Here is a 56,589-nt window from a genome sequence, read left to right on the forward strand (position 1 = left end):
ACGAGGCGGTCCTGCGCCGGTCCGATCTCGAGGCCGCTGACGGCGCCGAGCGTCGCGCCGCTCGGGTCGCGCACCTCGAGGCCGACGAGGTCCTCCTCGTAGTAGGCGTCGTCGTCCGTGGCGGCCGGGGTGGCGTCGTCGAGCACGAGCCGGGTGCCGCGCAGGCTCTCGGCGCCCTCGCGGTCGGGGATCTCCTCGAACGTCAGCAGCCAGATGCCCCGGTGCACGCGCGTCGACGCGATGGTGAGGGCGCGGGGCACGCCCGTGCCGGCCTCGGCCTCGGTGTCGAGCACGGCCCCGACGGGGAAGCGTCGCTCCGGGTCGTCGGTGTGCAGCTGGACGGTCACCTCACCCCGCAGTCCGTGGGGCTTGCCGATGCGGGCGAGGACGACCTTCATGTCCCGAATCCTCTCAGCCATGGCGCGAATCCTCTCAGGTTTGGTCACGGTGCGGGACACGACAAGGGCGCCCCGGTCGAGCCGGGGCGCCCTTGTCGATGACGCGGTCCGAGGGCTCCCGAGGGAGCCGTCGGCGCTCAGCGCACGCGGTCGGTGTCGACGATGTCGACCCGCACGTTGCCGTTGCCCGCCAGGGCGGCGACGACCGTGCGCAGGGCGCTCGCCGTGCGGCCGGAGCGGCCGATGACGCGGCCGAGGTCGTCGGGGTGGACCCGGACCTCGAGCAGCTCACCGCGGCGCAGCTCCTTGCGGCGCACGACGACGTCCTCGTCGTGGTCGACGATGCCCTTGACGAGGTGCTCGAGCGCCTCCTCGAGCATGCTCAGGCCTCGGCCTTCGCGGTGTCGTCGGCAGCGGCCTCGGCGGGGGCCTCGGCCTTGTCGTCGGCCTTGTCGTCGGCCTTGTCAGCCTTGGCGTCGGCCTTGGGCTCGGACTTCTTGGCGGCCTTCTTGCGCGGCGTCGGGCCGTCGGTGCCGGCGTCGTTCTTGCCACCGGCAGCGGCGATCGCGGCCTCGTAGAGGTCCTTCTTGGAGGTCTTGGCCTCCTTGGTCTGCAGCTTGCCCTCGTCGACGATCTTGATGAGCGCGGCGACGGCCTCGGTCGGCTGCGCGCCCTGGCTCAGCCAGTAGTGCGCGCGCTCGATGTCGATCTCGATGAGCGAGGGCTGCTCGGTGGGGTGGTACTTGCCGATCTCCTCGATCGCACGGCCGTCACGCTTGGTGCGCGAGTCCATGACGACGACGCGGTAGAACGGTGCACGGATCTTGCCCATGCGCTTCAGACGGATCTTGACTGCCATGGTGGCGGTCTCCTCAACCAGTAGTGAGCGCGGCGAGACCGACTGGGTTCAGCCGGGGAGCCGACGCTCGGTGTGTAGGCGTCCGGTCCAGCCGAGAGGGGGCCGGACGGGTACAGCCCTCCATTCTGCCAGATGGGCAGGGATGCTCCGACCACGGCTCGTCAGGCGAAGGCCGCCCGCACGGCCAGCGCGTGCCGCACGACCTCCGGCTTCGTCACGTCGAACGCGGCGTCGAGCACCGGCACGGCCGACGGGTCGAAGCCGGCCCTGGCCAGACCCATCCGCAGCTCGGGGCCGGCGGCGCGGCACTCCACCACTCCCCCGACGCACGAGGCGCGGAGCAGCTCGAAGAGGACGGCCGGCTGCTCGACGGTGGCGGAGGAGAAGAGGGGCAGCCCCAGCTCGGCGGCGACCGCCGCTGCGAGGCTCGTGCCGGCGCGGCCGCCGTACTCGTCGTACCCTCCGCCGCCCCGTGGGGCGGCGGAGCCGGTGACGACGCAGGCGATCCGGCGGTGTCCCTGCGCGCGGTACGGCACCGCCGGCCAGTCGGTGGCGAGCATCGTGAACCGCTCGTGGTCACGCCAGTCACGCCGGCCGTCGGGGCCTGGCAGGTGGAGAAAGGCGCGCGAGAAGCCCTCGTGCACGAAGCCGAGCGAGCGCACGAGACCGGCCGAGCGGTGGTTGGCCGGCTGGATGTTGGCCTCGACGCGGTGCAGGCCCATCCCGTGCGGCGCGTCGTCGAAGACGAGGTCGAGCGTGAGGGCCAGCCCCTCGGCGAAGAGGCCGCGGCCGGCATACGGGTCGTAGGCGTCGTAGCCGACCGTGGCGCTGCGGAACGCGCCACCGACGACGTTGGCGACGTTGACGCGACCGACGAGGCCGTGGCCGCCCTCCGGGTCGAGCGCGTGGACCATGAAGGTGCGGTAGGTGGGTGACTGGCTGCGGATGACGACCGGCAGGTTGTTCGGGTCGGGCATCGCGAAGGCGGACAGTCGCCGCTCCGAGAGGGTCACGGCGGCGGCGTACGCGGGGACGTCGGCCCCGGTCGGCGGCCGCACGCGCACCCGCTCGCCCTCGGCCGTGAACGGCGCGGCGCCTCCGGTCGCGCCGCCGGTCGCGCCGCCGGTCGCGTGACCCCCGCCCTCAGCCGACAACGCGACCTCGCAGCACGACGGCCTGCGGCCGGCCCACGACCGTCACGTCGTCGCGGGGGTCGGCGGCGTAGACGACGAGGTCGGCGTCCTCGCCCTCGGCGAGGCCCGGGCGGCCGAGCCAGGCCCGGGCTCCCCACGTCGCGGCGTCGACGACCTCGAGGTTGCTCATCCCGGCCTTGGTCAGCTCGACCATCTCCTGCGCCACGAGGCCGTGCGGGAGGCTCCCGCCGGCGTCGGTGCCCACGTAGACCGGCACGCCGGCCTCGTGCGCGGCGCCGACCGTGGCGTAGCGGCGCTCGTGCAGGTCGAGCATGTGGCGGTGGTAGGCCGGGAACTTCTCCGCGGCCGGGGCCGCGAGGCCGGGGAACTGCGCGATGTTGACGAGCGTCGGCACGATGGCGATGCCCTGGGCGGCGAAGGTGTCGATGGAGTCCTCGCGCAGCCCGGTCGCGTGCTCGATGCAGTCGATGCCCGCCGCCGCGAGGTCGCGCAGCGACTCCTCGCCGAAGCAGTGAGCCGTGACGCGAACGCCCTCCTCGTGCGCGGCGGCGACCGCCGCGGCCACCGCGTCGCGCGACCAGCTCGGCGTGAGGTCACCGACGTCGCGGTCGATCCAGTCGCCGACGAGCTTGACCCAGCCGTCGCCGTGGTGGGCCTCGAGCCGCACGTGCTGGACGAGCTCGTCCTCCTCCACCTCGTGGGCGAAGTTGCGGATGTAGCGGCGCGTGCGCGCGATGTGCCGGCCCGCCCGGATGATCTTGGGCAGGTCGTCCCGCTCGTCGACCCAGCGCGTGTCGCCGGGCTGGCCGGCGTCGCGGATGAGCAGCGTGCCCCGGTCGCGGTCGGTGAGCGCCTGCTGCTCGGCCTCGGCACGCGGCACCTCCCCGTGCGGACCGAGCCCGACGTGGCAGTGCGCGTCGACGAGGCCCGGCAGCACCCAGCCTTCGAGCGTCTGCACGTCGGCGCCCGGGCCGGGCGGGGTGAACGAGACGCGGCCCCCGACGACCCAGAGCTCGTCGACGACCTCCTCGGGCCCGACGAGCACGCGTCCGCGGACATGGAGCACCGGTGCACTCATGGGCCGACCCTAGCCGCCGACGGGCGCCAGCTCGGTGAGCACCTCGCCCCAGTGCGTCAGGAGCGTGCCGAGGTGTCCCTCGCCCGCCCGCACCACGAGCCGCGACGTAGGCAGGCGCTCGTGCAGCCAGCGTCCGTGCGCCGGCGGCACGAGGCGGTCGCGGTCGCCGTACCAGAGGGTGACGGGCGCCCGGACGTCCGCGAGGTCGACGTCCCACCCGACCGCCAGGGCGAGCCAGTCGCGCGAGGCACCTCGATAGGGAGGTATGCCGGGTCGCCCGCTCCCGGCCCACGGCTCGAGGATCTCGGGCGAGACGAAGCCGCCGGCGACGGGTGCCCGCAGTCCGGCACCCGGCCCGGCATCCGACCCGCCCACCGCCGCGGCGTCCCGCAGCGCCACGGCCGCGTCGTGGTCGCCGGCCAGCGCGGCGCGCACCGCCGGGTCGACGGACAGGTCGACGGCCGGGTCGACGGCCCCGTCGGCGTCCGGGTCGGCGGCCGGGTCGGCGTCCGGGTCGCGGGCGAGCTCCTCGGCGAGCAGCGGACCGGGACCGGCGACGACGCCGACCCGCGTCACCCGGCCGGCCCGGCAGGCGGCCACGCCGAGGGCGAAGGGTCCGCCACCGGAGACCCCGAGCACCGCGAAGCGGTCCACCCCGAGCAGGTCGGCGACCGCGGCGGCGTCGTCGGCCACCGACGCGAGCGACGTGCGGGCGTCGGACGACCCGCCGTAGCCGGGACGGGAGAAGGCGAGCAGCCGCACGCCCGCCCGCCGGGCCGGCCCGTCACCGAGCGCGGCCTGCAACCGCCCGCCGGGCGTGCCGTGGAGGAAGAGGACCGGTCGGCCCGACGGGTCACCGCCCTGCCAGACGTCGAGGCGGCGGCCGTCCGGCAGCCGCACCCGCGAGCGCCCGTCGGTGGTGACCACGGGACGAGCGTAGGAGCGTCAGGCGATGGCGGCGACGACGACGAGCGAGACGGCCAGCTGCACGGCCGCAGCCACGATGCTCGCCGGGTGGAACTCGCGCTCCGTCACGAGGTGCGCGAGGTCGCCGGGGGTGACGAGGTCGAGCAGCCGGAAGGCCGCGGCCTGCAGCCCGACACCGAGCAGCCCGAAGGCCACCGACCAGCCCAGGGCGATGCCGAGCGAGGCGGAGCCGTTGAACCAGATGGCGGCGAAGACGACGAGGCCGAGGCCGATCATCCCCGAGGCCAGCACGATCGCCGCGTTGACCGAACGGCGGGTCCAGATGTGCGTGCCGAGGTGCCCGGGCGTCAGGGCGTCGAGCGCGACGTAGCCGAGGCCGAGCACGCCGACGCCGACGACGGCGTAGACGAGCGCTGCGACGAGGTGCGTGAGCAGGTCCATGGGTTCTCCATCGGTGCGGTGGAAGGGGACGGGGGCGGCGAACGGGTTTCGGGTGGCTGTGGCGACGCCCGGGCGTCAGGGCTCGGCCACCCAGGCGGCCACCTGGTCGGGCGCCGAGCGGGGCGCCAGCATGCGGTGCGGCACGAAGCGCGCGCCGGTGTTCGTCACGAGGTTGGTCGACTCGCGGATGCCGAGCCCGGCGGGCTTGCCGTCGACGACCCAGGTGCCGAAGACGGGCCGGTTGCCGTCGAGGTCGGCGAGCGGCGCGTACTGCTGGAAGACGCGCTGCTGGTGCTGCGTGCGCAGGCGCGGCGACCGCTCCTGCCCGTCCGGCCCGACGACGTCGACCCCGTCGCCCTCCCAGCCGAGGAGCGGCTTGGAGGCGTATGCCGTCAGGCCGTGCGGGTGGTCGAAGTGGGCGGGCAGCAGGTTGGGGTGGCCGGGGAACATCTCCCAGAGCACCGGCAGCAGCGCCTTGGACCCGGCGAGCAGCTTCCACGGCGGCTCGATCCACTGCGTGCCCGAGGCGCCGCCGAGCAGGTAGCCGCCGAAGGGCGAGTCGAGCATCCACTCGGTCGGATACATCTTGAAGCAGTGCGTGATCGGCTCGCCGCGCACGTCGACGAAGCGGCGCCGACCGTGGTGCCAGCCGACGTCCTCCATCGTGATGCCGAGGGCGACGAGACCGGCCTCCTGCGCGGTGTCGCGCAGGTAGGCGACGGTGGCCCAGTCCTCCGTCGGCTCGTGCTGCCCGACGGCGAAGTGCACGACGTCGACACCGGTGCGGGCGCGCATCCGGCGCCAGCCCTCGACGAGGCGTTCGTGGAGCAGGTTCCACTGGTCCGACTCCGGGTGGAGGTCCTCGAGCCAGAACCACTGGGTCACGGCGGCCTCGACGAGCCCGGCCGGGGTGTCCGCGTTGTACTCGAGCAGCTTGGGCGGGCCGTCGCCGTCCCACGCGAGGTCGAAGCGGCCGTAGACCGAGGTCGCGTCCGGGTCGCCGAGCGAGGCGGCGAGCCAGGCACCGGCGCCGTCGGGCAGCCCGTGCCGGGCGATGATCGTCGGGTCGTGCGCCATCCGGTGCACGGCGGCCACCGTCATCCGGTGCAGGTCGCCGGTCGCCCGCTCGAGCACCTCGACGTCGGCCTCGGTCAGCTCGTAGCAGGCGGACTCGTCCCAGTACGGGACGGCGGTGCCGTCGTCGGCGCGGTCGACGGCATACGTCAGCCCCTGCTCCTCGACGGTGCGCAGCCACCCGTCGCGGGGCGGGCTCGCGACGCGGTCCACCCCGCTCAGCCCCCGACCGAGAAGCCGTGCCCGGAGAAGCCGCCCCGGGTGACGACGCCGCCGTCGGCCTTGAAGCCCGTGCCCCAGGACTGCGAGCGCGGCGGCGCCGTGAAGGATCCGCCCGACACGGGGCTGCCGACCGCGGGGGCGGACACGCCGCGGGGCACGAAGTACCAGCCGTGGCCGCCGTGGAAGCCACCGGTGCGGTGGTCGTCGCACTCGTCGTCGGCGACCCGCTTCTGCGTCGTCTCGTCGACGCAGACGCCGGCGTAGTCGTGGTCGTCGTCCTGCACGGCGGCGTAGATGCCGACCGAGGCGAGGGCGACGGCACCGACCGTCACCACGGCGGACTTGCGGGTCATCGGCATGCGGGCTCGCGTCTCCTCGGGAGTGCTACGGGTCTGGGGCGCAACGGGTCGTGACCGTCGTCAGGACGCGCCTCCGACGTCGCCGGGGCGCTGCCGGATCCCTCCTCCGCCGGGAAATCCGGCCCGAGGCCGGAACCGGTCCCGCGGTCGGGTCAGCGACCGCCGCCGAGGAACTTCTCGAAGCCCTTGGGCAGGTTCGACGGGTCGAAGTCGGCCATCGGGTCGGACTCCCCCGCAGCGCCGGCACCCGGCGCCCCGAAGGCCCCGGCGCCCGCACCCGCGGCGCGCCCGGATGCGGCCTTCTCGGCGGCCGCGCGCTCCTCGGCGGCCCGCTTGGCCGGGTTGCCGCTCTTGCTCTTCCTGCGCTGCGGCTGCTGCGCCTTGCCGCGCTTGCCGGTGCCGGGGATGCCCGGCATGCCGGGCAGGCCACCACCACCACCGCGCGCCATCGACTTCATCATCTTCTGGGCCTGGCCGAAGCGCTCGAGCAGCTGGTTGACCTCGGTCACCGTGACGCCGGAGCCCTTGGCGATGCGCGAGCGGCGCGAGCCATTGATCTGCTTCGGGTGGGTGCGCTCGAAGGGCGTCATCGAGCGGACCATCGCCTCGACGCGGTCGAACTCGCGGTCGTCGAAGGCGTCGAGCTGGTCGCGCATCCCCTGCATGCCCGGCATCATCTTGAGCATCGACTTGAGCGAGCCCATCTTCTTGATGGCGTTCATCTGCGAGAGGAAGTCCTCGAAGGTGAAGTCCTCCTCGGCGAGGAACTTGCGGGCCATCTCGTCGGCCTCGCGCTTGTCGAAGGCCTTCTCGGCCTGCTCGATGAGCGTGAGCACGTCGCCCATGTCGAGGATGCGGCTCGCCATGCGGTCGGGGTGGAACACCTCGAAGTCGGTGACCTTCTCACCCGTCGAGGCGAACATGATCGGCTCGCCCGTCAGCTCAGCGACCGAGAGGGCCGCGCCACCGCGGGCGTCGCCGTCGAGCTTCGAGAGCACGACGCCGGTGAAGGCGACCCCGTCGTGGAAGGCCTGGGCCGTCTCGACGGCGGCCTGGCCGATCATGGCGTCGAGGACGAAGAGCACCTCGTCGGGCGCGATCGCGGCCCGGATGTCGCCGGCCTGCTGCATGAGGTTCGCGTCGACCGCGAGGCGGCCGGCGGTGTCGACGATGACGACGTCGTACTGCTTGGCGCGGGCCTGCTCGATGCCCATCCGCGAGACGGTGACGGGGTCGCCGAAGGAGCGGGTGCCCTCGCCGGAGTCGAGCACGGCGTCGTGGCCGCCCATGTTGCCGCGCTCGGGCGCGAAGACGGGGATGCCGGCGCGCTCGCCGACGACCTCGAGCTGCGTCACGGCGTTCGGGCGCTGGAGGTCGGCCGCCACGAGGAGCGGGGTGTGGCCCTGGTCCTTGAGCCACTTGCCGAGCTTGCCGGCGAAGGTCGTCTTGCCCGAGCCCTGCAGGCCCGCGAGCATGATGACCGTCGGCGGCTGCTTCGCGAAGCGGATCGTCCGGGTCTGCCCGCCGAGGATCGCGACGAGCTCCTCCTGCACGATCTTGACGACCTGCTGGGCGGGGTTGAGGGCCTGGCTGACCTCGGCGCCGAGCGCGCGCTCGCGCACCGACGCGGTGAACCGCTTCACGACGGGCAGGGCGACGTCGGCGTCGAGCAGGGCGAGGCGGATGTCGCGGATCGTCGCGTTGACGTCGGACTCCGAGAGCCGGCCCTTGCCGCGGAGGTTCTTGAACGTCGCGGTCAGCCGGTCAGACAGGGATGCAAACACCGGGCAAGGCTATCCGTTCCCGCGCCCGGTTCCGATTCGGTGGCCGACACGCCTTCGCCGCCCGTATGCCGGCGCGTAGGGTCGCGCACGTGAGTGACCGTCGCGACCGCCCCTCTGGCGCCCCACCGTTCATCGACAAGATCGCCTGGATCCACCTCGAGGACCGGCGCCTGCTCGGCGCCCGCAACGCCGGGCGCGACCGCTTCTACCTGCCCGGTGGCAAGCGCGAGCCCGGCGAGAGCGACGTCGAGACGCTCGTGCGCGAGCTCGCCGAGGAGCTGGCCGTCGTCGTCGACGCCGCCACGGCGAGCCACGTCGGCACCTTCGAGGCCCTGGCCGACGCCCGCAGCGACGGCCTCGTCGTGCGCCTCACCTGCTACACCGCGTCGCACGAGGGCGAGCTCGTGCCCTCCCGCGAGATCGACGAGATCACCTGGCTCACGTCGGCGGACGGGCACCGGGTCTCGGCCGTCGACCGCCTCGTGCTCACGCACCTGCGCGACGCCGACCTCATCGACTGACCCGCCCGGCCGCCCGCCTCCCCTCCGCCCGCCTCCTGCCGTTCGGTGTGTTCCACGGTCCCCCGTGACCGTGGAACACATCGACTCGCGTGAGGGGCGGGGTCTCAGGGGGCGTCGCAGGTGTCGATGATCATCGCCACGGCCTGGGCGGCCCGGGCGGGCGCGAGCTGGCCACCGCCGAACTCGGTGACGTAGAAGGTGTCGAGGGTCTGGCCGGCATACGTGGCGATGTGGGCCGAGCGCACCGAGAGCGACGCGCGCGCGAGCGTGATGCCGATGTCCTGCAGCAGGCCCGGCCGGTCGGTCGCGCGCACCTCGATGACGGTGGCGGTGTCGGAGGCGCTGCTCAGCACCATGGCGCGGGTCGAGTCCGGCGAGCCGGTGACCGCGCTGCGCACGGCTCCCGTGCGGCGCCGCTGGAGCTTGCCCAGGGGTGCGCGGTCGCCGCTCGCGACCCGGGTGAGGTCGCGGGCGATCGTGGCCGGCAGCGGGGTCTCGCTGCCGGGCGAGTCGACCCACCACTCGTTGACGGCCAGGCCGTCGACCGTGCGCACGATCGCCGAGCGCACGACGAAGCCGTGCGCGGCGAGCAGCCCCGCCGTGTCGGCGAAGAGGCCGGCGCGGTCGCGGTCGATGATGTCGATGCGGTGGGCACCGCCGAGCGAGATGACGGTGACGTAGGGCTCCCCGGACGCGATGCGGTCGAGCGCGTCGTCGGACAGCGACAGGGTCTCGATGGGTTCCACGACGAGTGGGCCCTCTCCTTGGGCGTGGGCGACGAGCGCCGACCGGCAGGCGCGGTGGAGCCGGTCGACGAGCCCGGCCCGCCAGTCGCTCCAGGCCTTGGGTCCGGCAGCCGACGCGTCCGCCTCGGTGAGGGCGCGCAGCAGGTCGAGGGTGGTGACCGAGCCGTCGACGGCGTCCGAGAGGGCGACGATCGTCGCCGGGTCCTCCGGGTCGCGCCGGGTGGCGAGGTCGACGAGGGTCAGGTGCTCCCGGACGAGGCGCACGACGACGCGACGGTCGGCCTCCGCGACGCCCATCCGCTCGAGCACGGTCTCGGCGATGTCGGCGCCGGAGGCCGCGTGGTCGTGCGAGCCGGCCACCTTGCCGATGTCGTGCAGGACGGCGGCGAGCATGAGCAGGTCGGGCCGTGCGACGTCGCGCACCATGCCGCTCGCCGCGACGACCGTCTCGATGAGGTGGCGGTCTACCGTGTGGCGGTGCACGGCGTTGCGCTGCGGCCGGCTGCGCACGGCCTTCCACTCGGGGATCCACGACTCGACGACGCCGGCGAGGTCGAGGCCCTCCCAGACGGTGATGAGGCCGGGCCCCGACGCGAGCAGGTCGGCGAAGAGGTTCCGGGCGACCTCGGGCCAGGGCTCGGGCAGCGGGGGCGCCTGCGCAGCGAGGTTCTTCAGGGTCGTCGGTGACAGCGGGATGCTGCCTCGAGCGGCGACGACCGCCGCGCGCAGCGGGATGACGGGGTCGGTCGACAGGTCCGCCGACGGTCCGAGCACCGCCTCCCCGTCGTGCCGGTAGAGGCCGTAGCCGAGCGGGGCGAGCTGCGGCCGCCGAGGTCCGACCCGCAGGGTGCGGGCGCGCTGGGACTGCATGGCGCGGCGCAGGGTGCCGTCGACGGCATACGCGATCGTGCGGGCCGAGGTCGAGAGGTCGGTGAGCAGGTCGTCGGCGTCGCCGTAGCCGAGCAGGGCTGCGCACGCGTCCTGGTCGTCGCGGGTCAGCCGGTCGCGCCCGCGCCCGGTGACGACGTGGATGGCGTCGCGCACGTCGAGGAGGCGCTCGTAGGCCTCGTCGACCTCGCCGTGCGGCCGGTCGGTGAGCCACGCGGCCGTGAGCGCCCGCAGCACCGACATGTCGCGCAGCCCCCCGTGGGCCTCCTTGAGGTCCGGCTCGATGAGGTGCGCGAGGTCGCCCTGCCGGGCGTGGCGCGAGAGCACCGACTCGTGCATCTCCCCGAGCCGGGTGCGGGCGTTGGCGCGCCAGTCGTGCGCGACGGTCGAGCGGGCCGCGTTGACGACGTCGGCGTCACCGGCCACGTGCGTGAGGTCGAGCAGGCCGACGGCCGCGGAGAGGTCGTCGGAGGCGACGGCCCGGCACTCGGCGACGGTTCGCACGCTGTGGTCGAGGCGCACCCCGGCGTCCCAGATCGGGTACCAGAGCTTGTCGGCGAACGCCCCGACCTGCTTGCCCGACAGGCCCCTCGGGTGATGCACGAGCACGAGGTCGTAGTCGCTGAGCGGCCCGCCGTCGCCCCGGGCGAGCGAGCCGACCGCGGCGAGGGCCACGCCCTCGTGCCGCCGGCCCGCGCACGCGTCGCGCCAGAGCTCCTGGAGCCAGCCGAAGCCGAACTCCGCGAGCGCCCGGCGCCGGGTCTGGCCGGCGCCGGGCGTCGCGAAGGTGCGGGTGCCGGCGAGGTCCAGACGTCGGGTGGTCACATCCGTCATGTCAGGTCTCGCCGTCCCCTTGGTTGAGTGTTGCGGTGGTGCTGCGGTGCGGTGCGATGGTGCGGTGGTGCGGTGTGCGGCCGTGCTGTGCTGCAGTGCGGTGGGGCGGTCGGCGCTCAGAGGGCGTCGACGCCCCGCTCGCCGGTGCGCACCCGCACGACCTCGTCGACCGGCACGGCCCAGATCTTGCCGTCGCCGATGCGACCGGTCTGGGCGGCCTTGAGGATCACCTCGAGCACGTCCGAGGAGTCGACGTCGTCGACGAGGACCTCGAGGCGTACCTTCGGCACGAAGTCGACGGTGTACTCGGCGCCGCGGTAGACCTCGCTGTGGCCGCGCTGGCGGCCGTAGCCGCTGGCCTCGCTGATCGTCATGCCGGCCACCCCGAAGGCCTCGAGGGCCTCCTTCACCTCGTCGAGCTGGTGGGGCTTGATGATGGCGGTGATGAGCTTCATGCGTTGGCTCCTTCGACCTTGCTGGCCTGGACGGCGGGACGGGACGTGGTGCGGCCACCCGAGGCGGCGAAACCGCCGATCTCGTACCCGGACTCCGCGTGGACGGCCTGGTCGATGCCCTCGGACTCCTCGTCCTCGGAGATCCTCCAGCCGAGCGTGGCCTTGAGGGCCACGGCGATGGCGTAGGTGAGCACGAAGGAGAGCACGAGCGAGATGGCCGCGACGAGCACCTGCAGGACCGTCTGCTGCCAGCCGCCGCCGTAGAACAGGCCGGTCGAGGTGGCGAGCAGGCCGGCGCCGACGGTGCCCCAGAGGCCGGCGACGAGGTGGACGCCGACGACGTCGAGCGAGTCGTCGTAGCCCAGCTTGTACTTGAGGCCGACGGCGAGGGCCGAGAGGCCGCCCGCGACGACGCCGAGGATGATCGAGCCGACGGGCGACAGGGCGCCACAGGCCGGGGTGATGGCGACGAGGCCGGCGACGACGCCCGAGGCGGCGCCGAGCGAGGTGGCGTGGCCGTCGCGCAGCTTCTCCACGACGAGCCAGCCGATGGCGGCCGCGCACGTCGCGACGGTCGTGTTGAGCCACACCGCCGAGGCGAGGCCGTCGGCGGCGAGCTCCGAGCCGGCGTTGAAGCCGAACCAGCCGAACCACAGCAGGCCGGCGCCGATCATGACGAGCGGGAGGTTGTGCGGACGCATGGCGACCTTGCCGAAGCCGAGTCGCTTGCCGACGACGAGGGCGAGGGCGAGGCCGGCCGCACCGGCGTTGATGTGCACGACCGTGCCACCGGCGAAGTCGATGGGCAGCACGCTCGCGACGCCGTCGGTGACGCCGAAGAGCTTGGCCGAGAGGCCGCCCTCGGCGCCCGAGAGCAGGCCGCCGCCCCACACCATGTGGGCGATCGGGAAGTAGACGATCGTCACCCAGATGACGGCGAAGGTGATCCAGGTGCCGAACTTGACGCGGTCGGCGATGGCGCCGCTGATGAGGGCGACGGTGATGACCGCGAAGGTGAGCTGGAAGCCGGCGTAGATGTACTCCGGGATGAAGACGCCGACGCCGAACGGGTCGATGAGCCGGGCGCCGTCCTCACCGGCGAGCTGGCTGAGCCCGAAGAGGTGGAACGGGTTGGCGAAGATGCCGGCGATGTCGCTCCCCCCGTCCTGGAGGTTGCCGAACGACATCGAGTAGCCCCACAGCACGTAGACGATGCCGACGACGGCCATGGCGCCGAAGCTCATCATCATCATGTTGAGGACGGACTTGCTCCGGGTCATGCCACCGTAGAAGAGGGCGAGCCCGGGCGTCATCAGGAGGACCATCGAGGAGGCGATGAGCATGAATGCGGTCGCGGCCTCGTTGATCACTGGTGGTTCTGCCGCGAAGGGCATCAGTGCTGGTGTCATGCGCAGGAGTCTGGGCAGGCGCCGTTTCACCCGACGGCGTCGTTTGTTACAGCCGTGTCAACAAGACCCCGGCGGTGTTAGCGGATGGTTTCGCGCACGGCGGCTGTCCGGATCGTGGGACGCCGCGCCCACCCCCTGAACGGCCGAGAGCACGGATGCCGGCGGCATCCGTGCTCTCCCGTCGTCCCCCTCGCGGGGGCCGCGTCACATGACGATGGCGTCGACGAAGGCCTCGGGGTCGAAGGGGGCCAGGTCGTCGGGGCCCTCGCCGAGACCGACGAGCTTGACCGGCACGCCGAGCTGGCGCTGGACGGCGACGACGATGCCGCCCTTGGCGGTGCCGTCGAGCTTGGTCAGGACGATGCCGGTGACGTCGACCGCCTCGGAGAAGACCTTGGCCTGCTGCAGCCCGTTCTGGCCGGTCGTCGCGTCGAGCACGAGGAGCACCTCGTCGATCTCGCTCTGCTTCTCGATGACGCGCTTGACCTTTCCGAGCTCGTCCATGAGGCCGACCTTGTTGTGCAGGCGCCCGGCCGTGTCGATGATGACGACGTCGACCTCCTCCTCGATGCCGGCCTTGACGGCGTCGAAGGCGACGGCGGCCGGATCGGCGCCGTCCTTGTCGGAACGCACGGTCGGCACGCCGACGCGGGCGCCCCACGTCTCGAGCTGGTCGGCGGCGGCCGCGCGGAAGGTGTCGGCGGCGCCGAGCAGCACCTCACGGTCCTCCGCGACGAGGACGCGCGCGAGCTTGCCGACGGTCGTCGTCTTGCCGGTGCCGTTGACGCCGACGACGAGGATGACGGCCGGGCGGTCGCCGACCCTGCTGCTCGCGATGCGCCGGTCCATCTCGGGGCGCACGAGGGTCAGCAGGTCCTCGCGGAGCCAGCCGCGGACGGTGGCCTCGTCGGTCGTGCCGTCGACCTTGACGCGGGTGCGCAGGGCGTCGACGAGCTCGGTCGTGGCCTCGACCCCGAGGTCGGAGGAGATGAGGGTGTCCTCGACCTCCTCCCAGGCCTCCTCGTCGAGCTTGCCCCTGGACAGGAGCGCGAGCAGGCCCTGGCCGATCGAGGAGTTGGAGCGGGCGAGCCGGGCGCGCAGCCGGGCGAGGCGGCCCCGGGCCGACTCGGGGCGCTCGACCGAGGGCTCGGGCGCCGGCGCGACGGGCTCCGTCGCGGTCGTGCCGCCCACGGTCTCGACCTCGGCGGGCTCGGCGGGCGGCGAGGACGCCGGTGCGGCGTGGCCGGGCTCGAGGGTGTCGGTCGCCCCGGGCGGGCGCCGGTCGAGGTCGTCGGCCGTCAGGCCGGGCCGGGCCGGCGGGTCGTCGCGCTCGTCGGTGCGGCCGCGGCCGCGCACGAGGTTGACGCCGTAGGCGACGAGGCCGACGAGGATGACGGCGCCGAGGATGACGTAGGTCCAGACAGTGTCCACGGCGACCATCCAACCACGGCTGCGGAGCCGCCCCGTGCGGCGTCAGTGCGTGCGGGCGCGGGTGCGACCGAGGGCCCCGGCGCGGCGGCGCGCGGCGCGGGCGACGCCTTCACCCTTGGCGGTGAGCAGGTCGCGGCCGCGCCGGTGCGCGGGCACCGCGACCACGCCGACGACCGCCACGGCGAGCACGGTGACGACGAGCATCAGGATGACCAGCACGACCATGTGATCAGAGTGACGCATGGTGCGCCACGCAGGCAAATACCCCGGCGCGCCGCGTCCCCGGCGTGTCTTGGGCGTGTCTCCGGACGGCGCGACCGACTCAGGCAGGCCGGTCTGCGACGTCGCGCAGCCGCTGGCTCACGACCGTCGTCACGCCGTCGCCGCGCATGCTGACGCCGTAGAGCGCGTCGGCGATCTCCATCGTCTTCTTCTGGTGCGTGATGACGATGAGCTGCGAGCTGTCGCGCAGCTCCTCGAAGAGCGTGATGAGGCGCCCGAGGTTCGCGTCGTCGAGCGCGGCCTCGACCTCGTCCATGATGTAGAAGGGCGACGGGCGCGCCTTGAAGATCGAGACGAGCAGGGCGACCGCGACGAGCGAGCGCTCCCCACCCGAGAGCAGCGAGAGCCGCTTGATCTTCTTGCCCGGCGGGCGCGCCTCGACCTCGAGACCCGTCGTCAGCATGTTCGACGGGTCGGTGAGCACGAGCCGTCCCTCGCCGCCCGGGAAGAGCCGCTGGAAGACGCGCTCGAACTGCACCGCGGTGTCCTCGAACGCCTCGGCGAAGACGCGCTCCACCCGCTCGTCGACCTCCTTGACGATGTCGAGCAGGTCGCGCTTGGAGTTCTTGAGGTCCTCGAGCTGCTCGGTGAGGAACTTGTGCCGCTCCTCGAGGGCCGAGAACTCCTCGAGCGCGAGCGGGTTGATCCGCCCGAGGGCGTTGAGCTTGCGCTCGGCCTGGCGCAGCCGCTTCTCCTGGGCCTCGCGCACGAAGGCCACCGGCTCGGGCGTCGGCGCGTCGGGGTCGGCGTCGGGGTCGGGCACGACCGGCACCGGCTGGTGCGGGCCGAACTCCTCGACGAGCGCCTCGGGAGCGATGCCGAGCTCCTCGACGGCCTTGGTCTGCAGCTGCTCGATGCGCAGCCGCTGCTGCGTGCGCGCCACCTCGTCGCGGTGCACCGTGTCGGTCAGCTCGCGCAGCTCGGACTGCAGCACCGAGACGTCGCGGCGCACCACGGCCAGCTCGGCGTCGCGCTCGGTGCGCTCGGCCTCCCCCGCGGCCCGGGCCCGCCCGGCCTGCTCGGCCGACTCGGCGAGCAGCCCGTGGGCCCACGCGGCCCCCGTGCGCACCGCCTCGGCGACGGCGGCCTCGCGCCGGCGCCGGGCCTGCTTCTCGGCGAGGCGCTCGCGGGCCTCCTCCTCGTGGCGCGCCCCGCGCTCGAGCGCGTCGGCGCGGTCCTTGAGCGCACGGGCCCGCTCCTCGCGCGTGCGCAGGCCGAGCCGCAGGTCGGTCTCGGACGCGCGCGCCTCGCGGGCGACGGCCTCGAGCCGGTCGCGCTCCTCGGTCGAGGGCTCGTCGGCGAAGTCGCCCTCGCCGCTGGCGGCCTCGAGCCGCTCGAGCAGCGCCTCGTGCTCGTTCTGGTCGGCCTCGAGCGCGCTCGTGGCGTCGGCGATGGCCTTCTCGGTGCGCTCGACCTCGGCGCGGGCCGCGCGCAGCGTCTGCCCGAGCGACCCGAGGTTCTCGGCGATGGCCGCCATGCGGGCATCGCTCTCGTTGAGCCGTTCGAGGGCGGCGTCGACGGCGTCGGCGAGCTCGGCCCGGGCCGCCTCGGCGCCGGCCACGCGGAATCGGGCCTCCTCGCCCTCGCGCACGGCGCGGGCCATCGCGTCCTGCGCGTCGTCGAGGGCAGCCTGCAGCTCGAGCAGGCTCGGCGCGGCGTTGCTGCCGCCGCGCACGACGCCGGGGGCGAAGACGTCGCCGGCGCCCGTGACGGCCGTGACACCGGGCAGGTCGCGCACGACGCGGCGGGCGAGGTCGGCGTCGTCGACGAGCGCCACGCGCTCGAGCACCTGGTCGACGGCCGGGCGCACCGAGGCCGGGCACTCGACGACGGTGCGCGCCCACCGGGCGCCCTGCGGGAGCGCCGGCCACGTGGCGTGGTCGACGGCCGTGGCCGACTCGGCCACGAGCAGGCTCGCGCGACCGGCATCCGTGTCGCGGAGCGTGTCGAGGGCCGCGGCTGCGGCGTCGAGGGAGCCGACCGCGAGCGCCTCCGCGGCGGAGCCCAGGGCGGCCGCGACGGCGTTCTCGAGACCGGCCTCGACGGTCACGAGCGACGCCACCGAGCCGAGCACCTCGTGGGCGTCGTCGGCGGCGGCGAGCAGGGCGGCCGCACCGTCCTTGCGGCTCAGGCTGAGCCCGAGCGCCTCGACCCGGGCCGCGGCGGTGGTGCGGGCGCGCTCGGCGGCGGCCTCCGCGTCCTTCCAGCGTGCGAGCTCGGCCTCGGCGGCCTCGAGACGCTCGGCGGCCTCCTCGTACGCGGTGTCGAGGCCCTCCTCGCCCTCCTCGCCCTCGGCGACGCCCGACTCGAGCCGCGAGAACTCGCGCTCGGCCTCGGCCGCGCGGGCCAGGGCCTGCTCGACGGTGCTGCGCAGGCGGCCGATCTCGGCCTCACGGGCCTCGATGCGCGAGGCCTTGGCCCCGACCTGGCCACCGAGCTTGGCGAGCCCCTCGCGCCGGTCCGCGGCCGCGCGGGCCTCACGGGCCAGTCGGGCGGTCTCGTCGGCGTGGCTGCGCTCGGCGTCGGTGCGGGCGAGCACGGCCTCCTCGACGGCCGCCTTGGCCTCGGCGATCTCCTCGAGCAGGTAGGCCTCCTGCTCGCGCACCTCCGCCGCCTGCTCACGCAGCTGCTGCGGGTCGCGCCCCTGCGCGCCGGTGTCGGTCTGGTCGTCCTCGCTGAGCAGGCGCACCCGCTCGGCGGCGAGCGAGCGGGTCGACGCCATCCGCTCGACGAGCCGGCCGAGCGCGACGTACTCGTCCTGGGCCCGGGTCAGCGCCGGGCGCGCGGCCTCGGCGGCGCCTTCGAGCGACGACAGGCGCCCGCCGAGCTGCGCGATGGCCTCCTCGACCTCGGCGCGGCGCTCGATGAGGGCCGACTCGTCGGCGACCTCCTGCTCGAGCGTCGAGGTCAGCTGCACGAGGTCGTCGGCCAGCAGGCGCAGGCGCGCGTCGCGGGCGTCCGTCTGGATGACCGCGGCCCGGCGGGCCGTCTCGGCCTGGCGCCCGAGCGGGCCGAGCTGGCGCCGGATCTCGCCGGTGAGGTCGTGCACGCGGGTGAGGTTGGCCTCCATCGACTCCAGCTTGCGCAGCGCCCGTTCCTTGCGCTTGCGGTGCTTGAGCACCCCGGCGGCCTCCTCGATGAAGCCGCGGCGCTCCTCGGGCGTGGCCCGCAGCACCGTGTCGAGCTGGCCCTGGCCGACGATGACGTGCATCTCGCGGCCGATGCCGCTGTCGCTCAGCAGCTCCTGCACGTCGAGCAGGCGGCACGGGGTGCCGTTGATCGAGTACTCCGAGCCGCCGTTGCGGAACATCGTGCGAGCGATCGTCACCTCGGTGTAGTCGATCGGCAGGGCACCGTCGGTGTTGTCGATCGTCAGCGCGACCTCGGCCCGCCCGAGCGGCGCGCGGCCGGCGGTGCCGGCGAAGATGACGTCCTCCATCTTGCCGCCGCGCAGCGACTTGGCGCCCTGCTCCCCCATGACCCAGGCGAGCGCGTCGACGACGTTGCTCTTGCCGGACCCGTTGGGTCCCACGATGCACGTGATGCCGGGCTCGAGGCGCATGTGGGTCGCCGAGGCGAAGGACTTGAAGCCCTTCAGGGTCAGACTCTTGACGTACACGAACGTGGGGTCCTTTGTGTCCTGCCGGCGAACGATCCCGGTCAGCGTACTAGCCGCACCGGGCCGGACCGGGGACCCGAAGCCCTCCCGGTGCCGGTCGACGACGGCATCGGGAGGCATCGCACGGCACCGGACGGCATACGGTGGAGCGATGGATGCCGACGCGACGCACGCCCGTGCGGCCGAGCCCGACCCGTATGCCGTCACCACGCTCGAGCAGCTGCGCGCCGCCTACCCCACCGAGCCCCTCGCGAACTCGGTCGCCAAGGAGTCGCGGACGATCACGCCCGGGCAGGCGCAGATCATCGCCGCGTCGCCATTCGTCGTGGTCTCGACCGTCGGTGAGGGTGGGCTCGACCAGTCGCCGCGCGGCGACCGCCCCGGCTTCGTCGTCGTGCGCGACGAGCGCACCCTGATGATCCCCGACCGGCGCGGCAACAACCGGCTCGACACCCTGCGCAACGTCGTCGCCGACCCGCGCGTCGGCCTGCTCTTCCTCGTGCCCGGGCTCGGCGAGGAGCTGCGCGTGCGCGGCACGGCCGTCGTCTCCACCGATCCCGACGAGCTGGCCCGCCACGCGGTCGAGGGCCGGCTGCCGGCGTCGGTGCTCGTCGTGACGGTCGAGCGGTGCTACTTCCAGTGCGCCCGGGCGATCCGGCGCAGCCACCTCTGGGACCCCGAGGCCCGCGTGGACCCTGCCACGCTGCCGACGGCGGGCCGGCTCACCCGCGAGGCAGGCGGGTTCGGCTCCGACGCGGAGGCGGCCGCCTACGACGCCGCCCTCGGTGCCCGCCAGGAGGCGACGCTCTACTGAGCGGTCGGCCGGGTCGCGCCGGGTCGACGGCGACGGGCCGGTTCAGGCGTCGTCGCCGTTGGCGATGCGCTCGTGGTGATGGATGACCTCAGCGATGATGAAGTTCAGGAACGCCTCGGCGAAGACCGGGTCGAGGCCGGCCTCGTCGGCGAGCGCCCGCAGCCGTCCGATCTGACGCTCCTCGCGGGCCGGGTCGGCGGCGGGTAGCTGCTGCTCCGCCTTGAGCCGGCCGACCTGCTGCGTGCACTTGAAGCGCTCGGCGAGCAGGTGCACCAGCGCGGCGTCGATGTTGTCGATGCTGCTGCGCAGCCGGGCCAGCTCGGCGGGGACCGCGGGGATCTCGGGCACGTCGCTCACGCGACCCACCCTAGGTGGCTCACCGCTCGACGAAACCGGCGATCCCGTCCTTCGGAACGCCGGGCTGCACGACGACCGACTCGACGTGCCCGGGGCGCCGGGTCGTGCTCGGCTGCTCGCGCAGGAGGGACTCGAGACGCTCGACCGCCTCGGCGGACCCCTGGGCGACGACCTCGACACGCCCGTCGGCCGTGTTGCGGGCGTGCCCGACGAGGCCCAGCTCGAGGGCCCGGGCGCGCGTCCACCACCGGAAGCCCACGCCCTGCACCATGCCGCGCACGAAGATCGTCACCCGCGTCGTCCCGTCGTCCACCCGTCGAGCGTATGCGCGCGGCGGGCCCCGTGCCGCGTGGCGCCACGGTGTCGGCACCTCCCGTCACTATGCTCACGGCAGGCTCACGCGGTGACTCACCTCACCGCAGCCCCAGGAAGGAGCGACGTGACGACGTCGGCGATTTCTCGGGCGGCTGGCTCCGGCCAGACCGCCCACCCGGCCACGGGGGCCGTTCCCGGGACCCCGCACGCCCGGCCGCGGCGCATCGAGGGCCTCGACGGACTGCGCGCCCTCGCGATCGCCGGCGTGCTCGTCTACCACCTCAACGCCTCGTGGCTGCCCGGCGGCTTCCTCGGCGTCGACGTCTTCTTCGTCGTCTCGGGCTTCCTCATCACCACGCTGCTCGTGCGCGAGCACCAGCGCACCGGCCGCGTCGCGCTCTCGCAGTTCTGGGTGCGACGTGCCCGGCGCCTGCTGCCGGCGCTCGTGCTCTGCGTCGTCGCGAGCGTGCTCATCGCGCGCCTCGTCAGCGAGGACCTGCTCGTCTCCATCGGTCGCCAGATGGTCGGCGCCCTGACGTTCTCGACGAACTGGCTCGAGATCACCGCCGGGGCGAGCTACTTCGACCAGACGGCGCCGCAGCTGTTCATGAACTTCTGGTCGCTCGCCGTCGAGGAGCAGTTCTACCTGCTGTGGCCGCTCGCGACCCTCGCCCTGCTGGCGGTGTCGAGCCGGGTGCGCGTCGGCGTGGCCGTGGCGGTCGGGCTCGCGTCGTCGCTGCTGATGGCCCTCGTCTTCTCCCCCGGGCTCGACGCCACGCGCGTCTACTACGGCACCGACACCCACCTCATGGGGCTGATGGCCGGCGCCGCCCTCGCCTTCGCCTGGACCCACCCGACGCTCGCCCTGCGCGTCGCCCCCTCTCGCTGGGGCCGGTGGGGGTCGTATGCCGTCCCGGTCGCCGGCGTCGTGCTGCTCGCGCTCATGGTGCTGCTCGACGAGCAGTCGAGCCTCACCTTCCGCGGCGGCATCGTGCTCGCGTCGGTGGCCTCGGCGGTGCTCGTCATGGGTCTCGTCGAGCACCGCCCCGACGGACCGACCGTCCTGCAGCGCGTCCTGCGCCACCCCGTCGCGACGTGGGTCGGGCAGCGCTCCTACTCGATCTACCTCTGGCACTGGCCCGTCATCCTGCTCGTCGCCCTCGACAACCCGTCGGCGCCAGGCACCACCTCGCACCTGATGACCCGCGTGTGGTGCGTGGTCGTGACGCTCGCCCTCGCCGACCTGACGTTCCGCTTCGTCGAGACCCCCTTCCGCGAGCGCGGCTTCCGCGGCGTCGCCCTCGGCCTCGCGGCGCGGGTGCGCGGCCTGACCCGCCGCACCAAGCAGGTCGTCGCGGCCGGCGTCGTCGGGCTCGCCGTCGTGACCACCGTGATCGTGCTGACGGCGCCCGACCAGACCGAGACCGCGCGGATGCTGGCCGCCAACGAGGCGGCCGCGCAGGAGCCGGCCGACCCCCCGCCGGGCCGCCCCGCCGGCACGACCCCGTCGCCGTCGGCGAGCGCGTCGGGCCCGACCGGCACGGCGGGCGCCGGTGCGGCATCCGTCCTCAAGACCTTCACCATGCCGAGCGGCCCGGAGATCGACGCCTACGGCGACTCGATCATGGTCGGCAGCCTCCAGGCCCTGCGCTACTACTTCCCCGGCATCCGCATCGACGCCAAGTCGAACCGCCGCTGGTCCGACGGGCTCGCCGAGGTGAGCGCACGCGGCGCCGCGAACCGACGGGCCGTCGTGCTCGCCTTCGGCACGAACGCCGGCGTCGACGAGGAGCGCGTCAAGCAGGTGCTCGACGTGCTCGGGCCGCAGCGCATGGTCGTGCTCGTCAACATCATGGGACCGTTCGCGCGCGTCGACTCCGACAACACGACCCTCGAGCTCGTCGCGAAGGGCCGGCCCAACGTCGTCGTCGCCGACTGGGCCGACGCGATCCGCGCCCACCCAGACCAGGTGCAGTCCGACCGGGTCCACCCGACGATCCGCGGCGCCCACCTCTTCTCCAAGACGGTGCGCCAGGCCCTCGCCGACCTCTCGCAGCGCAGCACCGGCCGCGCCGTCGTGCTCAAGGACCTCCCGATCCCGTGACCCCGCGGGCCTGCGTCACTGACCCGCTCCCCGGGTCACTGACGTAGCGAGCAGGCACCCACCGCGGACGACCGACACGCCACCGTCCGCTACGTCACTGACCCGCTTCCCGGGTCACCGACGTAGCGAGCGGGCACCCACCGCGGACAGCCGACACCTCACCGTCCGCTACGTCACTGACCCGCTTCCCGGGTCACCGACGTGGCGAGCGGGGCCGACACCGCTTGGGGTGTCAGCCCGGGGCGACGGCGTCGCCGACGCGGATGACGGCGCCACCGGCGAGGGGCAGCACCGGGGTGAGCCGGATGCCGAACCACGTCGCGCCCTCCCACCGGCGGTGGCGCGCGAGCGTCCGGATCGGCTCCTTGGCCGTGCTCAGGTCGGCGCGGTCGACGGTCGTCATGACACAGCGGTCGCACACCATCGTCACCCGGAACGGCACGTCGCCGATGCGCACCGACCGCCAGCCGTCCTCGGCGAAGGGCTCCGCGCCCTCGATGACGACGTTGGGCCGGAACCGGTCGTGCCCCAACGGCTCCGCCGGCTCCTCGCCGCGCTCCACGGCCGTCTCGAGCATCCAGTCGCGCAGGCGCTGCAGCGACGACTCCGAGGTGACGTGCAGCGGCGCGGCGTCCGAGAGCGAGTTGCGGTCGCCGTCCTGCCCGCCGAGGTCGTCACGGATCGGTCGGACGGTGTCGCCCTGCCACACCAGGCGCAGCGCCCGCCCGACCCGGTCCGAGAGCCACGCGTCGGCGGCCGGCCCGGCGGGCAGGGCGCGGTCCTGGCCGGAGAAGCCCACGCGGACGGACGCCGCACCGAGCGGCACCGCGACGTCGACGGCGTCGCCCCCCGGCGCGAGCAGCCGCACGCCCCCGCCCTCGGTCGGCTCGGCGCGCAGCGCGAGCAGCGCGTGCTCCTCGCGGGCCGTGACCTTCGTGCCGTCGGGGTCGACGACGGCCCAGCGACGGTCGCCGCGCAGGCCCTGCTCCTCGACGACGGCGGCGCCGAGGTCGACGCCGGCCATCGACTTGACGGGGTATGCCGTCAGCGCGGACACCCGCACCGCCACCTCGGGCACCTCGGGCATCACACCGGGACCCACCTCACGCGACAGCTCGGGCGGGGTCACTCGCCCAGCCAGGCCGCATACGCGTCGAACGTGTAGGGGCGGCCCAGGAAGTCCTCGACGAGGTCGGCCGCGTCGCGGCGCCCACCCTGCGCGAGCACCTTGTCGCGGTACGCGCCGGCGACCTCTGGGTCGAACAGGTCGTCGCGGTCGAACGCCGAGAACATGTCCTTGGCGATCACGAGCGACCACATGTACGTGTAGTACGCCGAGCTGTAGCCGTCGAGGTGGCCGAAGTGGCACTGCATGTGGGTGCCCTCGAGGTAGGGGAAGACCGAGTAGCGCGCCATGAGCTCGCGCAGCCGGGCGGTGAGGTCGTCGGTCTCGTGGACGTGCAGGTCGTAGGAGAGCGCCGCGTAGAACATCTGCGTGCGTGCGTCGTAGCCCTTGCCGAAGTCGTCCGCGCGGCGCATCGCCTCGACGAGCTCCGCGGGGATCGTCTCGCCGGCCTCGTTGCGCGCGAAGGTCGCGAGCACGTCGGCGTCCCACGCCCACTCCTCCAGCATCTGGCTCGGCGCCTCGACGAAGTCCCACTCCGTCGCGACGCCCGAGAAGCGCACCCACTCGGTGCGGCCGGCGAGCACGTGGTGCACGAGGTGGCCGAACTCGTGGAAGAGCGTCACGACCTCGTCGTGCTCCATCAGGCCGCGGTTGAAGTTGCAGACGAGCACGCCCTCGGCCAGCTGCGTGCCGGTCACGCCGCGCGCCAGGTCGAACTGGGCGGCGTGCTTGTACTTGCCGTCGCGGGGGTGCAGGTCGAGGTGGATGCGCCCGATGCGCTGCCCGGCGTAGGACACGTCGTAGGTGGCGACCTCCTCGTGCCACGTGCGCGCGTCCGCGCGGTCGACCGGCGTCCACTCGAGGCCGAAGAGGCGGCCCGTGACGTCGAGCAGGCCCTGGCGCACCGCCTCGAAGGGGAAGTAGGTGCGCACGCGCTGGGCGTCGACGGCGAGCGTCTCCTTGCGCACCAGCTCGGCGTAGAACGACACGTCGGCGCCGTCGATGTCGGTGACCTCGGGGCGGTCCTGCTGCAGGCGGGCGAGCAGCACCGCCTTGTCGCGCTCGGCGCTCGCGGTCGACAGCTCGGTGATGCGGTCGATGAACTCGCCGATGGCCGTGCCGTTGCCGATCATCTTGACCTCGGCGTCGTAGTCCGCCCACGACGCGTAGCCGAGCAGGGCCGCGTGCTCGCGGCGCACGGCGAAGATCTGCTGGAGCACCCGGTCGTTGGCCGGCCAGGCGATCGTGAGGAACTGCGTCACGAGCTCGCGGCGGGCCTCGGCGTCGCGGGCGAACGTCCGGAACGGCACGACGTCGGGGTAGTCGGTCGTCACCGTGACGAGGCCGTCGGCCTCGACGGGGTGCGCGTCGACCCAGTCCTGCGGCATGCCGGCCAGCCGGTCGGGTGACAGCCGGATGCTGCGGACGTCCTCGCGGATGTTCTTGCTGAACTCCTGGCTGAGCAGGATGGCCCGCTCGCCCAGCTCGCGCAGGCGGTCGCGCGTCGCCTCGTCCCGGTCCACGCCCGAGCGGCGGAAGTCGCGCAGGGTGCGCTCGAGCACCCGGCTCGCGTCGGCGTCGAGTCCGCTGCCGTCGAGACCGGCGAGGACGGCGTAGAGCTCGGTGTCGAGGCCGAGGTCGGTGTCGAGCTTCTGCACCTGCTGCGCCACCGACTCGGCGCGGTCGCGCACGGCCTTGTCGGGGTGCACCTCGGAGAAGAGCGACCCGACGGAGGCCGCGTTGGACAGCGCCACCTGGGCCTCGTTCCACGCCCGGAGCACCTCGAGGGGCTCGGCGGGCGGGGCGCTGCGCAGGCCCTCGACGAGGGAGCGCGCGAGGGCGAGCTGCTGCTCGCCGCGGGCTCCGACCCAGTCGAGCCAGTCGGAGGGCAGGGGAAGGGGCAGGTGCGTGGGCTCGGTCGTCACAGACGGCACTGTATGCCGACGACCTCCCCCGTCGTCGACACCTATTCCCAGAGCTGCATCGAGCGGGTCATGATCGCGGCGAGGTCGTCCGCGCCGACCTCCCGCGGGCTCGTCGCCAGCAGCCGTTGCTGGGCGAGGGCTCCGTCGACGAGGTCGTCGACGTCGGCCTCGCCGTAGCCGACGGCCTGCAGACCGTTGGGCATCCCGATGTCGCGCATGAGGTCGACGAGCACGCCCGGCAGCACGTCGCGCGGCGCGGACGCCCAACGGTCCCCGCGCCCCGGGTCGAGCAGGCGGGCGGCCGCGAGGTGCCGGTCCGGGTCGGCCTCGAAGGTCCAACGGAACGCCTCGGGCGCCGTCAGGGCGACGGCCATGCCGTGCGGCACCATCGGCTCGTCGTGGCTGTAGCCGTCCGGGCGGAAGTCGCGCACCCGGCCGGCGATCGGGTAGGCGTTGGCGTGCGGGACGTGCACCCCGGCGTTGCCGAACCCGAGGCCGGCGAAGGTCGCCGCGAGCGCCATCTCACCACGGGCCCCCTCGTCGGAACCGTCACGCACCGCCGTCCGGAACGCCTTAGCCAGCAACGACATCGAACGCTCTGCCCAGAGGTCCGAGATGGGATTGCTGCCGCAGTAGGGCACCCGCTCCCCCGGCTGCTTGCGCTCGTAGCTCGTGTACGGCCGTGCGGTCCAGCTCTCGAGCGCGTGGCAGAGGATGTCCATCCCCGCGCTCGCCGTCACACCGGCCGGCTGGCTCTGCGTGAGGCGCGGGTCGACGACGGCGAGCACCGGCCGCAGCCGCACGTGGCTGATGCCGGTCTTGACCTTGAGGTCGAGCACGTCGAGCACGCAGATCGTCGTGCTCTCGGCGCCCGTCCCCGTCGTCGTCGGCACGGCGACGAGCGGCGCCAGCGGTCGCGAGGGTGCCCGCCCGGCACCGATGGGGGCGTTGACGTAGTCGAGCAGCTCGCCGCCGTCGGTGAGCACGAGGTCGACGGCCTTGGCGGTGTCGATCGAGGAGCCGCCGCCGACCGCGACGAAGGCGTCGAACGGGCCGGCGTCACGAGCCTGCCCGATCGCGGTGAGCAAGCTCGCGTCGGTGGGCTCGACGTGCGCGCTCGCCTGCACGACCGCCTCGAGGCCGGAGCCCCGGATGCCGTCGGCCACGCGGTCGGGCCACCCGGTGGCGGCGACCCCCGGGTCGGTGACGACGAGCACGCGGGAGGCGCCCATCGCGGCGAGGTCGTGGCCGATCTCGTCGGCGGCACCCGGCCCGAACTTCAGCTGCGGGGCGCCGTACGTGAAGACGGTCTCGGGATGGGCGGGCGACCACGTCATGTCTCCCACCCTAGGGTGGGAGACATGGCAGCCCCCGACACCCGTGCGGAGCCGGGCATCCTCGTCGTCGGAGCCGGGCAGGCCGGCATCTCCCTCGTCACCGCGCTGCGCGACCTCGGCGACACCGCCCCGGTCGTGCTCGTCGGTGAGGAGCCCGAGCCGCCCTACGAACGTCCTCCCCTGTCGAAGTCCTACCTGCGCGGGGAGCACGACCGGGACTCCCTCGTCTTCCACGACGCCACCTGGTTCGCGGCGCGTGGCGTCGAGCTGCTCACCCACGACGCGGTGGTCGACGTCGAGCGCGACGCGGACTGCGGGCACGCCACCACGGCGTCGGGACGCTCGATCCGCTTCGCACGCCTCGCGCTGACGACCGGGGCGACGCGCCGGTCGCTCGCCGTCGAGGGCGGTGACCTCGACGGCGTGCACACGCTGCGCTCCGTGGCCGACGCCGACCGGCTCGCGCCCGCGCTGCGAGCGGCCGCGCACGTCGTCGTCGTCGGCGGCGGGTTCATCGGCCTGGAGGTGGCGGCCGTCGCGCGGCAGCTCGGCGCGGGGGTCACCGTCGTCGAGCAGGGCGAGCGCCTGCTCGGTCGCGCCGTGACGACGACCCTCTCGGATGCCGTCCGAGCCGCGCACGAGCGTCGAGGCACGCGGATCCTGCTCGGCGGCAACGCCGTCCGGGTGGTGGGTGACGGCGTCCGCGCCACCGCCGTCGAGCTGGCCGACGGGACGACGCTGCCGGCCGACCTCGTCGTCGTCGGGGTCGGGGCGGTGCCACGCACCGAGGTCGCCCGTCGCCTCGGGCTCGAGGTCGAGGCCCGCGGGATCGTCGTCGACGCGTGGGCGCGCACGTCCGACGGGGTCACGGTCGCGGCCGGCGACTGCGCCGTGGGGCCGAACCCGTTCACGCGCGGCACGAGCGGACCGACGCGGCTCGAGAGCGTGCCGCACGCGACCGACCAGGCGCGCGCGGCCGCGGCGACGCTCGTGGGCCGGCCGGCGGCATACGCGAGCGTGCCGTGGTTCTGGAGCGACCAGGGGGACCTGCGGCTGCAGCTCGCTGGCCTGCCCCACGGAGCCGACGAGCACGTCGTGCGCGGCGACCCTGCGGCAGAACGGTTCTCGGTCCTCAGCTACCGCGACGGACTGCTCGTCGCCGTCGAGGCGGTCGGCAGCACCGCTGACTACCTGGCCGTGAAACGAGCGCTCGAGAAGGGTATGACCATCGACGCCGGCGCGGCGGCGGACGCCTCCGTGCCGCTGAAACGGCTTCTCACCCGGTCGACCGACACCCTCTCTCCCTGACGCGCCCGCCGCGGTGCGCTGCGCTAGCGTGAGTCGTCGCCCAACGAAGGGACTGATCGCATGCACGCACTGGCGGGTCTGCCCACCGCGGACACCCTCATCAGCGCCAACGCCGTCGACTACGTCATCATCGCGCTCTACTTCGTCTTCGTCCTCGGCATCGGGGTCATGGCGAGGCGCTCGGTGTCCGACTCGATCGACTTCTTCCTCTCCGGCCGCTCGCTGCCGGCCTGGGTCACCGGCCTCGCCTTCATCTCGGCGAACCTCGGGGCCGTCGAGATCATGGGCATGTCGGCCAACGGCGCCGAGCTCGGCATCTCGACCGTCCACTACTTCTGGGTCGGCGCCATCCCCGCCATGCTGTTCCTCGGCGTCGTCATGATGCCCTTCTACTACGGCTCGAAGGTGCGCTCGGTCCCCGAGTTCATGTTCCGCCGCTTCGGCACGGGCGCGCACCTCGTCAACGCCCTGAGCTTCGCGTTCGCGCAGCTGCTCATCGCCGGCGTCAACCTCTACCTGCTCGGCTCGATCGTGCACGCGCTGCTCGGCTGGCCGCTCTGGCTCGCCCTGCTCGTCGCGGCCGCGATCGTGCTGTCCTACATCACCCTCGGCGGGCTCTCCGCAGCCATCTACAACGAGGTGCTGCAGTTCTTCGTCATCGTGGCCGCCCTCCTGCCGCTCACCCTCATCGGCCTGCACCGCGTCGGCGGCTACCAGGGGCTCAAGGACAAGATCGCGGAGTTCGCGAGCTCGGCGCCGGCCGCGGCAGCGGTCCCCTCGGCCGAGCAGCAGCTCAACTCGTGGCCGGGCCAGGCTCTCTCCGGCTTCGACTCGCCCTTCTGGTCGGTCGTCGGCATCGTCTTCGGCCTCGGCTTCGTGCTCTCCTTCGGCTACTGGACGACGAACTTCGTCGAGGTCCAGCGCGCCATGGCCTCGAACTCCATCTCGGCCGCGCGCAAGACGCCGATCATCGGCTCGTTTCCGAAGATGTTCGTGCCCTTCATCGTCATCCTGCCCGGCATGGTGGCGGCCGTGCTCGTCCCCGAGATCATGCAGCTGAAGAACGGCGGGTCACCGCCCGGCGGGGCCTCCGGCGAGGGCGTGAAGTACAACGACTCGCTCCTGCTGCTGATGCGCGACGTGCTGCCCAACGGCCTGCTCGGCGTCGCGATCGCCGGCCTGCTCGCCGCGTTCATGGCCGGCATGGCCGCGAACATCTCGGCCTTCAACACGGTCTTCAGCTACGACCTGTGGCAGCGCTACATCCGCAAGGACCACAGCGACGACTACTACCTGCGCATCGGCCGCCTCGCGACCGTCGGCGCGACGGTCATCGCGATCTTCACGGCCATCGTCGCGAGCTCGTTCAGCAACGTCATGGACTACCTCCAGACGCTCTTCGGCTTCTTCAACGCGCCGCTCTTCGCGACCTTCATCCTCGGCATGTTCTGGAAGCGGATGACCGCGACCGCCGGCTGGGTCGGCCTCTCGGCCGGCACGCTGTCGGCCGTGCTCGTCGCGTTCCTCAGCAAGGACGCCTTCGGCTCGCTGAGCCTCGGGGTGATCCCGCTGGGCGGCCAGGGCGCCGCGTTCGTGGCCGCCTCGGCCGCCTTCGTCGTCGACATCGTGCTCAGCGTCGTCGTCTCGCTCGTGACCGCGCCCAAGCCGGTCTCCGAGCTGCGCGGCCTCGTCTACTCCGAGACCCCGAAGGAGGACCTCGTCGACCCCGACGAGCACCGGCTGCCGTGGTTCCGGCGCACCCTCCCGCTCGCCGGCGTCTCGCTGGGCCTCGTCATCATCCTCAACTTCTTGTTCTGACAGGAGCATCGACATGAGTGACCAGCACCGGAGCGACGCGCCTGACACCGACGAGAAGCGCAGCTCGCGCCACACGGCGGGGGCCTTCGACATCCGCAACTTCATCGGGGCCCTGCTCGGCCTCTACGGCATCATCCTCACCCTGCTCGGCCTCTTCGCCGACAAGGGCTACGACAAGACCGGCGGCGTCAACGCCAACCTGTACGCCGGTCTCGCCCTCGTCGTCGTCGCCGCCTTCTTCATCGGCTGGGCCCGGATCAAGCCCATCGTCGTGCCCGAGCACGTCGAGCCCGTCGACGACGACCCCGTCCGACCAGCGCCCAAGCGCCGCGGGTCGGGGCACTGAGGCCCGGCGCCGCGACCCCGCTCCACGCATCCGACCCCGCTCCACGCATACGGCCCCGTGGCCGTGCGCACGACCGCAACCCGTCCCGACCCCAGTCAGGACGGGTTGCGGCGTCTCGGGCGCGGCTGGCAGACCGGGCACGAGAACGACGAGCGGTTCATGAACTGCTCTCTGCGCATCAGGGCGCCGCAGCGGTCGCACGGCGTGCCGGCGCGGCCATAGGCGTGCAGCGAGCGGTCGAAGTAGCCGCTCGCGCCGTTGACGTTGACGTAGAGGGAGTCGAAGCTCGTGCCGCCCTGCCCCAGCGCCTCGGCCATCACCGCGCGGGCGTGGTCGAGGATGCGTGAGAGCGTCGGCTTCGTCAGCGACGAGCAGAGCCGCTCGCCGTGCACCCGGGCGCGCCAGAGCGCCTCGTCGGCGTAGATGTTGCCGATCCCCGAGACGAGGCCCTGGTCGAGCAGCGCGCGCTTGACGGCGCTGTCGCGCTGCTTCATCCGGCGCACGACGGCGGCCTGGTCGTAGGCGACCTCGAAGGGGTCGGGCGCGATGTGCGCGACGACCTCGGGGATGCCGTCGGGGCGCAGCGGGGACAGCTGCAGCCCGCCGAAGGTGCGCTGGTCGACGAAGCGCAGCTGCGGGCCGCCGTCGGCGAAGTCGAAGCGGGCGTGGCAGTGCTTCTCGAGGGGCGCGTCGGCGGGCTCGACGAGCATCTGGCCGCTCATGCCGAGGTGGACGATGAGGGCGTCCTCACCGTCGAGCGCGAGCCAGAGGTACTTGCCGCGACGCGCGGCCGCGGTCACCGTGACGTCGTGCAACCGCGCGGCGAGGTCGTCGGGCCCCGCGACGTGGCGCCGCGCCACGCGCACCCCGGTCACCCGGGCGCGGGTGACGTGGCGACCGACGACGTGGTCGGCCAGGCCGCGGCGCACGACCTCGACCTCCGGCAGCTCCGGCACGGGTCGGTCAGGCCTGCGCGTCGGCTGCGGCCGCCTGCCGGCCGGCAGCCGCGGCGGCGGCGGACGACGACGACGAGCCGTTGCGCCGGGCCTCGAGTGCGGTCCAGGCCTGCTTGGCGGCCTTCTGCTCCGCCTCCTTCTTGGAGCGGCCGTGACCCTCGCCCAGGACCTCCGCGCCCACGACCGCGTGGGCGTGGAACTCCTTCTCGTGGTCCGGGCCCTGCTCGCCGACGCGGTACTCCGGCGAACCGAGGCCGGCACCGGCCGCCATCTCCTGCAGGCTCGTCTTCCAGTCGAGGCCGGCGCCCAGGGTGGCGGCCTCCTCGATGATCCCGTCGAAGTGGTGGTGCACGAAGCGGGCCGCCAGGTCGATGTCCGTCGAGAGGAAGACCGTGCCGATGAGCGCCTCGAGGGTGTCGGCGAGGATCGAGGCCTTGTCGCGACCGCCGGTCGCCTCCTCGCCCTTGCCGAGCATGACGTAGGCGCCGAGGTCGAAGGTGCGGGCGACGTCGGCGAGCGCCCGCATGTTGACGACGGCCGCCCGCAGCTTGGCGAGCTGGCCCTCGGCGAGGTCGGGGTGCTCCCGGTAGAGCGACTCGGTCACGACGAGGCCGAGCACGGAGTCACCGAGGAACTCGAGCCGCTCGTTGTTCGGCAGCCCGCCGTTCTCGTAGGCGTACGACCGGTGCGTCAGGGCACGCAGCAGCAGCGGCTCGTCGATGTCCTGTCCGACCACCTCGTGGAGGTGGGCGATCAGAGCATCGACGGGCCGCTGCGGCTTCGTCGACTCGCTCCCAGCGCCGAGATCGCTCACGGGGCTGCTCACGAGACGATCAGGCCTGGTGCTCGGTGCGCTCGGCCACCGCGTAGTGACGGCCCTTGTAGGTGCCACAGGACGGGCACGCGATGTGCGGCTGGGCAGCCGAACCGCACTGGGGGCACGTGGTCAGCGTGGTCGGCGTCGCCTTCCAGTTCGCGCGACGCGAACGGGTGTTGGAGCGCGACATCTTCCGCTTCGGGACAGCCACGTCAGTTCCTCTTCTCTTGCGGGTCGTTCCCCAGCAGTCCGCTGAGGGACGACCACCTCGGGTCGATCACTTCATGGTGGTGGTCCGGGTCGTCCGCCAGGTGCATCCCGCATTCGGAACACAATCCCGGGCAGTCCGGCCGGCACACCGGTTGGAACGGCAGCGTCGGGACGACGGCGTCCCGGAGCACGGGCTCGAGGTCGATGAGGTCACCGACCAGCTCGTGCACCTCGTCCTCGTCCGAGTCGGCTCCCACCTCGTGGTGGTGCGCCGCCCGGTCGGCGTAGGCGAACAGCTCCTGGAAGTTCCCGTCGACATCGAGCTCGACAGGATTCAGGCACCGCACGCAGGCGCCGGTCGCCGTGCCGTTGACCGAACCCGTCACGAGGACACCTTCGACCACCGACTCCATCCGCACCTCGAGCTGCACCGGGTCTCCGGCCGTGATCGAGATGACGTCGGTGCCGAGGTCGTCGGGCAACGCCACCGTGCGCGAGAGCTCCAGCATCGTTCCCGGTCGCCGAACGAGCTCCCTGGTGTCGAGCACCAGAGGAGAACGGGGATCGAGACGGTCCATGACTCCTGCGCACAGTTGAGGGTTCGGCCCGCGCCAAGACGGACGTGGACCGACGTCCAAGGCTACCGGAGGGGGCGCGTGCACCCAAATCAGCCCGGGCGCTCCCGCAGCCGCTCCTGCAGGGCGGCGAGGACCGGCGCCGGGACGAGGCCCTCGACGTCGCCGCCGTAGCGCACGACCTCCTTGAGGAGCGAGCTCGACACGTGCGTCAGGGCGGGGTCGGCCGCGAGGAAGAGCGTCTCGACACCGGTGAGGTGGCGGTTCATGTGGGCCATCGGCAGCTCGTAGGCGAAGTCCGTGCCGCCGCGCAGCCCCTTGACCATGGCGTCGGCGCCGACCTCCCGGCACACGTCGACGACGAGGGTGTCGGCCCAGCTGTCGATGCGGACGTTGGGCAGGTGCCCGAGGGTCTCCTCGAGCAGGGCCGTGCGCTCGGGCACCGAGAACGTGCCGCTCTTGGCCGGGTTGTGCAGGATCGCGACGACGACCTCGTCGAAGAGCCGGCTCGCGCGGGTCACGACGTCGAGGTGCCCGTTCGTGACGGGGTCGTAGGAGCCCGGGCACACGCACCGCCGCACCCCTCCCAGGGCCCCGTCCGCCGCCGCTCCGGTCGCTTCGCTCGTCACGTCGCCAACCTACCGGGCGGCCGAGCAGGTATGCCGTGGGCGCCTTCCCCGCGCGCCGGCCCCGCCGCGCTCCTGCGCTTAGGCGACCTCGCCGCTCGGGCGGGGCTCGGCGAACCACACCGCGGTCTCGCCGTAGCGCTTCTCCCCCGACAGCTCGAGGCCCTCGGGCCAGGTCGGCTGGGGCGAGCGGCTCGAGCGCTCGACGACGACGAAGGCCTCGGGCGCCAGCCACTGTCGCTCCACGAGCGCCGCGAGCACGTTCGCGAGGGCCTCCTCCGTCACGTCGTACGGCGGGTCGAGCAGGACGAGGTCCATGCGGGTGCCCGCCGGCGGCCCGGCGGCGAGCGCCCGCTCGACCGTGTCGGCGACGAGCCGCACGGCGGGGTGGCCGACGACGCCGACGTTCGCGCGGATCACCTTCGCCGCCGCGCGGTGCGACTCGACGAGGAGCACGTGGGCGGCGCCACGGCTGGCCGCCTCGAGCCCGAGGGCGCCGGAGCCGGCATACAGGTCGAGCACGGTGGTGCCGTCGAGCAGGCCACGGTGCTCGAGCCGGCTGAAGAGCGCCTCGCGCACGCGGTCGGACGTGGGACGCGTGCTCGAGCCGGGCGGCGTCTGCAGCCGGCGGCCGCCCGCCGTCCCACTGATGATCCGGGTCACGTCAGCCTCGTTCCAGCCATGCCGCCTGCTCCTCGTCGAGGCGCATCGCGACGGCGGCCGCGAGCGCCGGGTGCGCGCGCAGCTCGGGGTCACCCGCCACGAGCGCGAAGGCGTCCTCCCGCGCGTCCGCGATGATCTGCTCGTCCTCGGCGCGCCCCAGGCGCAGGTGGCGCACCGAGTTCGCCCGGCCGCTCTGGCGCGCGCCGAGCACGTCGCCCTCGCGCCGCAGCTGCAGGTCGACGCGCGCCAGCTCGAACCCGTCGGTCGTGGCCGCGACCTGGTCGAGGCGCTCGGCCGCCCTCTCGCCGGCTCCCTGGGTCATGAGCAGGCACAGTCCGGGCACCGCGCCTCGGCCGACGCGGCCGCGCAGCTGGTGCAGCTGCGAGATGCCGAAGCGGTCGGCGTCGACGACGACCATGACCGAGGCGTTGGGCACGTCGACGCCGACCTCGATGACGGTGGTCGCGACGAGCACGTCGATCTCGCCGGCGGAGAAGGACTGCATCGTGGCGTCCTTGACCTCGGGGTCGAGGCGGCCGTGGAGCACCCCGATCCGCAGGCCCTCGAGGGCGGGGGTGGACCGCAGGGTGCTCAGCATCGCGTAGACGCCCGTCAGCTCCTTGGCGGGACCCGAGGTCGCGCCGTCGCCGCCGTCGCCGAGGTCGCTGTCGCCGCCGCCGTCGCCGTCGTCCCAGTGGGCCTCCCAGCCGGCGTCCTCGTCGGAGGAGTCCCGCGTGCCCGCGGCGCCGGCGAGGCCGCCGGACTCGTCGTCGACCTCGCCGATGCGGGGGCAGACGACGTAGGCCTGGTGCCCCCTCGCGACCTCCTCGGCCACGCGCTGCCACGTGCGGTCGACCCATCCGGGCCGGTCGGCGTCGACGACGTGCGTCGTGATCGGCGACCGCCCCCGGGGCAGCTCGCGCAAGGTCGAGGTCTCCATGTCGCCGAAGACCGTCATGGCGACGGTGCGCGGGATCGGCGTCGCCGTCATGACGAGCACGTGGGGCGGCCGGATCCCCTTCTCGCGCAGTGCGTCACGCTGCTCGACGCCGAACCGGTGCTGCTCGTCGACGACGACGAGGGCGAGGTCGGCGAACTGCACGTGCTTCTGGATCAGGGCGTGCGTGCCGACGACGATGCCGGCCGTCCCGGAGGCGGCGTCGAGCAGCGAGCGGCGGCGCGTGGCGGCGTTCTGGCTGCCGGTGAGCAGGGTCACCGTCGTCCCGTGCTCGGCCCCGCCGAGCATGCCGCCCTGCGCGAGGTCGCCGAGCATGGCGGTGATGGACCGGTGGTGCTGCGCGGCGAGCACCTCGGTCGGGGCGAGCAGCGCCGCCTGCCCGCCGGCGTCGATGGCCGCCAGCATGGCGCGCAGCGCGACGACGGTCTTGCCCGAGCCGACCTCGCCCTGGAGCAGCCGGTGCATGGGGCGGTCGAGGGCCAGCTCGTGGGTCAGCACCGCACCGATCTCGCGCTGGCCCTCGGTCAGCTCGAACGGCAGCCGCTCGTCGAAGGCGGCGAGCAGGCCGCCCGGGCGCGGGTGGCGCGGCGTCGCGAGCTCCGACTCGGCGGCCTTGCGGCGCTGGGCGAGGATCGTCTGGAGCACGAAGGCTTCGTCGTACTTGAGGCGGTCGAGTCCGCGCGACGGCTTGTCGTCGACCGCGGGGCGGTGGACGAGCTCGAGCGCGACGGCGCGGTCGACGAGACCGCGCGACACGCGTACCTGCTCGGGCACCGGCTCACGCACCCGGTCGACCGAGTCGAGCGCCTGCTGCACGAGCTTGCGCAGCTTGAGGGAGTTGAGCTTGCCCGTCGTCGAGTAGACGGGCACGCGGTGGGTCCGGTACCACTCGACGGCGGCGTCGCCCTGGTCGTCGTCGGTGAAGAGCTCGTACTCCGGGTGCGTCAGCTGCAGGCGGCGCCCGTAGGCACCGATCTGGCCGACGAAGAGGCCGCGCACGCCCGGCATCAGCTTGCCCTCGTGGCCGTAGGCGCTGAAGAACGTGACGTCGAGCTCGTTGCCGAGGTCGTCGCCGATGACGACGGTGAGCATCTTGCCGCGCCGGTTTCGCATCGGGCGGGTCGAGGCCGTCTTGACCTCGGCCACGACGAGCACGTCCTCCCCCACGTGGAGGGCGGAGAGGTCGGTGAGCTGGCCCGGCCGGACGTATCGCCGCGGCACGAACTCGAAGAGGTCGGCGACGCTGAACAGGCCCTTGGTGCGGGCCAGCTGCTCGGCCTCGTTCTTCTTGAGCAGCTTGGTGAGCGGGGAGTCCTCGGTCAGCACGGGCACGGTCACTCCACCCCCAGCAGGACGGCGTAGACGGCCTGGCCACCCTCGAGCATGGTGACGTCGACGCCGTGGTGGGCGGCCCGGGCCTCGGCGGTGACCGCCTCGAGCACGCCGTCGGGGGCGTCGGCACCGGTGACGGCCGTGACGAGCTCGCCGCCGCTCGCGAGGAGCCGGTGCACGACCCCCCGGGCCACGTCGAGCACGTCGGAGCCCACGAGCACCACGTCACCGTCGACGACGCCGAGCACGTCACCGGGCTCGCACCGGCCGCCGCTCGTCAGGGCGACCCGGTCTGCCACCGTGACCGCGCCGTGGCGGGTCGCGGATGCCGCCGCCTGCATGGCGAGCACGTTGGCGGGCAGCGTGGCCTGCGGCTCGTGCACGGCGAGCGCCGCGATGCCCTGGACGGCAGCGCGCACGTGGACGAGGTGCGCGTCGATGCCCTCGTCGGCGACGGCCCGCACCGCGGCGGCCGCAGCGAGCAGGGTGTCGCCGTCGTTGGGCAGCACGACGACGCCCGAGGCGCCGCGGGCGTGCTGCTCGCGGATGGCGTCGATGAGTCCTCCGGTCGACGCGCGCCGGCCGGGGCCCGAGGGCACGACGACCGCACCCGCGTCCTCGAAGAGCGCCGCCAGCCCGGGACCGGCCGCGCAGGCGACGATCGCGACGCCGGCGGTTCCGTCCGCGGTCTGCGTGCCGTGCGTGCCGTCGACGCCGGGTCGGGCGTGGCCGGCACCGTGGCCGGCGAACGGGGCGTCGGCGTGGCCGTCGTGCCGGTCGTGGCCGCCCGCGGCCTGGACGGCGTCGGGCAGCCGCGTGATGCGCACGCGGTGCGGGCGCCCGGCCTCGATTCCCGCCTCGACCGCCGCCCCGGCGTCGTCGACGTGGGCGTGCACGTTCCACTCCCCGTCGCCACCGACGACGAGCACGGAGTCGCCGAGCTCGACGAGCCGGTCGCGCAGCCGGTCGACGGCGTCGTCGTCGGAGTCGCGGAGCAGGTACATCACCTCGTACTCCGGCACGGGTGGCGCGTCGGGGTCGACGGGCACCGGGCGCGCGCCGCCGAGGACGGCGCTGAGCGCCGCGCTGGGCAGCGGGGGTCGCAGGCGAGGCCGCTCGCCGCCCGCGGTGGGGGCGTGCTGGCCGGAGCAGACGCGGTCGAGGCACTCGAGGAGCACGACGAGTCCCGCGCCACCGGCGTCGACCACACCTGCCCGGGCGAGCACCTCGAGCTGCTCGGGCGTGCGCTCGAGCGCCGCGCGGGCGGCGTCGACGGCTGCCCGCGCGACGACGTGCACGGGCACCTCAGAGTCGCCGGCGCCGCGCGGTGCGGTCTCGGCCACGGTGTCCAGGGTGTCCACGGTGTCCAGGGTGGCCGCGGCGGCCGCGGCGGCTGCGTCGGCCATCGCGCCCGCCACGGTGAGGATGGTGCCCTCCTGGGGATCGGTCACGGCCTCGCGCGCGCGCTCGGCGGCGCGGCGCAGGCCGGCCGCGAGCACCCGGCCGTCGATGCGCCCCGCGCCGGCGCAGCCCTCCGCGAGGCCCCGCGCGAGCTGGCTGAGGATGACGCCGGAGTTCCCGCGCGCCGTCCAGAGCAGGTGGCGCGCGAAGACCGTGAGCAGCGCGTCCGCCGTCGTCACCTCCGCCGCAGCCGTCAGGGTGCGATCGACCGCGCCGTCGAAGGTGAGGTAGAGGTTCGTGCCCGTGTCTCCGTCGGGCACGGGGAAGACGTTGAGGGCGTCGATCTCGGCCCGCCGCGCCGCGAAGAGCGAGCGCGTCATGACGGCCCAGCGGCGCACCGCGACGAGGTCGAGCAGCGTCAGGGGTCCGTCGGGCGGCGGCACGGCGCCGGGCATCGGACCTCCTGCTCGTCGGGCGGGCACCCGGGCCCGCCGATGCTCGGCAGGCTAGCGCCTCGCCCGGACGGTCGCACGACCCCTCCCGGCCCGGGGCGCGGCCGTCCCACGTCCACGTCGGGGTCCGCTCCGACCGCAGGGCTAGCGTGGGTGGGGTGTCGAGCGCCGCCGATGTCCACCGCAAGACCTGGTCCGCCGCCCCTGCCGGCTTCTTCGAGGTCGAGGCCGCCGGCCTGCGCTGGCTCGGCGAGGGCACGGCCGCGGACGGCGCGCGGGTCGTGCGGGTGCGTGGCGTGGGCACCGACCACATCGAGCTCGAACGGCTGCACCCCGCCGCACCCGGCGCCGCCGCCGCCGACAACCTCGGTCGCGGCCTCGCCGCCACGCACCGCCTGGGCGCGCCGGCCTTCGGCGCCCCACCGGCCGGCTGGACCGGCCCGGCCTGGATCGGCCGGCAGCCACAGACCAACGACCCCACCCCGACGTGGGGCGCCTTCTACGCCGAGCAGCGGGTGCGCCCGTTCGTGCGCCGGGCCCTCGACCGCGGCCATCTCGACGCCGCCGGGGCCGGGATCGTCGACCGGGTCTGCGACCGCCTCGCGGGCGGCGAGTTCGACGACGACACCCCGCCGGCGCGCATCCACGGCGACCTGTGGGCGGGCAACGTCGTCTTCGTCGCCGGGGAGGCGGTGCTCATCGACCCCGCGGCCCACGGCGGGCACGGGCTCACCGACCTCGCGATGCTGCACCTCTTCGGGTGCCCCGGGCTCGAGCGCGTGACGGCCGCCTACGCCGACGCCGCCGACCTGCCGGCCGGCTGGCGCGACCTCCTCGAGCTGCACCAGCTGCACCCGCTCGCGGTCCACGCCGCCTCGCACGGCCCGGCCTACGCCACCCAGCTCGTGCAGGCAGCCGGCACCTACGCCTGATCGACGCCGCAGCCCGAACCCGCACCACGCCCCCGCCCCGCCCCGAACCGCGCCCTGGCGCACTTGCAGCCGCGTCTCAGCCCGAAACCCCGCCAGAACCGCGCCCTGGCGCACTTGCAGCTGTGTCTCAGCCCGAATCGCGCCCTGGCGCAGTTGCAGCCGGGCGGTTTGTCGCGCCGGATCGGGCGGTTCTCGGGGTGGTGGAGCGGGCGCCCTCGCCGTTTTGTCGTCCGAGCACGTCGTCGGCTACGCTTTACCGGTTCCCCCCGTGACTGCGGGGTGACGCGCGCCCCGGTGTGCGTCGGCCCCGATCCGTGGTGGAGCTCAGCACTTCACCGACATCGAATTTCAGGAGATACCCGTGGCTGCCAACTGCGACGTCTGCGGCAAGGGACCGAGCTTCGGTCACAACATCTCGCACTCGCACCGCCGCACCAAGCGCCGCTGGAACCCCAACATCCAGCGCGTTCGGACGCTGGTGGGCGGTGTGACGCCGAAGCGACTCAACGTCTGCACCTCCTGCCTCAAGGCGGGCAAGGTCGTTCGCTGAACGTCCCGAACCAACGAGCAAGGCCGATCCCTTCGGGGGGTCGGCCTTTTTCGTACCCCCGCCCCGCCCACGCCGCCGACGGGTCGAGGTCAAACCTCGCGCCGGGGCACGACGGATCACCTCGACCGACGCGCCACCCCCTCGGGTCGAGGTGAATGGTCGCCCTCCGGCCCGGCCGCGCACCTCGACCCGCGCGACACCGGACCGTCACGCTCCGCGGAAGTGGTCCCATCCGGTGTGTGACACCGCCCGACCGCCGAGGAGAATGCCGGCGCCCTCGTCGCGGCCCGGGGCGCGCCCCTCCCCCAGCACCCGCCACCCAGCCGGCACCGACCCGGTGGGGAAGGTCGCGAGCAACGAGTGCTCCTCGCCGCCGGCCAGCACGCAGTCGAGGGCGGCCTCGGCGCCGACCGCCTCGGTCAGCGCGTGAACGTCGCCGGCGAGCGCGGCCGGGTCGAGGTCGACGACGACGCCGCTCGCCCGGGCGATGCGGCCGCCGTCGCGCAGCAGCCCGTCGCTGAGGTCGAGCATGGCCGTGGCACCGGCGGCGGCCGCCTCGGGCCCGGCCTCGAGCGGGGGCTCGGGACGGCGTTGACGCGACACCGCCACCGGGTGGCGCGACGTCGCGCCGGCCTGCAGCAGGCGCAGCCCCGCGTCGGCGAGCCCGAGCGAGCCCCGCACGGCGAGCACGTCGCCGGGGCGCGCGCCCGAGCGCAGCACCGGGTCGCCGTCGAGGCGCCCGAGCGCCGTCACCGAGACCATGACGACGCCGGACGGCGCCGACGACAGGTCGCCGCCGAGCACGGCGACGCCGGCGGCCGCGCACGCGTCCGCGAGACCGCGCACGTGGTCGAGCACCCACTCGAGCGACAGGTCGGGGTCGGCGACGAGCGTCACGAGCACGCCGGTCGGCCGGGCGCCCATGGCGGCCACGTCGGCGAGGTTCTGGGCGATCACCTTGTGTCCGATGTCGGCGCCGGACGACCACGCGTCGAGCCAGTCGCGCCCGAGCACCACGGTGTCGGTGGTCGCGACGGTGCTCGCGCTCGTGCGCAGCACGGCGGCGTCGTCGCCGGGCGCGACGACGAGGTCGGCGCCCTTCGGGAAGGTCGGCAGGATGCGCGCGAGCAGCTCGTCCTCGTCGAGCGAGCGCAGCGGGGTGCCCCCGGTCATGAGGGGGCCGCGGCGCCGCCGCTCCTCCTGCGGCTCGATCGGCACGCTCACACACCCTTCCCGGTGGACGGCCGTGTCACGGGCCCGTTTGCAGGGGACGAGAACCCCCATGGCAAGGTAGCGTCAGGGCACGGTCGCAGTCACACTGAGGCCCGCCGGTTCCGACCGGTCGCATCGGGCCTGCGCCCGGACGGCCGTCCAACGAACGACACACGAAGAGGTGACACGTGGTCCAGGCCTACATCCTGATTCAGACCGAGGTCGGCAAGGCCGCCAGCGTTGCGGAGCAGATCGCCGGCATCACGGGCGTGACCCTCGCCGAGGACGTCACCGGCCCCTACGACGTCATCGCCCGCGTCGAGGCCGCGAACGTCGACGACCTCGGCCGCCTCGTCATCGCCAAGCTCCAGGACGTGCCCGGCATCACGCGCACGCTCACCTGCACGGTCGTGCACGTCTGAGGCCGTCCTGACCAGGTCGTCCCGCCCGACGGCGGCGCCGCGTGGCGCCGCCGTCGTGCTGTCCGCCGCCGCGGCGCTCTGCGCGGTCGGGTTGTCCGGCTGCAGCCGTGCGCCCGAGGTCGCGCTCGCGCCGCAGGCCCGCGCGCCGGTGTGCACCGCCGTGCCCTGGCCGGCCGACGTGAGCGACCGCGCTCGCGTGGCCACGACGCCCGACGACCCGTCCGTCGCGGCGTGGGGCGATCCGGCCCTCATCGCGCGCTGCGGCCTCGACCCGCTCGGCCCGACGACCGACGACTGCGTGACGGTCGACGGTGTCGACTGGGTCGTGCGGTCGCTGAGCGACGGGTCGGCCGCCACGACCTACGGGCGCGACCCCGCCGTCGAGGTGCTCGCGCCCGCCGCGTACGGCGCGGTGCCGCTGCTGCTGCCCGCCTTCTCGGCGGCCGCCCGTGCGCTCCCCGAGAACGGCCGGCACTGCTCCTGAGCCCGGGTGCCGTCGGTGGGCGCGTGCCGTCGGTGGCCGTATGCCGTCGGTGGCCGCGCGCTCCACGCCCGGCCCGAGCCGGGTGACCGTTCGAGCAGCCGTCAGCGCAGGCCGGTGCGCCGTTCGAGCGCGAGCGCGATGAGCTCGTCGATGAGGTCGGGGTAGCGCAGGCCGGTGGCGGCCCACATGCGCGGGTACATCGAGTGCGGCGTGAAGCCGGGCATCGTGTTGATCTCGTTGAGCACGACGCGCCCCTCGGGCGTCACGAAGCAGTCCACGCGCGCGAGCCCCTCGCAGCCCAGCGACTCGAACGCCTCGGCCGCGAGCCGCCGCACCTCCTTGGCGACCTCCTCCGGCACGTCGGCCGGGCAGCTGAGGTCGACGTCGCTCTCGGCGAGGTACTTCGCCTCGAAGTCGTAGAAGGCGTGGTTGTCGTGCACGACGATCTCGGCGACCTCCGACGTGCGGGGCGCGGACGTGCCGTGCCCCTCGAGCACGGCGCACTCGATCTCGCGCCCGGCGATGCCCTCCTCGACGAGCACCTTGGGGTCGTGCTCGCGGGCCACCTCGATGGCGGCCTCGAGGCCGGACGGGTCGTCGACGCGGGTGATGCCCATCGACGAACCGGCGCGGGCGGGCTTGACGAAGAGCGGGTAGGCGAGGCCGGCGCAGGTGTCCATGGCCGCGGCGCGGTCGGTGCGCCACGCGCGGTCGGTGATGACGGCATACGGCCCGACGGGGAGGCCGTGACCGGCGAAGACGACCTTCATGTAGTGCTTGTCCATGCCGGCCGCCGACGCGAGCACGCCGGAGCCGACGTAGCGCACGTCGGAGAGCTCGAGGAAGCCCTGCAGCGTGCCGTCCTCGCCGAAGGGCCCGTGCAGGAGCGGGAAGACGACGTCGACCTGGCCGAGCTCCTGCGGCGGGCGGCCGGGCTCGAGCACGGTGAGCGCACTCTCGCGCGTCGAGAGCGGCAGCACGACGTGCGCGTCGCTCGTCTCCACCTCCGGGGTGCGGCCCGGGGTCAGCTCGAAGCGGCTCGGGTCGTCGGCGGCGAGCACCCACTGCCCGTCCCGCGCGATGCCGATCGGCACGACGTCGTAGCGGCTGCGGTCGATGGCGCGCAGCACGCCGGCGGCGGTGGCGCACGACACCGCGTGCTCGGAGGAACGTCCACCGAAGACGATGGCGACGCGGGGCCGGCGGCTCGGCCGGTCGGGCTGGGGCTGGTCCGTGGTCATCAGACGAGACTCTATCCCGAGGCCCCGGAGCCGCTCGTACGCTGAGCGGCGTGGCCACCGAAGCGGATCCGCAGCAGCTGCACGTCGACACCTTCCTCGTCGCCTCGGGCCGACCCGGGCGCACGGCCGGCTCCCCGGTCAACGTGGCGGTCGAGCTGACGTCGACGTATGCCGCCGAGGGCGCCGTCAACTACGCGCGGTCCGGCAACCCGACGTGGGACGCCTTCGAGGAGGCGCTCGGTGGCCTGGAGGGCGGGCTCGCCCTCGTGCACGCCTCCGGCATGGGCGCCATCTCCGCCGCCCTCTCGCTCCTCCCAGCCGGTGGCACGGTCGTGGCCCCCGACACGACGTACAACGGCACCGGCGACCTGCTCCTCGACCACGAGGGGGCCGGCGGTACCGTGCGGCGCGTGCACGCCACCGACACGGCTGGCTTCCTCACCGCGCTCGAGGGCGCCGACCTGCTCTGGCTCGAGTCGCCGACGAACCCGCTCATGGACGTCACCGAGCTCGACGTCGTGCTGGCCCGGGCCCGCGAGCTCGGCGTGACGAGCGTGGTCGACAACACCCTCTCGACGCCGCTGCTCTGCCGCCCGCTCTCGCTCGGCGCCGACGTCGTCGTGCACTCGGTGACGAAGTACCTCTCGGGCCACAGCGACGTCGTGCTCGGCGCCACCGTCGTGCCCGACACCGAGCGCGGCCGGGCCCTCGGCGAGCGCCTCCGGCGGCACCGCACGCTGCACGGCGCCATCGCGGGGCCGATGGAGGTCTTCCTCGCGCTGCGCGGCCTGCGCACTCTCGCCGTGCGCTTCGAACGCGCGAGCGCCACCGCGGCGGAGCTCGCCCGACGCCTCGAGGCGCACGACGCGGTCGAGCGCGTGCGCTACCCCGGAGCGGGCGCGATCCTCTCCGTCGACGTGCGGGGCGGTCTCGAGGCCGCCGAGCGCGTGTGCGCCGCCACCCGGCTCTGGCTGCACTCGACGAGCCTCGGCGGCGTCGAGTCGCAGCTCGAGCGCCGCCGGCGCCACCCCTCCGAGTCCGAGCAGGTGCCGGTCAACCTGGTGCGGCTCTCGGTCGGCATCGAGCACGTCGACGACCTGTGGGCCGACCTCGACCGGGCCCTCCGCACCGTCTGAGCGCCGGTCGGGCCACCCCGACGCACGAAGTGCGTGCCTCCCCGGTGCGGCAGGCTCGCGCGGCACGGACCGGGCGCACCTGCTGTGTCGCGCGGGCGCGGACCTGCGCGACGGTCAGTGCTTCTCGGCCTTGAGGTCGCGCGACATGAGCCGGGGCCCGACCTCTCTCGCCGGATGGCCGTCGCGGATGACGGCGACGACCTGCTCGACGATCGGCAGGTCGACTCCGTGCTGTCCGGCGAGGGTGAGGATCGACTCGCACGACTTGACCCCCTCGGTCGTCGTGCGCAGCTCGGCGGTGGCCTGCGCCACGGTGAGGCCACGGCCGAGTCGCACCCCGAAGCTGTGGTTGCGCGACAGCGGCGACATGCACGTCGCGATGAGGTCGCCGACGCCCGCGAGACCCATGAAGGTCTGCGGGTGCGCGCCGAGCGCGAGCCCCAGCCGCGTCGTCTCGGCGAGCCCGCGCGTGATGATCGTGGCCTTGGTGTTGTCGCCGAAGCCCAGCCCCTCGGCCATGCCCGAGGCCAGGGCGACGACGTTCTTCGTCGCGCCGCACACCTCCGCGCCGATGACGTCGGTGTCGGTGTACGGCCGGAAGTACGGCGTGGCGCAGGCGTTCGCGACCCGCTCGGCCGTCGCCATGTCGCGGCAGGCGACGACGCCGGCCGCCGGCTGCTTGCGCGCGATCTCGGCCGCGAGGTTGGGACCGGAGAGCACGACGACGCGGTCGGGCTCGACGTGGCCGACCTGCTCGATGACCTCGCTCATGCGCAGGGTCGTGCCGAGCTCGACGCCCTTCATGAGCGAGACGACCGGCACCCCGGCGGGCACGGCCGCACCCCAGTCGACGAGGTTGTCACGCAGGGTCTGGGCCGGCACCGCGAGCACCGCGATGTCGCACCCGTCGAGGGCCTCCTGCGCCGACGTCGTCGCGCGCACCGTCTCGGGCAGGGCCAGCTCGGGCAGGTAGGCGTCGTTGCAGCCGGCGTTGACGGCCGCAGCGACCTCTGGCCGCCGCGCCCACAGGCGCACCGTGCACCCCGCGTCGGCGAGGATGGCCGCGAACGCCGTGCCCCAGTTGCCACTGCCCATGACCGCCACGCGGGTCACGGCCGCTCCTCGCCGCGGGTCCGCGGGCCGCGCTCGCGGCCGATGTCGTCGTGCTTGAGCGGGTCGCCGATCTCGGGCACGCCGTGGCTGCGCGGGTCGAAGCGCTCGACGGGGCGCTTCTCGTCGCGCAGCACCTCGAGCAGCTCGGTGATGCGGTCCATCAGCCGGTCGGTCGCCTCGCGGAGCGTCTTCGTGTCGATCGGACGGTCGTAGAGGTCGGACAGGTCGACGGGCGGGCCGGCATACATCTGCATCGTCTTGCGCGGGAAGAGCGAGGGGCGGTGGCCGTAGGGCGAGAGGATCTCCTGCGCACCCCACTGCGCGACCGGGATGAGCGGGCAGCGGGTCTCGAGCGCCACGCGCGCGGCTCCGGTCTTGCCGCGCATCGGCCACAGGTCGGGGTCACGCGTGATGGTGCCCTCGGGGAAGATGCCGAGCGCCTTGCCGGCGCGCACGCCGTCGACGGCCGCGCGGTAGGCGTCCGTGGCGGCGACGGAGTTGCGGTAGACGGGGATCTGGCCGCACTTCTTCAGCAGCCAGCCGACGACGGGGATCGCGAAGAGGCTGTCCTTGCCGAGGAAGTACGCCTCGCGGCCGGTGTCGAACATGAAGTGGGCGAAGACGAGCGGGTCGGCGTAGGAGATGTGGTTCGGCGAGACGACGAAGCCGCCCTCGGCGGGGATGTTCTCCAGGCCGCGCCAGTCGCGCTTCGTCACGCGCATGAGCAGCGGCCGGAGCAGCAGCGCCGCGAACCGGTAGGCCCAGGGCAACCGTCTCCTGCGTGCGCCGCCCGTCACGTGTCCACGTCCTCCTCGTCGTGCGCACGCCGGTCGGCGTGGCTGGCTTCATCTTGTCCACCCCGCGGCGCGGTGTCGAGCAGCCGGGCGGCGAGTGCGACGATATCGCCAGCATGACGACCACCTCGCGCACGCACCCGGCACCGCCGGCCCGGCCCCTCGACCGGGCGGTGGGCGACTGGGTCGTCGTCGTGCCGGTCAAGGACACGCGGCACGGCAAGTCGCGCCTCGCCCCGGCCGTCGGCCCGGACCGCGCCGACCTCAGCACCGCCATCGCGAGCGACACCCTCGACGCCGTCTGCGCGGCGGTGGGGCCCGAGCGCCTCGTGCTCGTCACCGCGGACGCCGGGCTCGCCCCGCTCTGGCGCGCCCGGGGCGCGCGCGTCGTCGACGACCCGGGGGCCGGGCTCAACGCGGCCGTCCGCGCCGGCATCGCGACGGCCGGCCCCGGCACGAGGGTCGCGGCCCTGCTCGGCGACCTGCCCGCCCTCGACGCGGCGTCGCTGCGGTCGGCGCTCGACACGGCCGGCCGGCTCGGCGAGTCCTTCGTGCCGGATGCCCAGGGCGTCGGCACGGTGCTGCGGTGCGGTCGCGGCTTCGTCCCCCGCTTCGGCGCCGACAGCGCGGCCCGGCACGAGGCCGATGGGGCCGTGCGGGTGGCCGTCCCGCTCCCCCGGCTGCGCACCGACGTCGACGACGTGCACAGCCTCGTGCTCGCGCGGGCCCTCGGCCTCGGGCCGGCCACGAGCGCCCTGCTCGCGCACCGCGCGTCTGGTTGGATGCGGAGCATGCAGGCGACCGTGCACCGTTTCGACCCCGAGACCCACACCGGCAGCGTGCTGCGCGACGACGGGGTCGAGCTGCCCTTCACGGCGCCCGCGTTCGAGTCGAGCGGCCTGCGCCTGCTGCGGGTCGGCCAGCGCCTGACCGTCGAGGTCGTCGACGACCTCGTCGTGGGCCTGCGCATCGTCGGCGTCGGGCCGGGCGAACCGATCCGCTGACGCGCGTGGGCCCGACCGCCCCTGAGGGAGCGGTCGGGCCCACGGTCTCGCCACGTCCGGCCGTCAGGGCGTGTCGACGGCCGAACCGGTCAGCGGGCGCTCTTGCGCGCCGTCGTCTTGCGGGCGGGAGCCGCCTTCGTCGTCGACCTGACGGCCGCCTTGGTCGGGGCGGCCTTGCGCGTGGCCGTCGCCTTCGTGGCGGCTGCCTTGGTGGCCGTGGACTTCGTGGCGGCCTTGGTCGCCGTCGCGCGCTTGGCCGGGGCGGCCTTGGTCGTCGCGGCGCGCTTGGCGGGGGCCGCCTTCGTCGTCGTCTTCGCCGCAGCCTTGCTCGTCGTGGCCCTGGTGGCCGACTTCGTGGCGGTCTTCGTGGCCGACTTCGTGGCGGTCTTCGTGGCGGCGGCCTTGCTCGCCGTGCTCTTCGCGGCGGTGGCGCGCTTGGCGGGGGCGGCCTTGGTCGCGGCGGCCTTCGCCGTCGTCTTCGCGGCGCGCGCCGAACCGGCCGTGGTCGCGGCCTTCTTCGTCGTGGCCTTCTTCGCGGCGCCCCGGGCCGGGGCTGCGGCGACGGACGATCCGGCCGACGCCCGGCTGGCCGCGGACTCGGTCTTCGACAGCTTCTTCGCGCCCGAGACGACCTCCTTGAAGTTCGTGCCGGAGCGGAACTTGGGGACGCGGGTCTTCTTGATCTTCACGGTCGCCCCCGTCTTCGGGTTGCGGCCCGTGCGCGCGGCGCGGTCGGCGCGCTCGAAGGTGCCGAAGCCGGTGATGCCGACCTTGCCGCCGCGGGCGACCTCGCGGATGACGACGTCGAGGAACGCCTCCAGCGCGTCGGACGCCACCTTCTTGCTGCCGAGCTTGGTCTCGAGCGCGTCGATCAGTTCTGCCTTGTTCACGTCTTCCCCTCCAGAGGACTGTCGGCGTCAGTCGACCCGACGAGATTCGTCCGGAACCGGTCCGGCTACACCCTGACGTTAGGCCGACTCGGCAGTCGCGTCCATCACCCGGCAATGGGGCTTTCGTTGTGTCGCAAGGAGTTTGACGGGTTCTGCGGCCTTCATCCACCCGCGGGCCGAGCCGGTCCGCTCCGGAGCGGGAGGACGCATACGAAAGCGGATCCCGTTGTCGTGCAACGAGATCCGCTTTCGTGTCCGATTTGCGGGGTTGTCGTGCGGCGCCGGCTCAGACCGACGTCGTGACCGGCTTGTGCGCCGGACGCCGCGCCTCGAAATCGGCGACGAGATCGTCGTGTCGCAGGGTGAGTCCGATGTCGTCGAGGCCCTCGAGGAGCCGCCAGCGCGTGTAGTCGTCGATCTCGAAGGGCGCGACGATCTCACCGGCGTGGACGGTCCGGGCCACGAGGTCGACCGCGATCTCGGCGCCGGGGTTGTTCTCGAGGTACTTCCAGATCAGCTCGACGTCGTCCTGGGAGACGATGGCCGTGAGCAGGCCCTGCTTGCCGCTGTTGCCGCGGAAGATATCGGCGAAGCGGGAGCTGATGACGACCCGGAAGCCCCAGTTCATCAGGGCCCACACGGCGTGCTCGCGGCTCGAGCCGGTGCCGAAGTCCGGCCCCGCCACGAGGACCGAGCCGTCGGCGTACACCGGGTTGTTGAGGACGAAGGACGGGTCCTTGCGCCAGGCGGCGAAGAGGCCGTCCTCGAAACCGGTCCGCGTGACGCGCTTGAGGTACTCGGCCGGGATGATCTGGTCGGTGTCGACGTTGCTGCGGCGCAGCGGCACCCCGACGCCGGTGTGGGTCTCGAACTTCTCCATGGCTCAGGCCTCTCCGGTCGTCGCGGATGCCAGCTGGGCGGGCGTCGCGGTGGGGTCGGGGGTCGCACCGTCGAGGTCCGAGGGGCTCGACAGGGTGCCGCGCACGGCGGTGGCCGCGGCGACGAGCGGGCTGACGAGGTGGGTGCGGCCGCCCTTGCCCTGACGGCCCTCGAAGTTGCGGTTCGACGTCGAGGCGCTGCGCTCCCCCACCGCCAGGGTGTCGGGGTTCATGCCGAGGCACATCGAGCAGCCGGGCAGCCGCCACTCGGCGCCGGCCTCGGTGAAGACGCGGTCGAGGCCCTCGGACTCGGCCTGCAGGCGCACCTTCGCCGAGCCGGGCACGACGAGCATCCGCACGCCCTCGGCGACGCGGCGGCCCTTGACGACGGCGGCGGCGGCGCGGAGGTCCTCGATGCGGCCGTTCGTGCACGAACCCACGAAGACCGTGTCGACGGCGATGTCGCGGAGCGGGGTGCCCGCCTCGAGGCCCATGTAGGCGAGGGCGTTCGCCGCGGCGAGCCGGTCGCTCTCGTCGGCGAACTCCTCGGGGTCGGGCACCGACGCCGAGAGCGGCAGGCCCTGGCCGGGGTTGGTGCCCCACGTCACGAACGGAGTCAGCTCGGTGGCGTCGATGTCCACCTCGGCGTCGAAGACCGCGTCGTCGTCGGTGCGCAGGGCGGTCCACTCGGCGACGGCCGCGTCCCAGTCCGCGCCGGTCGGTGCGTGCGGGCGCCCCTGGAGGTAGTCGAAGGTCGTCTGGTCCGGGGCGATCATGCCGGCACGGGCGCCGGCCTCGATCGACATGTTGCACACCGTCATCCGGGCTTCCATCGACAGCGCCTCGATGGCCTCGCCGCGGTACTCGATCACGTAGCCCTGGCCGCCGCCCGTGCCGATGCGGGCGATGACGGCGAGGACGACGTCCTTGGCCGTGACCCCCTCGGGCAGCGCACCGCGCACGTTGACGGCGAGGGTGCGGAACGGTCGGAGCGGGAGGGTCTGCGTGGCGAGCACGTGCTCGACCTCCGACGTGCCGATGCCGAAGGCGAGCGCCCCGAAGGCGCCGTGGGTCGAGGTGTGGCTGTCGCCGCAGACGACGGTCATGCCCGGCTGCGTCAGCCCGAGCTGCGGGCCGACGACGTGCACGATGCCCTGGTCGGCGTCGCCCATCGGGTAGAGCCGGACGCCGAACTCCTCGCAGTTGCGCCGGAGCGTCTCGACCTGGACCTTCGAGACGGGGTCGGTGATGGGACCGGGGGTCGTCGGGACGTTGTGGTCCTCGGTCGCCAGTGTGAGGTCGGGCCGTCGCACCGGGCGGCCGGCGAGGCGCAGCCCGTCGAAGGCCTGGGGACTGGTCACCTCGTGGAGCAGGTGGAGGTCGATGTAGAGGAGGTCGGGCTCCCCCTCGGCGCGACGGACGACGTGTGCGTCCCAGACCTTCTCGGCCAGTGTCCCTGCCATGGCTTCCCTCTGACTTCCCTCCGCAGCGGCGTTCCGGTGATCGAGCGCACGCACCATCGAGGACGGGGTCGCGACATCGCTCTTTCGCCAGCGTGGCCCTTTTGTGGTCCAGACGGATTGACGTCTCAGTGCCTGAGACGTCAGTATCAGTGCATGGACAACTCATCTGGTGTCGGCGTCCTCGACAAGGCCGCCACGGTGCTGGGCGCCCTCGAGGCCGGACCGGCCACGCTCGCCCAGCTCGTCGGTGCGACCGGCCTGGCCCGCCCGACCGCCCACCGGCTCGCCGTGGCGCTCGAGCACCACCGCCTCGTCTCGCGCGACATGCAGGGCCGCTTCGTGCTCGGCCCGCGTCTCGGCGAGCTCGCCTCCGCGGCGGGAGAGGACCGCCTGCTCGCGGCCGCCGGCCCCGTGCTCGGCGCGCTGCGCGACCACACGAACGAGAGCGCCCAGCTCTTCCGCCGGCAGGGCGACCAGCGCATCTGCGTGGCGGCGGCCGAGCGTCCCGTCGGGCTGCGCGACTCGATCCCCGTCGGGGCGACCCTCTCCATGCTCGCCGGATCGGCCGCCCAGGTGCTGCTCGCGTGGGAGGAGCCCGACCGGCTCCACCGCGGCCTGCAGGGCGCGGCCTTCACCGCGACCGCCCTCTCGGGGGTGCGCCGCCGCGGCTGGGCGCAGAGCGTCGCCGAGCGCGAGGCCGGCGTCGCGTCGGTGTCGGCGCCCGTACGCGGCCCGTCGGGTCGCGTCGTCGCCGCGGTCTCCATCTCCGGACCCATCGAGCGACTCTCGCGCCAGCCCGGTCGCCTGCACGCGGCCACCGTCGTCGCCGGCGCCAACAAGCTGACCGAGGTGCTCCGGCGCCACCACGCCATGCAGCAGCAACAACAGCAGCAGCAGAACGCCTGAGCCCGGGCCGGCGCCGGCGCGGTCCCGCGGCCGACCCGCCCGGCGACCCGGGCCGGTTCGGGCGGGCAGGCCACGGCATGGCTACGGATCGGTCACGATCTGTATCAGGGGCCTCGCCGCGACAACCTTTCGGCGGGTGGTCGCGTCACCCTCACTGCAGTGCATCGCCGCACTGACGTCGTTCGCAGCCAAGGGGTCACGATGCAGTCAGCCAGCCGGTCGGTCCGGATCCGCACCGCCGCACGCCACGCCATGGGGGCGGCCGGTGCCCTCGCGCTCGTCGCCGTCGCCACCGCGTGCACCCCCGACTCGCCGGGGGCGGCGCCCACGCCCGTCGGGCGCCCCGCGACGTCCACCGGAGCCGCCAGCCCCACCGTCGAGCCGGTCACGCCGCCGACCTCCTCCACCCCCACGCCGGTGTCGACGACGCCGGCGGCCCCGGCGACCCCGAGCACACCGGCCGGCCCCACGGACCCGGCCACCCCGACGTCCGCGCCCACGACCCCGGCCCCGGCCCCGACGACGGCGGCCCCGAAGCCGCAGCCGGCGCCCGTCGTGCTGCTCGAGGCGGGCGACACCGGGTCGAAGGTGCGATCCCTGCAGGCCCGACTGCGCCAGATCGGCTGGTTCGCCGGCGACGTCAGCGACCTCTACGGCTCGCGAACCACCGAGGCCGTGCGCGGCTTCCAGGCCAAGCGCGGCTTCGACGCCACCGGGCGCCTCGACGAGCGCACCTGGGACAAGCTCGTCGCGATGACGCACCGCCCGACGTCCGACGAGCTGGCCAACGTCAAGCCGAAGCCGCCCACGCCGAAGCCGGAGGCGACGAGCTGGGACGTCGACGAGCGCTGCCTCACGGGCCGCGTCATGTGCGTCAGCAAGACGACCCGGCACCTGACGTGGGTCGTCGACGGCGTGCCGCAGTACGGCTTCGACGTCCGCTTCGGCAGCGACGAGCTGCCCACGCGCGAGGGTGTCTTCTCGGTCTACAAGAAGAAGGTCGACGTCATCTCGAACCTCTACCACACGCCCATGCCGTACTCGATGTTCTTCTCCGGTGGCCAGGCCGTGCACTACTCCTCGAACTTCGCCCGGCTCGGCTACTCCGGCGCCTCGCACGGCTGCGTCAACGTGCGCAACAAGCCGCTGCTCGTCCAGCTCTACGGAGAGGTGCGCCTCGGCGACAAGGTCGTCGTCCACTGGTGACCCGGGCCCTGCCGACGACGGCACCGTAGGCTGGCCGGGTCACTCCCCCACGGCCCGAAGGAGTCGGTGTGCTCAAGGTTGGTTGGAAGGCGTCCGCGGAGCAGTTCGGTCCGCGCGACCTCGTCACGTTGGCCGCGCAGGCCGAGCAGGTCGGCCTCGACTCGGCGTTCATCTCCGACCACTTCCAGCCGTGGCGCCACCAGCAGGGGCACGCCCCCTTCGCGATGAGCTGGCTGGCCGCCGCCGGTGAGCGCACCGAGCGCATCCAGCTCGGCACGTCGGTCATGACGCCGACCTTCCGCTACAACCCGGCCGTCGTCGCCCAGGCCTTCGGCACGCTGGGGGCCCTCAACCCCGGTCGCATCGTGCTCGGCATCGGCACGGGCGAGGCCCTCAACGAGGTCGCGGTCGGCGCGGCGGGCTCGCCGTGGCCCGAGTTCAAGGAGCGCTTCGCGCGACTGCGCGAAGCCGTGACGCTGATGCGCAGGCTGTGGACCGAGGAGCGCGTCGACTTCGAGGGCGACTACTACCGCACGCACGCGGCGACCGTCTACGACCGGCCCGAGCAGCCCATCCCCGTCTACGTCGCCGCGGGCGGTCCGCTCGTGGCCAGGTATGCCGGCCGGTCGGGTGACGGCTTCATCTGCACCTCCGGCAAGGGCCGGGAGCTCTACGAGGACAAGCTCCTCCCCGCCGTCGACGAGGGCCTGGGCAAGTCGGGCCGCACGCGCGACGACATCGACAGGATGATCGAGATCAAGCTCTCCTACGACCGCGACCCGGAGCAGGCGCTGCACAACGTGCGCTTCTGGGCGCCCCTGTCCCTCAGCGCCGAGCAGAAGCACGGCGTCGACGACCCGGTCGAGATGGAGCGCCTCGCCGACGAGCTCTCCGACGAGGAGATCGCCAAGCGCTGGATCGTCACGAGCGACCCCGCCGAGGCGGTGGAGGCCGTGCGGCAGTACGTCGACTGGGGGTTCGACCACGTCGTGTTCCACGCCCCGGGCCACGACCAGGGCCGCTTCCTCGAGCAGTTCTCCGCCGACGTGCTGCCGGGCCTGCGCGAGCTCGGCTGACGGACCCTCACGGGCCGGGCACGTCGGCCACCTCGGCTGCGGTGCCGGCGGCGCCGGCTGCCGCGCCCGCGCCCGCGGCCGCACCGTCCCGGCGCCGGCGCAGCGCCGCGTGCCGGCGCCGGCTGCGGTCCTGGGTGAGCCCGAAGGCCTTGCCGAGACCGGTGGGCGGCATCGCGACGTAGAGGCTCTCGTGCGCCCCGGCCGGCACGGCATACGTCTCGTGCCAGATGCCGACGGCGCCGGTGGCCCGGCGGCTGCGACGGTAGAAGGCCGTCCAGGCCGGTCGGTGCAGCCGGTCCGGGTCGTTGGCGTACGCGTAGATCGCGTCCGCGTCGCGCCAGTACTGCACGACCGTCGGGCCGCCCGCCCCGAGGAGCGTGCGCGCCTCGAGGAAGCCGAGGTCCGGACCCTCGCCGCGCGCCGCGGCGTCCTTGGCCCGGTAGAGCTCGGCGATCATGCCCGGCATGGCACCGAGCACGGGCACCCAGAGGTCGGGACGCCACGGCTGGTTGACCCGCATGCCGATGAGGAAGACGGCGAGGTCACCGTCGTGGGTGTGGCTGGTGTGGACGAAACCGCTCATGACACGCCTTTCGGATAGTGGTGCTATCCAAGTTTGGACAGTCATACTATCCAAAGTCAAGGAGGAACCACGTGCGCATCTCCCAGCTGTCCGACCGCACCGGCGTCAGCATCCCCACGCTCAAGTACTACCTGCGCGAGGGGCTGCTCCACGCCGGCCAGGCCCAGGGCGCGACGCGCGCCGACTACGACGAGAGCCACGTCGACCGCGTCCGCCTCGTGCGCACCCTCGTCGACGTGGGTCGCCTCTCCATCGAGCGGGTCCGTGAGGTCGTGCAGGTCCTCGACGCACCACCTGCGAGCCGGCACGAGCTGCTCGGCGCGGCCCACGAGGCCCTCCGTCCCGCCACGCCCACCGCGGAGCCCACGCCGGACGCGGTCGCCCGGGTGCGGTCGCTCGGGCCGGACGGCTGCGAGCACTCCCCCGCCGGCGTCCAGCTCGCCCAGGCCCTCACGGCCGCGGAGACCGCCGGGTGGCACGTCGACGACTCGACGCTCGCCACGTGGCAGCGCGCCATGCGCGCGGTGGCCGAGACCGACGTCGCCCCCGAGCTCGGCACGGCCACGCCGGACGACGCCCTGCGCTACGCCATCGTCGGCACGGTGCTGACCGACCCCGTGCTGCTCGCCCTGCGCCGCGTGGCCCAGGAGGGCGTCAGCGCCGAGCGGCTCGCTGAGGGTGGCGCGTCGGCTCGGGCTCGTGTCGCCGAGCGCCCGGACGGCCCACGGACGACGCGCTAGCATCCCCGGCAGGAGCACGACACGACGGGGACCGCGAGGAGCGGACGGATGTCGACAGAGCGGACCGACGAGCCCACCGACGCCGTGGGCGCACCTGTGGCACGGCCGGCAGGCGCCCGGCCGGGAGGCGCCCGGCCGGCCGTCCTGGGCACCGTCCGGCGCCTCCCCTTCACCCTCGGTGTCGTCGGCGCGATGCTCGTCCTCGGAGTCGCCACCGGCACCCTGTGGAGCGCCCTCGCGGACCGGGAGCTCGTCGACGCCGTCGGCTACGGGCTGCCGGCCCTGCAGGACGGCCGGTGGTGGACCCCGGTGACCGGCGCGGTCTTCGCCCTCACGCCGGCGCAGTACCTCCCCGTGGCCGGCGGTGCGCTGGTCATGCTCGGCTGGTCCGAGCTGCGGCTCGGCACGCGCCGGGTGGCCGTGGCGGCCACGTCGACCCACCTGACCGGCGTCCTGCTGGCCTCGGTCCTGCTGCTCGTCCTGGACAGCACCGGCTGGGAGTGGGCGCACCGGCTCGCCGGCGAGCTCGACGCGGGCTTCAGCGCGGGTGCGCTCGGGGCGGTCGCGGCGGCGAGCGCCACCCTGGCGCCACCGTGGCGCGGCCGGCTCCGCGCCGTCCTGTCCCTCTACGCCGTCGTCGCCCTCCTCTACCTCGGGCGGCTCTGGGACCTCGAGCACGCCGTCGGCATCACGGTCGGGCTCGCCCTCGGGCCGATCCTGCTCGGGCGCCGCCCGTCGCTCGCGCTGCCCCGCTTCAGCCGCCACGAGTGGCGGGTCGTGTCGTCGGCCTTCTACCTCGTCAGCGCCGTGGTCGCGACCCTGCTCTACTTCACGCCGTCCGACGGGCCGCTCGGCGCGACCTCCGACGACACCGACGCCTTCAGCGTCCTCGTCAGCGCGGCCATCTCGCTCCTGCTCGCCGACGGCCTGCGGCGCGGCTCGCGCCGCGTGTGGTTCCTCGCCGGCGGCCTCGCGACCCTGTCCCTCGTGGCGCAGTCGCTGCTCGTCGTCGTCGAGGTGGTGGCGCCCGACCAGCTGAACGTCGACGGCCAGGTCGCGACCTCGATCCCCGAGCTCGTCGTGACCGTCGTCATCACGCTGCTCCAGCTCGCGGTCCTCGTGCTGGGTCGGTCGGCCTTCCAGGCGCGGTCGCGGCGCCGTCGTCGCGCGCAGCTCGCGAGCGGGGCGGGCGACCGGGAGACCGCCGTGGCCCTGCTCAAGGAGCACGGCGGCACGACGATGTCGTGGATGGGGACCTGGCCCGACAACCACTGGTACGTCCATCGCGGCCCGTCGGGCGAGCCGGACGGCTACGTCGCCTTCCAGGTGCACCGGGGCACGGCCATCGCCCTCGGTGACCCCGTGGCCCGCGACGCGGCGACGCGGGCCGCCGTGCTGCAGGGCTTCGTCGACGAGCAGGAGACCCACGGCCTCCAGGTGTGCTTCTTCTCCGTCACGCAGGAGGTCGCCGACTGGGGCCGGGCCCACGGCCGCCGCGACGTGCTCGTGGCCGAGGAGGCGATCATCGACCTGCCCGACCTCGAGTTCAAGGGCAGGTCCTGGCAGAGCGTCCGCACCGCCCTCAACCGCGCCACGAAGGACGGCATCAGCTACCGCGAGGGCCGCCTCGCCGAGATGCCGCGCGGCCTGCTGACCCAGGTGCGCGCCATCTCCGAGCTCTGGGTCTCCGACAAGGGCCTGCCCGAGATGGGCTTCACCCTCGGCGGCGTCGACGAGGCGCTCGACCCCGACACCGTGGTCGGCCTCGCCGTCGACGCCGACATGACGGTGCACGGGGTGACGTCGTGGCTGCCGGTCTTCTCCGCCGGTGGCGAGGTGCGCGGCTGGACGCTCGACGTCATGCGCCGCCTGCCCGACGGCTTCAGACCGGTCACGGAGTTCCTCATCGCGAGCGCCTGCCTGTCGTTCCGCGAGCAGGGCGCGCAGCTCGTCTCGCTCTCCGGCGCACCTCTCGCGCACTCCGGCGACGGCACGGCCGAGCGGGCGGCGCTCGAGCGGCTCCTCGACCAGCTCGGCG

54 protein-coding genes (2 of these 54 running past the window's edge) are annotated in these 56,589 nt (G+C 73.7%); 17 read left to right on the forward strand and 37 right to left on the reverse strand.

Annotated features, from left to right (window positions below; genetic code table 11):
* The 10 genes from rimM to ffh form a co-directional block, all read right to left on the reverse strand.
* Positions 1-419: the 5' portion of a ribosome maturation factor RimM gene (gene rimM, locus ABT295_RS06000; protein ID WP_352393491.1), read on the reverse strand. It extends 133 nt beyond the left edge of the window; only the first 419 of its 552 coding nucleotides appear in the window; the start codon lies at positions 417-419; the stop codon falls past the left edge of the window.
* Between the two features lie 116 nt (positions 420-535).
* The gene (locus ABT295_RS06005) at positions 536-778 is read right to left on the reverse strand and encodes an RNA-binding protein (RefSeq protein WP_345507069.1); all 243 of its coding nucleotides are present in this window, start codon (positions 776-778) and stop codon (positions 536-538) included.
* Positions 779-780: 2 nt separating this feature from the next.
* On the reverse strand, positions 781-1,257 hold the full coding sequence (gene rpsP, locus ABT295_RS06010; protein WP_352393492.1) for a 30S ribosomal protein S16: 477 nt from the start codon (positions 1,255-1,257) through the stop codon (positions 781-783).
* A 161-nt stretch (positions 1,258-1,418) separates the two neighbouring features.
* A complete protein-coding gene (locus ABT295_RS06015) occupies positions 1,419-2,411 on the reverse strand; it encodes a GNAT family N-acetyltransferase (protein WP_352393493.1) in 993 nt (330 codons plus the stop codon).
* On the reverse strand, positions 2,401-3,489 hold the full coding sequence (locus tag ABT295_RS06020) for an amidohydrolase family protein (RefSeq protein WP_352393494.1): 1,089 nt from the start codon (positions 3,487-3,489) through the stop codon (positions 2,401-2,403). The genes ABT295_RS06015 and ABT295_RS06020 overlap by 11 nt, the downstream gene beginning before the upstream one ends.
* Positions 3,490-3,498: 9 nt before the next feature.
* Positions 3,499-4,416 (reverse strand): alpha/beta fold hydrolase, encoded by a 918-nt coding sequence (locus ABT295_RS06025; RefSeq protein WP_352393495.1) that lies wholly within the window; start codon positions 4,414-4,416, stop codon positions 3,499-3,501.
* 18 nt (positions 4,417-4,434) lie between these two features.
* Positions 4,435-4,857 carry a DUF350 domain-containing protein gene (locus tag ABT295_RS06030; protein ID WP_352393496.1) on the reverse strand — a complete coding sequence of 141 codons (423 nt, stop codon included), beginning with the start codon at positions 4,855-4,857 and terminating at the stop codon, positions 4,435-4,437.
* Between the two features lie 75 nt (positions 4,858-4,932).
* Complete coding sequence (locus tag ABT295_RS06035) at positions 4,933-6,144, reverse strand: glutathionylspermidine synthase family protein (RefSeq protein ID WP_352393497.1); 1,212 nt, start codon at positions 6,142-6,144, stop codon at positions 4,933-4,935.
* Positions 6,145-6,149: 5 nt separating this feature from the next.
* A complete protein-coding gene (locus ABT295_RS06040; protein ID WP_352393498.1) occupies positions 6,150-6,512 on the reverse strand; it encodes a hypothetical protein in 363 nt (120 codons plus the stop codon).
* A gap of 152 nt (positions 6,513-6,664) precedes the next feature.
* Complete coding sequence (gene ffh, locus ABT295_RS06045) at positions 6,665-8,296, reverse strand: signal recognition particle protein (RefSeq protein ID WP_352393499.1); 1,632 nt, start codon at positions 8,294-8,296, stop codon at positions 6,665-6,667.
* 89 nt (positions 8,297-8,385) lie between these two features.
* Between ffh and ABT295_RS06050 the strand changes: the two genes are divergently transcribed.
* A complete protein-coding gene (locus tag ABT295_RS06050) occupies positions 8,386-8,817 on the forward strand; it encodes an NUDIX hydrolase (protein ID WP_352393500.1) in 432 nt (143 codons plus the stop codon).
* A gap of 104 nt (positions 8,818-8,921) precedes the next feature.
* On the opposite strand, the gene ABT295_RS06055 is transcribed toward ABT295_RS06050, so the two are convergent.
* The 6 genes from ABT295_RS06055 to smc all read right to left on the reverse strand — a co-directional run bounded on the left by ABT295_RS06055 (position 8,922) and on the right by smc (position 18,481).
* The gene (locus ABT295_RS06055) at positions 8,922-11,285 is read right to left on the reverse strand and encodes a [protein-PII] uridylyltransferase (RefSeq protein WP_352393501.1); all 2,364 of its coding nucleotides are present in this window, start codon (positions 11,283-11,285) and stop codon (positions 8,922-8,924) included.
* A 116-nt stretch (positions 11,286-11,401) separates the two neighbouring features.
* Positions 11,402-11,740 carry a P-II family nitrogen regulator gene (locus tag ABT295_RS06060; RefSeq protein WP_030146673.1) on the reverse strand — a complete coding sequence of 113 codons (339 nt, stop codon included), beginning with the start codon at positions 11,738-11,740 and terminating at the stop codon, positions 11,402-11,404.
* Positions 11,737-13,149: an ammonium transporter gene (locus tag ABT295_RS06065; protein WP_352393502.1), complete on the reverse strand. Its 1,413-nt coding sequence runs from the start codon at positions 13,147-13,149 to the stop codon at positions 11,737-11,739. Before ABT295_RS06065 ends, ABT295_RS06060 begins: the two co-directional genes overlap by 4 nt.
* A 204-nt stretch (positions 13,150-13,353) precedes the next feature.
* The gene (gene ftsY / locus ABT295_RS06070; protein ID WP_352393503.1) at positions 13,354-14,589 is read right to left on the reverse strand and encodes a signal recognition particle-docking protein FtsY; all 1,236 of its coding nucleotides are present in this window, start codon (positions 14,587-14,589) and stop codon (positions 13,354-13,356) included.
* 33 nt (positions 14,590-14,622) lie between these two features.
* Entirely contained in the window at positions 14,623-14,805 is a 183-nt protein-coding gene (locus ABT295_RS06075; RefSeq protein ID WP_352393504.1) for a hypothetical protein, read from the reverse strand.
* A 97-nt stretch (positions 14,806-14,902) separates the two neighbouring features.
* Positions 14,903-18,481 carry a chromosome segregation protein SMC gene (gene smc, locus ABT295_RS06080; protein WP_352393505.1) on the reverse strand — a complete coding sequence of 1,193 codons (3,579 nt, stop codon included), beginning with the start codon at positions 18,479-18,481 and terminating at the stop codon, positions 14,903-14,905.
* Between the two features lie 151 nt (positions 18,482-18,632).
* Here smc and ABT295_RS06085 point away from each other — a divergent pair, with 151 nt between their 5' ends.
* Positions 18,633-19,295, forward strand: coding sequence for an MSMEG_1061 family FMN-dependent PPOX-type flavoprotein (locus ABT295_RS06085; RefSeq protein WP_352393506.1), 663 nt, complete (start codon positions 18,633-18,635; stop codon positions 19,293-19,295).
* 42 nt (positions 19,296-19,337) lie between these two features.
* Here ABT295_RS06085 and ABT295_RS06090 read toward each other — a convergent pair whose 3' ends face one another.
* Together ABT295_RS06090 and ABT295_RS06095 are read right to left on the reverse strand one after the other, a co-directional pair.
* Positions 19,338-19,652, reverse strand: coding sequence for a chorismate mutase (locus ABT295_RS06090; RefSeq protein ID WP_352393507.1), 315 nt, complete (start codon positions 19,650-19,652; stop codon positions 19,338-19,340).
* A gap of 19 nt (positions 19,653-19,671) precedes the next feature.
* Positions 19,672-19,965, reverse strand: coding sequence for an acylphosphatase (locus tag ABT295_RS06095; protein ID WP_352393508.1), 294 nt, complete (start codon positions 19,963-19,965; stop codon positions 19,672-19,674).
* Positions 19,966-20,091: 126 nt separating this feature from the next.
* Here ABT295_RS06095 and ABT295_RS06100 point away from each other — a divergent pair, with 126 nt between their 5' ends.
* A complete protein-coding gene (locus ABT295_RS06100) occupies positions 20,092-22,071 on the forward strand; it encodes an acyltransferase family protein (protein WP_352393509.1) in 1,980 nt (659 codons plus the stop codon).
* A 232-nt stretch (positions 22,072-22,303) separates the two neighbouring features.
* On the opposite strand, the gene ABT295_RS06105 is transcribed toward ABT295_RS06100, so the two are convergent.
* From ABT295_RS06105 to ABT295_RS06115, 3 genes are read right to left on the reverse strand one after another with little or no spacing between them, the layout of a single operon-like run.
* Complete coding sequence (locus ABT295_RS06105) at positions 22,304-23,200, reverse strand: MOSC domain-containing protein (RefSeq protein WP_352393510.1); 897 nt, start codon at positions 23,198-23,200, stop codon at positions 22,304-22,306.
* Positions 23,197-25,122 (reverse strand): M3 family metallopeptidase, encoded by a 1,926-nt coding sequence (locus ABT295_RS06110; protein ID WP_352393511.1) that lies wholly within the window; start codon positions 25,120-25,122, stop codon positions 23,197-23,199. Before ABT295_RS06110 ends, ABT295_RS06105 begins: the two co-directional genes overlap by 4 nt.
* 41 nt (positions 25,123-25,163) lie before the next feature.
* On the reverse strand, positions 25,164-26,459 hold the full coding sequence (locus ABT295_RS06115; protein WP_352393512.1) for a hydroxyacid-oxoacid transhydrogenase: 1,296 nt from the start codon (positions 26,457-26,459) through the stop codon (positions 25,164-25,166).
* A gap of 24 nt (positions 26,460-26,483) precedes the next feature.
* Between ABT295_RS06115 and ABT295_RS06120 the strand changes: the two genes are divergently transcribed.
* Genes ABT295_RS06120 through ABT295_RS06130 form a run of 3 tightly spaced genes read left to right on the forward strand, consistent with a single transcriptional unit; the run spans position 26,484 to position 29,931 of the window.
* Positions 26,484-27,767: an NAD(P)/FAD-dependent oxidoreductase gene (locus ABT295_RS06120; RefSeq protein WP_352393513.1), complete on the forward strand. Its 1,284-nt coding sequence runs from the start codon at positions 26,484-26,486 to the stop codon at positions 27,765-27,767.
* Between the two features lie 60 nt (positions 27,768-27,827).
* The gene (locus tag ABT295_RS06125) at positions 27,828-29,585 is read left to right on the forward strand and encodes a sodium:solute symporter family protein (RefSeq protein ID WP_352393514.1); all 1,758 of its coding nucleotides are present in this window, start codon (positions 27,828-27,830) and stop codon (positions 29,583-29,585) included.
* A 13-nt stretch (positions 29,586-29,598) separates the two neighbouring features.
* Positions 29,599-29,931: a hypothetical protein gene (locus tag ABT295_RS06130; RefSeq protein ID WP_352393515.1), complete on the forward strand. Its 333-nt coding sequence runs from the start codon at positions 29,599-29,601 to the stop codon at positions 29,929-29,931.
* Positions 29,932-30,026: 95 nt separating this feature from the next.
* On the opposite strand, the gene mutM is transcribed toward ABT295_RS06130, so the two are convergent.
* The 8 genes from mutM to ABT295_RS06170 form a co-directional block, all read right to left on the reverse strand.
* Positions 30,027-30,887, reverse strand: coding sequence for a bifunctional DNA-formamidopyrimidine glycosylase/DNA-(apurinic or apyrimidinic site) lyase (gene mutM / locus ABT295_RS06135; protein ID WP_352393516.1), 861 nt, complete (start codon positions 30,885-30,887; stop codon positions 30,027-30,029).
* Positions 30,888-30,894: 7 nt separating this feature from the next.
* Positions 30,895-31,713 (reverse strand): ribonuclease III, encoded by an 819-nt coding sequence (gene rnc / locus ABT295_RS06140; RefSeq protein WP_352393517.1) that lies wholly within the window; start codon positions 31,711-31,713, stop codon positions 30,895-30,897.
* Positions 31,714-31,720: 7 nt separating this feature from the next.
* Positions 31,721-31,915 carry a 50S ribosomal protein L32 gene (gene rpmF, locus ABT295_RS06145; protein WP_345507041.1) on the reverse strand — a complete coding sequence of 65 codons (195 nt, stop codon included), beginning with the start codon at positions 31,913-31,915 and terminating at the stop codon, positions 31,721-31,723.
* Position 31,916: 1 nt separating this feature from the next.
* Positions 31,917-32,492: a YceD family protein gene (locus ABT295_RS06150; protein WP_352393518.1), complete on the reverse strand. Its 576-nt coding sequence runs from the start codon at positions 32,490-32,492 to the stop codon at positions 31,917-31,919.
* An 89-nt stretch (positions 32,493-32,581) separates the two neighbouring features.
* Positions 32,582-33,118, reverse strand: a complete 537-nt coding sequence (coaD, locus tag ABT295_RS06155; RefSeq protein ID WP_352393519.1) for a pantetheine-phosphate adenylyltransferase — start codon at positions 33,116-33,118, stop codon at positions 32,582-32,584.
* 78 nt (positions 33,119-33,196) lie between these two features.
* On the reverse strand, positions 33,197-33,778 hold the full coding sequence (rsmD, locus tag ABT295_RS06160) for a 16S rRNA (guanine(966)-N(2))-methyltransferase RsmD (RefSeq protein ID WP_352393520.1): 582 nt from the start codon (positions 33,776-33,778) through the stop codon (positions 33,197-33,199).
* 1 nt (position 33,779) lies between these two features.
* Positions 33,780-36,068 carry an ATP-dependent DNA helicase RecG gene (locus tag ABT295_RS06165; protein ID WP_352393521.1) on the reverse strand — a complete coding sequence of 763 codons (2,289 nt, stop codon included), beginning with the start codon at positions 36,066-36,068 and terminating at the stop codon, positions 33,780-33,782.
* Positions 36,069-36,070: 2 nt separating this feature from the next.
* On the reverse strand, positions 36,071-37,924 hold the full coding sequence (locus ABT295_RS06170) for a DAK2 domain-containing protein (RefSeq protein ID WP_352393522.1): 1,854 nt from the start codon (positions 37,922-37,924) through the stop codon (positions 36,071-36,073).
* A gap of 146 nt (positions 37,925-38,070) precedes the next feature.
* On the opposite strand from ABT295_RS06170, the gene ABT295_RS06175 reads away from it, so the two are divergent.
* Entirely contained in the window at positions 38,071-38,853 is a 783-nt protein-coding gene (locus ABT295_RS06175; RefSeq protein ID WP_352393523.1) for a fructosamine kinase family protein, read from the forward strand.
* Between the two features lie 361 nt (positions 38,854-39,214).
* Positions 39,215-39,403, forward strand: coding sequence for a 50S ribosomal protein L28 (rpmB, locus tag ABT295_RS06180; protein WP_345507036.1), 189 nt, complete (start codon positions 39,215-39,217; stop codon positions 39,401-39,403).
* A gap of 207 nt (positions 39,404-39,610) precedes the next feature.
* Here the strand turns inward: rpmB and thiL are convergent, their stop codons facing one another.
* Positions 39,611-40,576, reverse strand: coding sequence for a thiamine-phosphate kinase (gene thiL, locus ABT295_RS06185; protein WP_502991132.1), 966 nt, complete (start codon positions 40,574-40,576; stop codon positions 39,611-39,613).
* 227 nt (positions 40,577-40,803) lie between these two features.
* Here thiL and ABT295_RS06190 point away from each other — a divergent pair, with 227 nt between their 5' ends.
* Together ABT295_RS06190 and ABT295_RS06195 are read left to right on the forward strand one after the other, a co-directional pair.
* Complete coding sequence (locus ABT295_RS06190; protein WP_345507034.1) at positions 40,804-41,037, forward strand: Lrp/AsnC family transcriptional regulator; 234 nt, start codon at positions 40,804-40,806, stop codon at positions 41,035-41,037.
* Positions 41,038-41,092: 55 nt separating this feature from the next.
* Positions 41,093-41,521, forward strand: coding sequence for a hypothetical protein (locus tag ABT295_RS06195; RefSeq protein WP_352393525.1), 429 nt, complete (start codon positions 41,093-41,095; stop codon positions 41,519-41,521).
* Positions 41,522-41,622: 101 nt separating this feature from the next.
* Here ABT295_RS06195 and ABT295_RS06200 read toward each other — a convergent pair whose 3' ends face one another.
* Positions 41,623-42,762, reverse strand: a complete 1,140-nt coding sequence (locus ABT295_RS06200; RefSeq protein ID WP_352393526.1) for a D-alanine--D-alanine ligase family protein — start codon at positions 42,760-42,762, stop codon at positions 41,623-41,625.
* Positions 42,763-42,812: 50 nt separating this feature from the next.
* Here ABT295_RS06200 and ABT295_RS06205 point away from each other — a divergent pair, with 50 nt between their 5' ends.
* Positions 42,813-43,898, forward strand: coding sequence for a trans-sulfuration enzyme family protein (locus ABT295_RS06205; RefSeq protein ID WP_352393527.1), 1,086 nt, complete (start codon positions 42,813-42,815; stop codon positions 43,896-43,898).
* Between the two features lie 114 nt (positions 43,899-44,012).
* Here the strand turns inward: ABT295_RS06205 and ABT295_RS06210 are convergent, their stop codons facing one another.
* On the reverse strand, positions 44,013-45,011 hold the full coding sequence (locus ABT295_RS06210; protein ID WP_352393528.1) for an NAD(P)H-dependent glycerol-3-phosphate dehydrogenase: 999 nt from the start codon (positions 45,009-45,011) through the stop codon (positions 44,013-44,015).
* Positions 45,008-45,808 carry a lysophospholipid acyltransferase family protein gene (locus tag ABT295_RS06215; RefSeq protein ID WP_352393529.1) on the reverse strand — a complete coding sequence of 267 codons (801 nt, stop codon included), beginning with the start codon at positions 45,806-45,808 and terminating at the stop codon, positions 45,008-45,010. The genes ABT295_RS06210 and ABT295_RS06215 overlap by 4 nt, the downstream gene beginning before the upstream one ends.
* A 113-nt stretch (positions 45,809-45,921) precedes the next feature.
* Between ABT295_RS06215 and cofC the strand changes: the two genes are divergently transcribed.
* The gene (gene cofC / locus ABT295_RS06220) at positions 45,922-46,809 is read left to right on the forward strand and encodes a 2-phospho-L-lactate guanylyltransferase (protein ID WP_352393530.1); all 888 of its coding nucleotides are present in this window, start codon (positions 45,922-45,924) and stop codon (positions 46,807-46,809) included.
* A gap of 89 nt (positions 46,810-46,898) precedes the next feature.
* Here cofC and ABT295_RS06225 read toward each other — a convergent pair whose 3' ends face one another.
* The 3 genes from ABT295_RS06225 to leuC all read right to left on the reverse strand — a co-directional run bounded on the left by ABT295_RS06225 (position 46,899) and on the right by leuC (position 50,040).
* Complete coding sequence (locus ABT295_RS06225; protein ID WP_352393531.1) at positions 46,899-47,699, reverse strand: HU family DNA-binding protein; 801 nt, start codon at positions 47,697-47,699, stop codon at positions 46,899-46,901.
* 286 nt (positions 47,700-47,985) lie between these two features.
* Complete coding sequence (leuD, locus tag ABT295_RS06230) at positions 47,986-48,579, reverse strand: 3-isopropylmalate dehydratase small subunit (RefSeq protein ID WP_352393532.1); 594 nt, start codon at positions 48,577-48,579, stop codon at positions 47,986-47,988.
* 3 nt (positions 48,580-48,582) lie between these two features.
* Positions 48,583-50,040 carry a 3-isopropylmalate dehydratase large subunit gene (gene leuC / locus ABT295_RS06235; RefSeq protein ID WP_352393533.1) on the reverse strand — a complete coding sequence of 486 codons (1,458 nt, stop codon included), beginning with the start codon at positions 50,038-50,040 and terminating at the stop codon, positions 48,583-48,585.
* A gap of 153 nt (positions 50,041-50,193) precedes the next feature.
* Here leuC and ABT295_RS06240 point away from each other — a divergent pair, with 153 nt between their 5' ends.
* The 3 genes from ABT295_RS06240 to fgd all read left to right on the forward strand — a co-directional run bounded on the left by ABT295_RS06240 (position 50,194) and on the right by fgd (position 53,228).
* Entirely contained in the window at positions 50,194-50,946 is a 753-nt protein-coding gene (locus tag ABT295_RS06240; protein WP_045191628.1) for an IclR family transcriptional regulator, read from the forward strand.
* Between the two features lie 201 nt (positions 50,947-51,147).
* On the forward strand, positions 51,148-52,152 hold the full coding sequence (locus ABT295_RS06245) for a L,D-transpeptidase family protein (RefSeq protein WP_352393534.1): 1,005 nt from the start codon (positions 51,148-51,150) through the stop codon (positions 52,150-52,152).
* A gap of 68 nt (positions 52,153-52,220) precedes the next feature.
* The gene (gene fgd, locus ABT295_RS06250) at positions 52,221-53,228 is read left to right on the forward strand and encodes a glucose-6-phosphate dehydrogenase (coenzyme-F420) (protein ID WP_352393535.1); all 1,008 of its coding nucleotides are present in this window, start codon (positions 52,221-52,223) and stop codon (positions 53,226-53,228) included.
* A gap of 7 nt (positions 53,229-53,235) precedes the next feature.
* On the opposite strand, the gene ABT295_RS06255 is transcribed toward fgd, so the two are convergent.
* Positions 53,236-53,811: a DUF4188 domain-containing protein gene (locus ABT295_RS06255; RefSeq protein WP_352393536.1), complete on the reverse strand. Its 576-nt coding sequence runs from the start codon at positions 53,809-53,811 to the stop codon at positions 53,236-53,238.
* A 71-nt stretch (positions 53,812-53,882) separates the two neighbouring features.
* On the opposite strand from ABT295_RS06255, the gene ABT295_RS06260 reads away from it, so the two are divergent.
* Positions 53,883-54,551 carry a MerR family transcriptional regulator gene (locus ABT295_RS06260; protein WP_352393537.1) on the forward strand — a complete coding sequence of 223 codons (669 nt, stop codon included), beginning with the start codon at positions 53,883-53,885 and terminating at the stop codon, positions 54,549-54,551.
* Between the two features lie 48 nt (positions 54,552-54,599).
* Positions 54,600-56,589 carry the 5' portion of a bifunctional lysylphosphatidylglycerol flippase/synthetase MprF gene (locus tag ABT295_RS06265; RefSeq protein WP_352393538.1) on the forward strand. 218 nt of this gene lie beyond the right edge of the window, so 1,990 of the gene's 2,208 nt are visible here — the first part of the coding sequence; its start codon is at positions 54,600-54,602; its stop codon lies off the right edge, out of view.

Source organism: Terrabacter sp. NPDC000476 (assembly GCF_040300125.1).
GTDB lineage: Bacteria > Actinomycetota > Actinomycetes > Actinomycetales > Dermatophilaceae > Terrabacter.

What these genes read in the sequence shown, in the direction of transcription:
- ABT295_RS06005 (WP_345507069.1), bottom strand. Translation starts at nt 778, where the DNA reads ATGCTCGAGGAGGCGCTCGAGCACCTCGTCAAGGGCATCGTCGACCAC.
- rpsP (WP_352393492.1), bottom strand. Translation starts at nt 1,257, where the DNA reads ATGGCAGTCAAGATCCGTCTGAAGCGCATGGGCAAGATCCGTGCACCG.
- ABT295_RS06020 (WP_352393494.1), bottom strand. Translation starts at nt 3,489, where the DNA reads ATGAGTGCACCGGTGCTCCATGTCCGCGGACGCGTGCTCGTCGGGCCC.
- ABT295_RS06030 (WP_352393496.1), bottom strand. Translation starts at nt 4,857, where the DNA reads ATGGACCTGCTCACGCACCTCGTCGCAGCGCTCGTCTACGCCGTCGTC.
- ABT295_RS06040 (WP_352393498.1), bottom strand. Translation starts at nt 6,512, where the DNA reads ATGCCGATGACCCGCAAGTCCGCCGTGGTGACGGTCGGTGCCGTCGCC.
- ABT295_RS06055 (WP_352393501.1), bottom strand. Translation starts at nt 11,285, where the DNA reads ATGACGGATGTGACCACCCGACGTCTGGACCTCGCCGGCACCCGCACC.
- ABT295_RS06060 (WP_030146673.1), bottom strand. Translation starts at nt 11,740, where the DNA reads ATGAAGCTCATCACCGCCATCATCAAGCCCCACCAGCTCGACGAGGTG.
- ABT295_RS06065 (WP_352393502.1), bottom strand. Translation starts at nt 13,149, where the DNA reads ATGACACCAGCACTGATGCCCTTCGCGGCAGAACCACCAGTGATCAAC.
- ftsY (WP_352393503.1), bottom strand. Translation starts at nt 14,589, where the DNA reads ATGGTCGCCGTGGACACTGTCTGGACCTACGTCATCCTCGGCGCCGTC.
- ABT295_RS06075 (WP_352393504.1), bottom strand. Translation starts at nt 14,805, where the DNA reads ATGGTCGTGCTGGTCATCCTGATGCTCGTCGTCACCGTGCTCGCCGTG.
- ABT295_RS06085 (WP_352393506.1), top strand. Translation starts at nt 18,633, where the DNA reads ATGGATGCCGACGCGACGCACGCCCGTGCGGCCGAGCCCGACCCGTAT.
- ABT295_RS06115 (WP_352393512.1), bottom strand. Translation starts at nt 26,459, where the DNA reads ATGACGTGGTCGCCCGCCCATCCCGAGACCGTCTTCACGTACGGCGCC.
- ABT295_RS06120 (WP_352393513.1), top strand. Translation starts at nt 26,484, where the DNA reads ATGGCAGCCCCCGACACCCGTGCGGAGCCGGGCATCCTCGTCGTCGGA.
- ABT295_RS06125 (WP_352393514.1), top strand. Translation starts at nt 27,828, where the DNA reads ATGCACGCACTGGCGGGTCTGCCCACCGCGGACACCCTCATCAGCGCC.
- ABT295_RS06130 (WP_352393515.1), top strand. Translation starts at nt 29,599, where the DNA reads ATGAGTGACCAGCACCGGAGCGACGCGCCTGACACCGACGAGAAGCGC.
- ABT295_RS06150 (WP_352393518.1), bottom strand. Translation starts at nt 32,492, where the DNA reads ATGGACCGTCTCGATCCCCGTTCTCCTCTGGTGCTCGACACCAGGGAG.
- ABT295_RS06170 (WP_352393522.1), bottom strand. Translation starts at nt 37,924, where the DNA reads ATGCCCGGCGCCGTGCCGCCGCCCGACGGACCCCTGACGCTGCTCGAC.
- thiL (WP_502991132.1), bottom strand. Translation starts at nt 40,576, where the DNA reads ATGACCGGGGGCACCCCGCTGCGCTCGCTCGACGAGGACGAGCTGCTC.
- ABT295_RS06200 (WP_352393526.1), bottom strand. Translation starts at nt 42,762, where the DNA reads ATGACCACGGACCAGCCCCAGCCCGACCGGCCGAGCCGCCGGCCCCGC.
- cofC (WP_352393530.1), top strand. Translation starts at nt 45,922, where the DNA reads ATGACGACCACCTCGCGCACGCACCCGGCACCGCCGGCCCGGCCCCTC.
- leuD (WP_352393532.1), bottom strand. Translation starts at nt 48,579, where the DNA reads ATGGAGAAGTTCGAGACCCACACCGGCGTCGGGGTGCCGCTGCGCCGC.
- leuC (WP_352393533.1), bottom strand. Translation starts at nt 50,040, where the DNA reads ATGGCAGGGACACTGGCCGAGAAGGTCTGGGACGCACACGTCGTCCGT.
- ABT295_RS06240 (WP_045191628.1), top strand. Translation starts at nt 50,194, where the DNA reads ATGGACAACTCATCTGGTGTCGGCGTCCTCGACAAGGCCGCCACGGTG.
- ABT295_RS06245 (WP_352393534.1), top strand. Translation starts at nt 51,148, where the DNA reads ATGCAGTCAGCCAGCCGGTCGGTCCGGATCCGCACCGCCGCACGCCAC.
- ABT295_RS06255 (WP_352393536.1), bottom strand. Translation starts at nt 53,811, where the DNA reads ATGAGCGGTTTCGTCCACACCAGCCACACCCACGACGGTGACCTCGCC.